This window comes from Sedimentibacter sp. (genome assembly GCF_032080165.1).
In the GTDB taxonomy this organism is placed as follows: Bacteria; Bacillota; Clostridia; order Tissierellales; family Sedimentibacteraceae; genus Sedimentibacter.
In genome coordinates this window covers 230,685-288,355 of sequence record NZ_DAMASY010000005.1, presented here as the reverse complement: position 1 = coordinate 288,355, position 57,671 = coordinate 230,685, and the positions used below count along the sequence as shown (strand labels likewise).

The following is a 57,671-nucleotide window of genomic DNA, read 5'->3' as shown; positions in this document are numbered from 1 at the left end:
TTTGCAAATTCACCCTATGGCTTCTGGATAATATTAGGGATTTCAGTATTAACGTCAGGAGTTGTAGGATTTATATTAGCTAAAAAGGATTTGTTTTAATCAAAAAGTGAATAGTACCCGGTTTTCATCAATTACACACCTGAAACCGGGTACTATTCATTCTGTATTTCACATTCTGCTTTTGGGGGAATCACCTCTTCCGTATATGTAAAACACTCATTTTACTGAATATAGTAAATTTCCTTTTAAACAAATTTTAAAATTCTTTATTTCAGGTTATATTCAATAAAACTTATGTTGTATTTATTATATACCCAATAAAATAATTTTTAATCATAATTTCGTATAATTTTTTATACCTGAACCTCTAATATTTTAAGTTGTTAAAAAATGCTGATTAGTATATACTTAGTATAAGTTCTGTAAAAAGAGGTAAAAATGATTAAGCTATATTCCTACGGAAAAGTCAATTTATTCTTAGATGTTAAAACCAAACTTGAAAACGGCTATCACTCAATAAGTACTGTTATGCAATCGATAAGTTTACATGATGAAATACAGCTGCTTTCTGTAAAGGATGATAAAATTTTAATCGAATGCAATTACCCGTCCATACCTTTAGATGAAAAAAATACATGCTATAAGGCAGCTTATCATATTAAAGAAAAGTATCATATAAATTCCGGTGTCATCATAAAAATAAATAAGACAATACCACCGGAAGCAGGTCTTGCGGGAGGAAGCAGCAACTCTGCTGTAGTGATAAAAGGTTTAAATAGGCTTTGGCAATTAAATCTATCCGTTGAAGAGCTTTTATCCATAGGAGTTAATATAGGTGCTGATGTACCCTTTTGCATAAACGGAGGAACATATTTGGCAGAAGGTATTGGTGAAAAGCTGACAAAATTAAAAGACTTTAAATGGAATTGTATACTGTTGGTTAAACCTGAATTTTCAATGTCAACTGCTTTTGTGTACAATAATTTAACAGCAGATAACTATAATTTATATACAGATAACAAAATAATTCATTATATAAACCATGGTGATTATCGTAACACTGCAAAATCAACTGCAAATACTTTGGAAAAAGTAGTAGGAAAATTTCATCCTGAAATAAATGATATAAAAAATATTATGATTCAAAAGGGTGCAATAAGCTCTTTAATGACGGGAAGCGGCTCAGTAATTTATGGATTGTTTCCTGATATGAAAAGCTTAAATTCTGCATATGATACTTTCAAAGATATTTATCCGCAAATATACAAGACGAAGACAAGTACATTTGGCGTTGAAATATTTGATTAAAATTAGAAATATCTGGGTATCAACAAATTTATAAAATAAGCGTGAGGGACACTATGAAAAAGATTTTAATATTATTAATAATGTCAATACTTTTAGCAAGCTGTTCAAATACACCTGCAATTCCTGGTAATGAAAGTAACGAAAATGCCAATGCAGATGAATCAGAAAACAATGAAAGGGAAGCAATAATGGCTCCCGACTTCGAACTTGAATCACTTGACGGAAGCATAATAAAATTAAGTGAAGTAATAAAAGATAAGAATGTAATTTTGAATTTCTGGGCGACCTGGTGCGGCTTTTGTGTAGTTGAAATGCCGGATCTTGAAAAATTACAGGAAGCGCATGCCGATGATTTGTTGGTACTTACCATAAATGTCGGCGAAACTAAAGAAAAAGTACAAGAATTTGTAGAAGAAAATAATTTAAATCTTACTGTAGTTCTTGATAAAGAAATGAGGGTTAATAATAATTACGGTGTTCGTTCATATCCTACTACTATCGCCGTAAATAAAAAAGGTGAGGCAATAGGCGGCTATGTAGGTATGCTCACATATGAACAAATGGAACAATTATACGACTATTTTGAAGAAGAATAAGTGAAATAAAATAATGTGACATCCTTAGAATTAACAATGAATTAAAGGTTGCTGAAAAAGTTCATCCTGCAAGGCGCCGCTGTGCTGGGCAACCGCAGCGTATTATAGACATACGTGAGGATTGACCGGCGCAGCGGCAACGACGCAGGGGGGCTTTTTCAGCGGCCTGCTACCCTATTAAAGATTTCATTGTATCGATTACATAATCTATATCTTCCTTTGTAACATCTATGTGGCATACGAATCTGTATTCACCGGCTTCTATGCCGTTTATTTTTATATTTTTTTCATATAATTTTTCTATCAATGTTTTTTCAGGTATAACATCCTCTCCCATTCTAAAGAAAACCATGTCTATATCTAATCTGTCTTTTATAACCTCAACGCCGGGAAGCTCCGACAATCTCTGTGCCATATACTTAGCATTTTCATGGTCCTCATGTAACCTGTCTGCCATTTTTTCCAAAGCAATGATACCTGCAGCCGCAAGAATTCCTACCTGTCTCATTCCGCCGCCCATAAGCTTTCTGTACTTTCTTGCTTTGTCGATAAAGTTTTTGCTTCCTGCAATCATAGAGCCGGCCGGTGCGGCAAGACCTTTAGATAAACAAAACATTACCGAATCACAACAAGCAGCAATTTCCTTCGGATCAATCCCTAAAGACACTGCCGCATTAAACAATCTTGCACCGTCCATATGAACAGGAATGGAATGCTTTTCGGCTATAGCCTTAATCTCCTTCAAAATGCTTAAAGGAACAACAGCACCGCAACCGTGAGCTTCTTCGACACAAATAAGCCCTGTTTCCGGTTCATGGATGTCGTACGCACGAATTGCATTTTCCACATCGATTGTCTTCATTACTCCGTTTACCGTTTCTAAAGTCCTCAGTTGTACTCCGGCTATAACTGCTGACGCGCCAACTTCATGCACAACTATATGATTATTTTTACCTATAATTACTTCCTGCCCTCTTCTTGTATGTGTCAACAGAGCTAATTGATTTCCAAAGGTGCCGCTTGGAACAAACAAGGCGGCTTCCTTCCCAACCTTCTCAGCAGCTAATTTTTCAAGTTTATTAATGGTTGGATCGTCTCCGTAAACATCATCACCAACCTCTGCATTAGCAATTGCCTGTCTCATCTCCTCCGTAGGCATTGTAACAGTATCGCTTCTTAAATCAATAAATTTCATAATACACCTTCCTATTTATTCAAAAGTTTACATGATTTTATAACATGCTTTGCCAATATGGCAGTTGTAACAGAACCTACTCCTCCCGGAACAGGTGTAATCAAGCTTGCCTTGTCTATGCATTCATCTGTTTTAACATCACCTGTCATATTTCCTTCTTCATCCACATTTATTCCTACATCTATTACGACTGCACCGTCTTTTACAAAATCACCGTTTACCATATGTGATTTCCCAACCGCAGCAATTAAAATATCCGCATTTTTTGTAACTTCACTTAAATTTTTGGTCTTGGAATGACAAACAGTAACTGTTGCATCCTCCTTCAGTAAAAGCATCGCCATCGGCTTACCTACGACCATGGATCTTCCAAGCACAACAGAGCTGCTTCCCTTTAAATTAACCTTATTATATTTTAATATTTCCATGGCTGCTAACGGAGTACATGGAGGAAATCCTGTTTCATCCCCTTCATAAACCTTTGCGGCATTTATAGGATTGAAACAATCAATATCTTTCTCAGGTCTGATAATAAATTTAACATCATCCTCATTAATTTGTTTTGGAAGAGGTCTGAATAGCAGTATACCATGAACCGATTCATCATCATTAACCTTTTGTAACTCCAAAATGAAATTTTCCTGACTAATATCTATAGGCAAATTTAAAACCTCACACGATATATTGCATGATTCCATTCTTTTTAATGCCGCTCTTTCATAAGCCAAATCATCTTCTCTTTCGCCGACCCTTACAATCATAAGCTTCGGATTTATACCTTTTTGCTTAATTTCTTCTGCTGCTTCCTTAACTTCCTGCGTGATAACATTTGCAACATCCTTGCCTTTTATTAAATCGCCCATTTTCATCTCCTGTTTTAATTATAAAAGTTTATCTCTTATAGTATATATCAAAAACCCACCATATTACAATATATTAAATTGACAATTTATATCAAATTGATTAACATAATAATATTAAGATGTTCCCCGCCTCGATATGCGGCGGGTACCAAAGGAGCAAAATATGAATGACTTAAGACAAAATAAAATGGGAACCGAATCCATGACAAAGCTTGTGATAGGTATGTCTCTTCCTCCCATAATTTCAATGTTTATACAAGCAATGTACAATGTCGTTGACAGCATATTTGTATCAAAAATAGGAATGGAGGCATTGACGGCAGTGTCTCTTGCATTTCCAATGCAGCAAATTTTAGTTGCTTTGTTTGTAGGAACCGGAGCCGGAACATCATCAATTATTGCAAGGCGTCTTGGTGCAGGAGATATGGAGACAGCAAATAAAGCTGCAAGTCACAGCATTGTAATAAGCATCGTTTATTCTTTTATAATGATATTCCTGGGAATATTTTTCACGGACTTTTTTGTTTCTCTTTTTACGGAAGATCTCTATTTACAGACTCTAACTTCACAGTATTTAAGAATAATATTAATTTTTTCATTCAGTAACTTCATCTATCATGCCGGTATGTCAATATTGCAATCTACAGGAAACACACTTACTCCCATGCTTGCACAATTAATAGGAGCGATAACCAATATTATATTAGACCCGATAATGATCTTCGGTTATTTAGGATTTCCGGCAATGGGCGTAAGGGGTGCAGCATATGCAACAGTTATCGGACAGCTCGTATCATTCATAATAATTTTTTATGTGTTTAAAAAGGATAAATCCATAGAAGTAAAAATCAAGGGATTTAAATTTGACAAAGTAATTTTAAAAGATATATTTTCTGTTTCGTTGCCTGCAATTGTGATGCAATCTTTGGCTTCTGTTATGATAAGCGGATTAAATATAATATTAATATCTTTCAGTAAAGCTGCAGTATCCGTCTTAGGAATATTTTATAAGCTTCAATCATTCGTGTTTATGCCGGTATTTGGTATGATGCAGGCACATAGGGCAATTATCGGATACAATTACGGAGCAAAAAATAAAGAAAGAGTATTAAGTTCATTAAAAACATCACTTATATTGTCTTTGTTAATTATGGTTTTAGGAACGTTCATTTTTCAGTTTTTCACAGAACCCATGCTCAATTTATTTGACAGCAATGAGGAAATGATGAAAATAGGGATTACAGCACTTAGAACTATAAGCTGGACATTTGCTCCTGCTGCTGTAGGTATAGCCATAAGTGCTTCATTTCAGGCATTTGGAAAAGGTGTTTTAAGCCTAACCATATCATTTGCGAGACAGTTGATAGTACTGCTTCCTGTTGCCTATTTTTTATCAAAAATAGGCGGCTTGGATTTATTTTGGTATGCATTTGTCATTTCTGAATTTGCCGCATTTTTAATTGCGGTTCCAACTATAACTTATTATTTGAAATCTACCTTTAAACAATGGAATGATCAATCATTGTAAACAGCATAATGAATGTGGTCCTCCCACTTTCCGTTAATCTCTAAGTAGCGTTTTGAAAAACCTTCTCTCTCAAAATTAAGCTTTTCCATTACCTTAAGAGATCTTAAATTTCGGGGAACCACATTCGCTTCTATCCTGTGAAGATTGAAATCATCAAACATTATTTGAACCGTTCTTTCTATTGCCTCTGTCATATAGCCGTTATTTATTTCATCTTTATCTAATTTATATCCTAAAAAGCATGATTTAAAGTTTCCCATAATTATATTGCTGTAGCATACATTGCCTATCAGCTTATTGTCATCCTTTTTAATAATCCAAAACCTCACCAAGCTTTTAGTTTTAAACATATTGTATTCCATATAAAGCTGTTTTTTTTGATAGGATAAAGTATAAAAATCTCTTGTACGCCTTGGCTCCCATTCATTTAGGAAGCTATAGTTTCTTTTATAATAATCTAACACTTCAGTCGCATTGTTTGGTTTTAAAATTCGCAGATATAATCTGTCCGAATCGTATCTCGTTTGTCTAAACATATCTTACTCCTTATTATCGTCTTTTTAATTCTATATGCCTCATAAATATAAGTCAACTATTTTACTTTACTATATATTTTTTTTGTGATAGTATAATAAAATATTGAGATGTTAACGTATGAAAGGATGAGCTTTTTGGTTAAAAACAATAAAATATTTTTAATATTTACTTTGTTTTATTTATACATTACTATCGCGCTCTTTGAAAGCACAAAAGGTAACTTTATTCCTTTTTTTATGGAAGAGTTTAATATAAACAACAGTACTATAAGCTTAATCCTCAGCATAAATACGGTGGGAGCAATAATCGGAAGCTTTCTGGCAGGACATCTGTGTGAAACTAAAGGTCACAAGTTTATATATATAATTGGCTCTGTAATTTCAACAATTGCAGTATTGATTGCTCCATTTACTAACAATGTATTCAGTTTGGGACTGTTCAACTTTATCTTCGGATTAGGAAGATCCTTTATAGCCATAGGTGTTGATTCCATGGTGCCGGTGCTTTCCGTAGGCTTTGAGTCAATACTTATGAACATAACTCATTTCATGTACGGAATGGGAAACTTTGCGGGACAAAGTGCCATAGGAGTGTTGCTTTCTCAAGGAAATACCTGGAGAAATATTTATATTTATCTTCTTATATTTTTCGTCATAGCAATAATAATGTCTTTGGCTATAAAAACACCTAATATACATATCAAAAGCGAAAAAACGTATACGAAGGAGGATTTTTATAAAAATCCTTATGTCTATATGCTTATCATAGCTCTGACATTTGGACTAATCTCTGAAACTGTAATGCATACATGGTTTATAAGCTATATGAGAGGAACGTACGGACTTGATCCTGCAGGTGCAGCAAAATATGCATCTATTTATTTTTTATTGTTTGCATTGGGAAGGCTGTTCGGAGGCTTTGTACTGAACAAAACAGGCAACATAAAGGGTCTGGCAATGTCTTTAGCTATAAGCTCAGCTTTTATCATTGTCGGTTTACAGATAAAAAGCAGCGGACTAATATTAATAGCAGCATCAGGATTGTTTGTATCCATAACCTTTCCTACAATGATGGTTATTATAAGCTCCGTATTTAATCAAAACGCATCCTATGCAATCGGCTTTATCGTAACGATAAGTAATATACTAAATGTAATAATGTTTAACATTGTGGGAGCATTAAATGACATTTTAGGAACATATCGAGCTTTTCATACCGCTCCGATTGCTCTGATATGCTGTGTAATTATGCTGATATTAATAATACTAAAAGAAAAAAAAGAAAATTCAATACATAAATTGGAGGATTAAATGTCAATAGAAAAATTAATAATGCCTGAGGGCTATGTAAGCAAGCTTTCACTTTTAGAAACTCAAATAGCAATAAAAAAAATAAAGGACTTTTTTGAATCTGAGCTGTCAAAAAACTTATCACTCATAAGAGTATCTGCTCCACTTATGGTAAGACCAGAATCAGGTCTTAACGATGATTTGAACGGCATTGAAAGAGCAGTTCGTTTCGATATGCTGGAAACTAAATATGATGTTGAAATAGTTCAATCATTGGCTAAGTGGAAAAGAATGGCCCTTGGAAGCTACAGATTTGACACATATACAGGACTTTATACGGACATGAACGCTATCAGAAGAGATGAGGATTTGGATAACATACATTCTATTTATGTTGACCAATGGGACTGGGAAAAAATAATTAAAAAAGAAGACAGAAATAAAGATACTTTGATGCAAATAGTAAAACAAATTTATAATGCATTCAAGTCGACAGAAAAATATTTGGAAAATTTATATCCGTTTTTAAGAAATGAACTTCCTGAAGATATCTATTTTATTACAACCGAAGAGCTTTTACAGCTTTATCCCGATAAAACTCCAAAGGAAAGAGAATATCTGATTACAAAGGATAAAACAGCAGTATTTTTGATGGAAGTAGGTAAAAAATTATCTGACGGCACAATCCATGACGGTCGTGCGGCAGACTATGACGACTGGAATCTAAACGGAGATATACTATTTTATTTTTCAACATTGGATATTGCATTAGAGCTGTCATCAATGGGCATCAGAGTTGATAAGGAGGCTTTGCTTAGTCAGTTAGAAGAAAGAAACCAAATGCATAAAGCCGATTTTCCGTTTCATCAGGATGTAACAAACGAAAAGGTGCCTTTTACTATCGGAGGCGGTATCGGACAATCAAGAATATGCATGTATTTCTTACAAAAAGCACATATTGGAGAAGTTCAATCCGCGGTATGGCCGGAAGATATGATAGAATTGTGCAGAAAAAATGAAATACATTTGCTATAGAATGACAATGCTATTCTATAGCAGTGAAAGATGAAAAATGAACATTGATCAATGATCATTTAATATAAAAAATTCATTTTTCGAGCCTCAAACGAAAGCTCTTCTCTGAATTTCGGATGCGAAATACTTATAGCTGAAAGCCCTCAAATGAAGCAATTGCTGGAAATGCTGTCTCAAGTATCGAAGACGTATGCCTCAATACTTATCTCAGGACCATCAGGAGTCGGAAAAGAAGTTTTGACAAAATATGTTCATCAAACGAGCCTTCGTAATAGGGGACCGTTTGTTGTATTGAATTGTGCTGCAATTCACGAAAATCTCATAGAATCCGAATTGTTTGGTTACGAAAAAGGTGCATTCAGCGGAGCATCTTCTTCCGGTAAAGAAGGATTGATAGAAACAGCTGACGGTGGAACCTTATTTTTCACAAGCAAACTTATCATCTGTTGATGATATTCCTATACAACTACATGAAACATTTTCATTAAAATCTTATATGGATGAATGCGAAGAACAGTTGCTGCGTAATCTTTTTGCACAGTATAAATCACCATCAAAGGTGGCACAATTACTAAAGCTCAACTTATCAAATGTTTATCGCAAAATAAATAAATATAATTTGAAGTCTATAATAGAATAATCTATATTCTGAGATATCGTTAACGGTTCAAGTCCGGTGAAAAAATCTAACTAAAAAAGATAATTGAATATACTTTCAATTATCTTTTTTTATCTTGACAGTAATGTTCTCTCTTCATTATAACTTCTTAAATTTCTTTTCTATATATACCCCAACGACACAGGAAATAAGAAATACAACAATCCAAATAAACTATCCATAATGTAGAGCTTTATTGGTAACTTTGTTAACTTTTCAATGTTTTTGGTCGTTTTTCTTTCAGTTGACATGCATAAAATAATCCTGAATTTTTTATTGTTTTATATCTATGCTTATTATAATATATAATATAAGGGGGTTGCTGCAATGACAAAAGTGAGAAATTATAATAGAGATGCCATTATATTATTGTTTATTTTAGTAGTATTGATAATTCTTGATTTAAAGGATATATTTTTTATGCCTGACGGCAACTTTCCTTATGTGTGGTTAGGTATTGCAATTGGGAGTATTTTAGGTAATTATTTTAGGAAAGAAAAACAATTTGAAGTTTTAATTTTACCTATTGCTTTTCTTTTAAATTACATATTATTTAGAATCGGTATTTATATACCGAATCGAATGCTGTTATATTTCATTCTTACTGTATTAATAATATATTACATACACAAATCATCCACTAAACGGAAAGCATATAAAATAGCAGCAGTTGCATTATTGTTAATAGGATTTCTTGCTGCAAGCCATAATATGTATTCTAATCGTATCATCAAGGATAGAGGTCTCAACAGATTTATAAAAAAGGAATTTGAAATAGAGGGAAGTATTACTGATGAGGACCTTATTAAAGTAGAAAAGCTTTCTATCCAAAATAACTACAATATTATATCGCTTGATGATATCCACCTTTTCAAAAATCTAAAAATATTATACTTTTGGGATGGAGATATCATAATCGATTATAGTCCGATAAGCAATTTGGGAAATTTAGAAAGATTGACAATCTGGTATATGAATTTAAATAAATTAAAACAAATAAAACCCATAGCCTCTTTAAAGCATCTTGAGCTGATATATCCTAAAAAGGGTAAAATTCATAATTTAGAAAGCTTCCCTAATATTACGACCTTGGAGCTGCAGGGTATAAACCTAAACGACTTAAGCGAACTGAAAGGACCTGAACATATTGATACTTTAGATATTGCCGACGGTGAAATAGAAAGCTTTAAGGGCATCGAAATGTTTCCTGAAATCAAGAACTTAAGTTTTTATAAGCTTAATATAAGGAATTTTGATGATATATTTAATCTTGAGAATTTAGAAAAAATAAATATACAAGATGGTTATATCCAAGATTATGATAGATTTAAAGAAATTGCAAATGAAAAAGGTATTATGCTGATAAAAAAATAAACTACCGTCCCCTCTGACCAGTTCCCACTGTCACATATGTAACCTTCGCTTAATTTCAGCTAAAAGCTTTCTATCTTCGAATATCAGAATTGTCGATAGGGAGATTATGCTTGTTACAATACATATGAGGGATGGATATAAAACGCTCAGCCCTCCGGTAAATATGAATATTATGGGGATTATGCCGAACAATCCGTCAATGATTATATATACGATATAATCCTCTATATAAAGCTTTAACACCTTCGAAATAACTGCCATAGAAAGCATTGCAAAAAAGCATACAAAAGGTACTACATAGCTTATGGACCAGCTTCTCCATCCGGTTAAAAAATCCCAAATGATAGCTATTACAGATATTGTCATTACCTGGTAAACTATGTTTTTAGGAATGTTGTTTCGTTTATTAATTGCCGTAATTAAGCCTGCCCAAACAGAGCCAAGTCCTCCCAATATGAATAATGACCATGCTCCCCACTCATTAAGAAGAATGTTTAGGGCAACTGTTGTACTTGCTATTATAATTGAAACCAATAACAATATCTTAAAAAAGAAGCTGTGTTCCTTATATACAAACATAATTTGAGGAAAAACTTCCTCTTGAGGTTTATCTCCCTTAAGTGTTTCCTGACATAGCGGGCAGTTCTTTCTGTTGCCTACAACCTCAACCTTACAATTATTACAATACTTCACTTTAGCACATCCTATTCTTCATTTACTATATTTGATTCTATTATAACCGGTAAGTTTAAGCTTGTAAGTTGTTTGAAAAAACGTCTTTGTATTTCAGTACTTACAAATGCCGATGTAAAGCCGATTCTCAATTTATTTTCATAAGAACATACACATGCCTGCAGCTTGTTAGTACTGACAAATATATCAAATGATGATATGAACTGTTTGATTTCATCCGGAATTACAACTTTTCCCACATTTGATAATGTTGATGTATAGCTCCTGTCTACAATGCTGTTGGCCACTTTTAAAGCTATATCCTTTATGACAAGGGGTATTGCTCTAAGCAAAAAATTATGCTCTAAAGATGAAAGCTTATTTATCCTTTTAGCTAATCTTTCCTCAGTAAGATTTTCCTTAAATTCATTTTTCAAATATTCAATTACTTCTTTTAAATCACTGCTCCCGGATGCAAAATTGTAGCTTACATTGATAACACCGAAAAAGTTTCTTGCGGTTTCTGAATAAAAATAATTTCTTAAGTTGACCGGTATACTTAAAACAACTGACCTCTTTTTATGCCTGATTGGTATTTCTTCATTTATGGAACACATTAAAATTGCTGCTAAAAAGATTGTCAGAGATGTATTGTATTCTTTTGCCTTTTTTAATATAGCATCAACAGGAACAATTCCTTCGATTACGCTTATTCTATATTCCGGAATTTTCATTCCGCGAAGCTTATATGCAGTAACGTTCTTCTTTTTGGCAGCCGTGGTTGAAGAGGAATAATATTTTTGAAAGCTATCATCCATTTTCTGAGCCGCTGATGCTTCTATATTTAAGTCAGGAATTTTGTCTCTGAATTTATATTCATACTTTATGGTTATGTAATGAAAAATAAGGGTCTTAAAAAATTGAAGTGCACCTGCACCGTCAGACAACGCATGATAAACCTCAAAGCTTATCCTTTTTTTATAATACATAACTCTGAAAAGCAACGTTTTATTGTTTTTATCATAAAGTGGTGAGCATGGCGGAAGATTCTCTTCCACCACCACCGGTTTAAAATGACTCATCTCAAAATAATACCAAAACAAACCGCTTTTAATTATCGATTTATATAGCGGAAATGCATCTACTGCTATATTCAACGCATTTTGCAGCGCATTTTTATCAACATTGTCATATAGCTCACATGCAAATCTAAAAACCTTTGTGTCACTTTTCTTGCTGTTGGGCGGAAATATTTTAGCTGCGTTATCTAATCTTTTCCAATCTGTAACCTTTTTATTTTTCAATTGTTTCACCCCGTTGCCTGTTGAGAAAACTGTTTATAATTTCATAGCTTAACCTAACCTGAGGAAATCTCAAGGGCAAAGCAAAATAGCCATGAAGTGCATCCTTAACCCTGTATATTGAAACATAATTTCCTGCTTCTCTAAGCATTTTGCCGTATTCTTCTGCCTCATCTCTAAGAGGACAATATTCTGCCGTTATAATCAATGTATCCGGCTGACCAGATAAATCCTTTGCCAATAAGGGTGCAAAATAAGGATTTTCTAAATCCTCTTTTTTGCTTATATATAAATCCATATAGTCATTAATCCTTTTTGAAGTAAGCAAATAATCCGTACCATTATCATGAACTGATTGAAACGGTGATGTTTCGCTGTGATCATTACAGGTAGCGGGATAAATTAATATTTGACTGTCAACCTTAAATTCATTTCGTTCCTTTGCTAAAAGAGACAGGCATGCCGCTAAATTTCCTCCGGCACTGTCGCCTATTAACGTAACTTTTCTGTTGTTAATTTCTTTGTTTGTAATAAATGTCTTTGCAACCTGATAACAATCCTCCAATCCTGCAGGAAACGGATGCTCCGGAGCAAGCCGATAATTCACTGATACTACTTTGTGATTTGTCATTTTAGCCATATTGGCACAAACTCTGCTATAACTGTCAATATTGCCCGTAACCCAACCGCCGCCATGAAAAAATAAAAGTACAGGAAAATCTCCGCCTTCCTCAGGTGAAAAAATCCTTACAGGAATCACATGTCTGCCTGAATCAACGGCACAGTCCCAAGTGTTGTATAAGGGCTTTAAAGATTTATTAGCTAAATTGACAAAACTCCTATATTGTAAATAATTTTTCTTAATATCGATATCTCTGTAAGATATAGCTTTTAAAGCTGCTCTTACTACTTTATTTATAGCCATAAAAACCTCAAATTATTAATTTACACTATTATATATATAAAAAATATATGTGTCCACAAATATTTGAATTCCTTAACTATTCTATTATTTTAATTGCAGTAATTTGTTGACATTTTAAACTATTATATTTACAATATTATGTAAGCATAATATAGAATAGGAGGAAACAATATGCAAAAATACGTTTGTGATGCATGTGGTTATGTATATGATCCTGCAGAAGGAGATCCTGATAGCGGTATAGCTCCCGGAACATCATTTGATGACCTTCCGGAAGATTGGGTATGCCCGTTGTGTGGAGTTGGCAAAGATCAATTTTCACCCGAATAAGTGCAAGCAAAAAGCCTGTGAGCTTCCCCCCTTTTGAAGCTCACAGGTTTTATCAGTTATTGGATTATTCGGTTTTTTCAACTTGAGATGCTTGAATACTCAAACTCTTATCAGATGTTGAGTAAGATATAATAATTGTTACGCCATCATCGTTGCTTCCTGTATAAGATATGGAATCATCAAATTTAGCGTCATATGAATCCTTGCTGAAATCAGATTTAACTTTTTCATAATAAGCTTTAAAATCTTTTTCACCGGCTTCTTCAATTATAATAAGCACATAATTATCACTTTTTACAGCACTTGATATTTTCCCACCCTTGAATTCAGGAATTTTTTTTGCAATTGCTGAATTGGGCCATTCATTTCCACCAAATGTTACGTCCCCTTCTTCACTTTTAATGGTAACTTCATCACCGTCAATGTCTACATTTCCTCCTAAGACATTTTCTACAAATTTTTCGGTAATTTTTTTGCTTTTCCCCCGAGCCCGTTTACTATACCCATTATTCCTAATATTAATATTGCTATTGCAAAAACAGGCAGTAATATCCATCCGATTATAGGAATAAATCCTAATATGATATTACCGATTATACCTACCAACAATAACAATAATGCCTGATTGGCGTGAAATTTACCAAATTTTGAATCAGGGCAGGCGATTAAAGGCAGAAAGAAAATTATATAAGCTAAGCCGGCCATAGTTTTATTTTTTTCGATGTCCTGTAAATCAAATTCTTCTTGATTGTTATCATTTTCTAAAAATTCCTGTGACATATTAACCTCCGATTAAAATAATTTACTTTATTATATCAATAAACCTTTCTGACTGTAATCACCCTAAGGGTGAAATTATAAAAATAATTAGTATGAAAATAGGGTTATGCTAATTTTTTGATGAATCTTTTTATAACTTTGTTGAACATATGTTAAAATATGTTATAATACATATATCATACCATCGCCTCGGCAATGCAAGCGAGCTTGCGCTGCACTCGGCTCAGATATGATATAATATTTTCAAACACTCTCACAAAGGGGATAAAAATAGTTATAATGAATTTATAAATAGTTAAATGAGGTAATCATGATAAAAAATAGTATTAAGTATTCTATGAGAATTAGATTGTTTGTCTTGTTGTTGATCCTTGTTATTACTATGCTTATAGGTTTATTTATTATATTTTTAATCACAGGCAATATAAACATCGGCCTGAAAGACAGTGAAGAGTTTATAATTAATAATCATACTTACATTTCCGAGAAAGTAAAAAAATATTATGAAAACATTGCTGCAGAGGTATTAAGCTTCTCTAAAATTGTTTCGTTGGATATAGAAAGCAAATTGGCTGAAAAACAGCTTAATATAAACGATTTAACAAATAATCCTATTTTGTTGGAGGATGTAATATCTAATGAGCTTAATCAGGTTTTATTATATCTTAATAAATCTAAAAGCAGCGGCGCTTTTATAATACTGAATGCAACTATCAATGATAAGCTGCCTGATTCCGAAAATTCCAAGGCAGGTATTTATTTGAAAAATTTAGAGCCCAATATTATTAACTCTACTAACCCGACTATTTATATGCTAATGGGTAATCCTAATATTGCTTATAACAACAATATCTCTCTTCATCCTAATTGGAAAATGGAATTTAGCATAAAAAACTCTCCTTATTACAATATACCGATAGATTTTTCATCAAATATAGCTAAAACCTCAAAGCTATATTATTGGAGTTCATGTTTTACATTGCCCGGAACATATGAAGAAATTATGACCTGTACAGCTCCTTTAAAAGATTCAAACGGAAATGTTTTTGGAGTTTGCGGTTTGGATATCAGCTCTATGCTGTTTAAGCTGTCATTTATGCCCAATAAGGATATGTTTGAAAGAACGTTCAGCATGCTTTCACCCATATCCGAAAATAACGTTAAAACTGAGCAAGCTCTTATAGCAGCCGACTATACTGCAAAAAATATTTTAAATGGAGAGGATATAAATATTTTAAATGGTATGGGAGAGCTTTATTTATATGAATATGATGATAAAAGTTTTTTGGGATATCACGACTTTATAAAATTATATCCTGAAGATTCCGAATTTTCAAAGGATAAATGGATTTTATCAATAATGGTTCCGGAAAGTGACATTATGTCTTATGCATTAAAAACTAACTTAAGACTGTTAGCCGTTTGTTTTATCTTAATGTCATTGGGTGTACTGATTTCTTTTATAATCAGCAAACATTATATTAAGCCGATACATAATGCAATAAATATAATTAAACAAAACCCGAGCAAAGATGTAAAAACAAATATACCCGAATTTGATGACCTTATCGAATGTATATCGACAAGAGAGGAAACTGACCCTGACTCATTAATTCTAAACGAATTTTTGAGCAATCTAAGGACACTTTCCCCTTCAGAACGTGCGGTATTTAATTTATATGCTGAAAATAATACGGCAAAGGAAATTGCACAAAAGATGTTCTTAAGCATTAATACTATAAAAACTCATACTAAGCATCTTTATGCTAAGTTAAACATAAAATCAAAGGATGAGCTTTTACTTTATGTTGAAATGCTTAAAGAATCAGGCAAAAAAATTACATAATTGTGCCACCGCCAATAACAATATCTCCGTCATAAAACACAACATGTTGACCGGAAGTTATGGCACGCTGTTTATTAATAAATTCAACCAATATTCTATCATCATCAACAGGATGCAGTAATGCATCCGTTTCTTTTTGACTGTATCTGATTTTTACAGTTGCCTTCATTGTTTTAGTCAGTTTTTCAACAGCAATCATATTAATATCACCTGCTGTCAACCTGTTTTTATACAATTCTTCTTCGCTCCCCAATGTCACGGTATTTGATTCTTTGTCTTTATCGATTACATAGGCAGGTTTACCGAGAGCAATACCTAATCCTTTTCTCTGACCTACGGTATAATGAATAATACCCTTGTGTTCACCCATAGTCTTGCCCTGAGTGTCTATGAAGTTGCCTTTTCTGGATTCAACACCCATTTTATTCTCAAGGAATCCTGCATAATCTCCATCCTGAACGAAGCATATGTCCTGACTGTCCGGTTTTCTTGCATTAACTAAATTTTTCTCCTCGGCAATTTTACGAACCTCAGATTTATACATACCTCCTAAAGGCAGCAATGTTCTTGATAAATCGTGCTGCGTCAGTACATACAATACATAGCTTTGATCCTTGGATTCATCAACCGCTTTTTTCAACAGATATCTTCTGCTCGCATTATCAAATTCTATTTGAGCATAATGACCGGTCGCAATATAATCTTTTTCCATCAGCATTGCCCTTTGAATCAGCCTGCTGAATTTAATATATCTGTTACAATCAATACATGGATTAGGAGTGCTTCCCAACTCATAACTTCTTGCGAATTTTTGAATCACTTCATCCTTGAAGGTCTCTTTAAAATTAAATACAAAATGTTCTATCCCTAATTTATGACACACGCTTCTTGCATCCTCCACATCTTCTAAGGAACAGCAGGTTCTTGTTCTGCAGGATGTTAAAATATCCTCGTTATCAAATAATTTCAATGTCGCTCCGCATATATCATAGCCCTGGTCTCTAAGCAATACTGCCGCAACAGAGCTGTCCACCCCGCCGCTCATAGCTACCATAACTTTTTTATTCATACTTTCTCCTTTAAAAAAACAGGACAATAGTCCTGTTTAAGTTTTTACTTTTAAATAATTATATAACTAATGATTTTTAATGTCAAATAGTTAGTTATTATCCAATTCGGCTTTTTTCTTTTTATCTTTCTTTTCAACGAAGGAAGCAAAAAATACTCCGACTTCAAACAATAGAATCATAGGTCCCGCAAGTAATATTTGTGTTATAACCTCAGGGGGAGTCAGTATTGCTGCCATAATAAATATAATTAATATGGTGTATTTCCTGTTTTTCTTTATAAAGTTTACGCTTATAATACGAAACTTAGTCAATATAACCATTATTATTGGAAGCTCGAATATAATTCCGAATGATAAAAGAGTATTTATTACAAAGGTAAGATAACTGTTGAAGCTTATCATTTCTTCGATTTCTTCAATTCGGAAACTCATGAAGAATTGCAGCATTATCGGAAGTATTACTAAAATTGCAAACACTACTCCTACTATGAAAAATATCCCCCCTATAAACAATGATGTCGCTATAGTCCTTTTCTCACTCTTTGTCAGACCGGGACTTACAAAAATCCATAGCTGCAAAATCAAAAATGGAGCAGACACTACAAAGCCACTTATAACAGCAATTTTGATATATGACAATAAAAGCTCTGCCGGAGCAATAAATACAAAGTTTATATTTGGAGCTATATCAATTATATATTTGACTATCATCTCAGAAAAGTTATAACTTACTAATATAGAAACAATCAGAACAACACTTGAATATATAAGCCGTTTTCTAAGCTCCGTCAAATGTTCCACTAATGTTAAACTTTTCACATCATCCTTTTCACGCTTCTTACGCATCATTATCACCTTTATTCTAATATAATTCTTCTATTGATTTAATTATGCAGTACAACACATGATTTACAGGTGTAGGTATATTAAGCTTCTTACCCATTTCAATCACTGTTCCGGCAAAATAATCAACCTCTGTTTTTCTTTTAGCTTCAACATCCTGAAGCATTGATGTCCTGCCGTTTGGAGAGAAACCGCTCATCAAAGTTACAAATTCTTCTATGTCTTCTTCTCTTAAGTCAATGTCAGATGCCTTTGCAATTGCCAAAACCTCCATCATTGCTTCTTTAAATAACGTTAAATTTGTCTCTACGCTTGTTATTTTTCCATAAGGAGCTCTTGTTATTGCAGTTATCTGATTAGCTCCGACATTAAGCATGAATTTCTTCCAGATTGTGCGTATCATATCAGGAAATACAATGTTTTCTATACCGGCTTTGTTAAAGCAATCAGAGACAGCTTGTACCTCTTGGGATAACGTAGTATTATCTGCTTCCCCAAAATGTATTACTCCGTCGACAGTATTGATTACTCCTTCTTCCGTCCTCTGAGCATCGATTTTCATAGACAATCCATAAAGAACCTTGTTTCCGGGATATGCGGCATGAATTCTTGATCTTGCCGTTACTCCGTTTAAAAATGTAATTAAAATAGTATCCTTACCGACAAAATTTTTTACATCCTCTATTGCTTGTGATAATTGATAATTCTTTACACAAAATATTATCAAATCCATTTTCTTATTTAAATCTCCGTTAGAAACAATATTCGGGTAAAATGTTTTGCCATTTAAAGTAAAGCCATTCTTTTTCAGTTTTTCTTTTCTATCCTTATCAGCAATGACTACAAAATCCGAGCCATATGTGTTATATAATAAGTTTCCGTAAACGGTACCTACGGCACCCATACCAATTAATGCAACTGATTTTATTTTCATTATCTTACCTCTGTATTAAATTATAAATCGTTAAATAACATACAAAGCCCTTATTGAAACTTATTCTATTATAACGGAAATAAGTTTATTCTGCAATGCAAATAAATTTCTCTTTTTGATTTAAATCAAATAAATGCAATTTGAAACCGTGTATAATGGGATATAATATAAAAAACGGAGGTATGTTTATGAAAAAATTAACATTGCAGTTAGAAGAGCTTGGATGCCCAAGCTGCGTAAAGAAAATTGAAACCGCATTGAAAAAACAGGACGGTGTAAATGAAGCAAGCGTATTATTCAACTCAAGCAAGGCAAAAATTGAATATGACGAAGAAAAAATTGACTCTGCTAAAATATCCAAAGTCGTAACAGATTTAGGTTATGAAATATTAAGCCGGAAGTGAAAGCAAGATGCCCCGTTCGCTATCATGCGAACGGGTACCTAAAATAAAATTAAGCATTGTCAAGTAAATTTTTTACATAATTGGGTAATGCAAAGCAGCCCTTATGCAGCTCTGTGTTATAATACTTTGTGTCAAGCTTAATTAAATTCCAGCCTTCTTCGTTTAAATCTTTAATTGGATCATATTTTTTAGAGGCGAATCCAAATAACCAATGTCCTGAACCGTATGTCGGTATATGTGCTTGATATACACGTGCTATCGGAAATACTTCCTTTATTTTTTTGTGAGCTCTTTGCATTGCTTCCTGCTCTCTTTTGTAATAAGGACTTTCATGCTGATTAACTAATATCCCGTCTTCTTTTAAAGCTTTGAAGCAATTTTCATAAAATTCCTTAGTGAAAAGCTCTTCACCGGGGCCAATAGGGTCTGTAGAGTCAACAATAATTAAATCATATTCATTTTTTTTGGTTTTAACGAATTTAAGCCCATCCTCAAAATACAATTTTACTTTTTTGTCGTTTAACCTTGAAGCTGTAAACGGCAAATGTTCTATAGAAATATCTACAACCTTTTTATCAATTTCCACCATTTCAATCTTTTCCACCGAGTTATAGCGTGTAAGCTCTCTTACCGTTCCACCATCTCCGGCACCGATAACCAATATATTTTTGATGTTTTGATTCACAGCCATAGGCACGTGGGTTATCATTTCATGGTATATGAACTCGTCTTTTTCCGTAAGCATAACAAAATCATCTATTACCAACAGCTTACCGAACTCAGGTGTTTCAAATACATCAATTTTTTGAAAATCACTTTGCACGCTTAAAATATGTCTGTCTACTCTTATTGAAAACCTGACGTTCCTTGTGTGTTCTTCAGTAAACCATAATTCCATTAATTATCCTCCTGAAAAATATTCATGCCGCTAAATATTTCTATCATTTCTTTTCTCAGGCTGTCAGAAATCTCTAATCTTTTCCTTGGCGGAAGTTCAAACACATCCTTATTAAATAAATAATTTTGCAAATCTATATCTTTAATAAGCATTTTTGTATGAAATGTATTAGCCTGAAAAACATTTATATCAATAGCATCATATTTTTTTAATGTTTCTCTATCTATATAATCTTGTATTGATTTTATGTCATGATCAATAAAGAACTTTTTACCATTTATGTCTCTTGTAAATCCTCTGACACGATAATCTATAGTTATGATATCCGAATCAAAACTCTTTATTAAATAATCCAATGCATTAAGAGGAGATATTTGACCACATGTTGAAACATCTATATCAACACGGAATGTGGAAATTGCATTTTCCGGATGATGCTCCGGATATGAATGTACGGTAACATGACTTTTATCTAAATGTGCATGTATTGTTTCATGTTCAAGCGATTTTTTACAAATATCCTTGCCAAGATTGCATGATTCATCAATTTCTTCGGGAGTTAATGCTCCCTCTGCTATTAAAATATTTACCGATGCACCCTGCGGATCGTAATCCTGTTTGGAAATATTAAGAATATGTGCTCCGATTATATCGGTTACATCACATAAAATCTGCGTAAGACGTTCAGAATTATACTGTTCGTCAATATACTCTATATATTCCATTTGCTCTCTTTCGCTTTTTGCATAACAGACATCATAAATATTAAAACTAAGCGATTTTGTAAGATTATTAAACCCATACAATGTTAGCTTTTTTTCCAACCCTAACACCACTACCTTTCTTTTTCTATTTTTGTTTATCATTATAAACTATACATACTTCTATATCAAGGTATAATTTAGGTTGATTAAAATACAATAAATTGGTATTATTAAAAAAATGATAGATAAGGGGGAACTATGAAGTCCTGTAACCATTGTACACACGCAGATCATTATTGTATCGATAACGTACCTATTTTTAGAGACCTGTTTCCTGATGAAAAGGAAAGCATAATGAATTCATCAAATCAAAGAAGTTTTAAAAAAGGAGAAATAATATTTACTCCCGGAGATTCCTTTGATGATTTATTTGTCGTTAATAAAGGTATGGTTAAAATATCCAAGGTTTCAAGCTTAGGAAAGGAGCAAATCCTGAGAATTCTTAAGCCGGGAGATTTTATGGGTGAATTAGCTTTGTTCAGCAAATCAGTATTAAACAACACTGCGGAGGCATTAGAACAGACAGAAATTTGTATTATTCAAGGGGATAAAATTCGACAGCTTTTAATTCAAAAACCTGAAATGGCAATTAAATTTCTTCAAAAGTATACGGAAAGAATTGAAGAAACAGAGGAATTGATTGAACAGATAGGACTTAGAGACATAGAGCAAAGAATTGCTAATTATTTATTGATTGAAATAGAAAATAACCAGATTATTAACAATAATGGAAAATATGAAATAATCCTGCCCGTAAGCAAGGGAGATTTAGCGGCACTTATTGGTACTACTCAAGAAACATTGAGCCGAAAGCTTTCTCTTTTTCAGGATAATGGATGGATTAGCCTTAAAGCTAAGAGAATAATCGAAGTTATAGATATTGAAAGCTTAGAGAGTATCAGATGATACTCAGGCTACTGAAAAATCCCCCCTGCTTCGTTGCCTTCCGGCGCCTTGCAGGATGAACTTTTCAACAGCCTTGTATTTTTATACTTTTATTTTTGTCCAGCCGCCCTTTAAAAATCTCATATAATTTATAAATAATCTTAATATCTGGTCAGTGCCAAATGCAAACCAGGCGCCAATCAATCCAAATCCTAAAGGGTAACAAAACAGCCACGTAGCACCCGGTCTTACTAAGCCAATACTTAAAAATGATGTTATAGCTACAAATTTTGTATCTCCCGCACCTCTAAGGATTCCACCTACAACTACGTTTGATGATTGTATTGGAGCCATAGCTGCAACTGTAAGCATAATTGCGGCTCCTGCTTTTATTACGGCTGCATCATCAGTATATAATGATACAAAGAAAGAACCCCCTAATAAAAATAATAATACAAATATAAAACCTACTGTGAGAGCAATCCTCTGGAGAGACTTGCCATAGATGGTTGCCATATCAGATCTTTCAGAGCCTAAGCTCTGACCTACCAATGCAGATGCCGCAATCCCCAAGCCATCACCAAATGCAAATGAGATACTCATAATATTCACACATATTTGATGAGTTGCATAGCTTATTGTTCCTAAGCCGGCTACTAATTTATTTGTAGTGAAGAAGCCTACACGCATAAATACCTGCTCAACAAATGCACTGCTGCTAATACCTAAAACACTTGATATTATTTCCTTTTCTAATTTCCATGATTGTTTTTTTCGAAGCTCTAAAAATTCATGAGCAAATGTAATGGATTTTAATGACAGTAAAAAGCCTACAATATTGCCTATGGCAGTAGCTATGGCTGCACCTGTAACACCAAGTGCAGGAAATCCTAAATGTCCTTTTATCAGCAAAAAATTAAAGAATAAATTCACCAAATTTGCTGCTATGTTTGTTTTCATTGATATTTTTGTATTGCCCGCACCCCTTTGCGCAGCATTTATTGTTAAGCTTAAGGAAGTAAAAAAATTACCTACACAGATTATTCTGAAATAAATTACTGCAATTTCTACTACTTCCTTTTGAGCACCGGCAAATACAATCAATGGTCTTGCATAAATAATTCCCAGCACCGATAATATTAATGATAAAAAACCACATATAACTAATGATTGCCTTAACGCTTTGTTAGCATCCTCTCTGTTGTCTTCACCTTTTCTTCTTGCGACAACAGCAGTAACCCCTATATTTAAAGAAAATATAACTGCTAAAAGTATCAGCCTCGGTTGGGTAGTTATACCGACTGCTGAGATGGCAGCCGCTCCTATTGAACCAACCATTATTAAATCCGCAGAGGATATAAGCTGGACTAAGACAGCTTCTATAGCTGATGGCCATGCAACTTCTATGGCTGTTTTATATACTTCTTTATCCGAAGGAATATCCCCAAAAATCTGATCTTGTTTGATCATGTATTTGTTGGAATAAATACGTCCCAAAAATTTAGTCATCTTTTTCTCCTTTATTTTAACTCCAATGATATGTTAACTCTTTTATAATAATAATTCAATACACATTATGTTACTGACAGAAAAGAAAAAACTGCTTAGTTATTCATCCTAAGCAGTTTTTATTGCTTTTTATTAAAATTTTTGGATTAGGGAAGCTCCGAATTCTTTGCATCTGTTGATTGCATCTTCATCAGGATTCCAAAGCTCTTTTATCCCTTCTGAAATTACTTCAAACTTACTTTCCTTTAATTCTTCCGTAATTATCTTTACTGATTCACCGCTCCATCCGTAAGATCCGAATGCTGCAGCTTTTTTGTCTGTAAATTTCAGTCCTTTTATCATTTCCAACAAGCTTGCTGCAGATGATAAAATTCCATTATTGATTGTAGATGAACCGACAAGTATCATCTTGGATTTAAACACTTCAGTGATAATATCATTTTTATCTCTTTTTGCGCTGTTAAGCAGTTTTATTGTTACTTCCTTATCCTTGCTTTTGATACCTTCTGCTATTGCTTCAGCCATTCTTCTTGTGCCGTTCCACATTGTATCATAAATTATGGTTATTTGATTTTCTTTATAGCTCTTAGCCCATTCAACATATTTATTAACTATTTGCAACGGGTTATCTCTCCAAATAATTCCGTGACTTGGGCAAATCATACTGATTGGAATGTTTAGTGCAACAACTTCCTCTATTTTGCTTACAACAAACTTACTGAACGGAGTAAGTATATTTGCATAATATTTAAGAGCTTCGTTAAATAATTCATCTTGGTCTACCTTATCATTATACATCAGTTCGGATGCATAATGCTGACCAAAAGCATCGTTACTGAAAAGTATATTTTCACCTGCCATATATGTCATCATGGAATCCGGCCAGTGCAGCATTCTTGCTTCAACAAAGACTAATTTGTTTTTACCTATGTCAAGAGTATCTCCTGTTTTTACCTCAACAAAATTCCAATCCTGATGATAATGTCCTTTTATTATTTTAGCTCCGTTTTTAGTACAGTAAATAGGAGTGTTTGGTATTTCTTTCATTAATTCAACCAATGCACCCGAATGATCTACTTCGTTATGATTCATAATTATGTAGTCAATTTTATCTAAATCAATTTCTTTTTTTAAATTAGCAACAAATTCCTTTGAAAATGGCTGCCATACTGTATCTATTAAAACCGTTTTTTCGTCCCTTATTAAATAAGAGTTGTAAGATGATCCTTTATGTGTTGAATATTCTTCTCCATGAAATTTAATAAGTTCCCAATCTATTTTCCCTGCCCAGCTTACTGTATCAGTTATTTTAAACATACTTACCTCCTAATCTCTTCATTAGATTTTAATTATATATTAAAATGTTACACCTAACAACATTATTATCCATTATAGGTACTTTTTCTCTAATTTTTCTAAAATATCTGTATAATACTTTTGTATTCCTTTTTTCTCTGCTTCAAGCTCAAATTCTTCTGTTTTTAGATTTATTGCATGTATAACTTCTTTTGGAAGCTTTGTTTCTCCAAATTTGTAAACCGCATCATTTTCTTTGGCAATGTGTCTTTTCAACAGATGCGTGTATCCTATCGCATTGCTTATTATGTCAAGCTTACTTTCCTCATCGCCGTTTTTAACTCTTTCCAAAGCATCCCTCAAATCACTCATATACAATCTTCCTAAGTCGTGCTCTACAAGCATTCCGTGAGTTATTAAATTTTCGCCTAATTTTCCTAACTTGGTTTGCATTTCCTTAAACAAAAATTTTTCTTCTTTACCGTGGTGATGTTCATCTGCATAATTTTTTACAAATTCAATCATTTTATAAAAATCATCGTAATTTATATCTTCGCTCTGCATCACTTTATAGCATGCCTTTCTTACAACATTCAGCATTCTAAGTATATAATCATGTTCCATTACCATTACCTGCACACTGTTCATACTCTTAACTCCTTGAAATTTTATATGTATCATTACTTATTTTTCGCACCTTTGATGTTTACTCATACTTCTTACTTTGTAAAATAATGAGCATGAAATACATCATGCTCATCTTTATTGTGTCATCTTTATTCTTCAGAATTTTGATAATTATTCAGCTTCTGAAGTAACTCGTCTACATCAAATCCATGTACCATAGCAGCATCTTCTATTGATTCCATTTGAGATGAAGGGCATCCTAAGCAATGCATTCCGGCGCTCATCAATATTTGTGCAAATCCCGGATTGATTTGCAATATTTCACCTATATACATGTCTTTCGTAATTTCCTTTGCCATAAAAACCTCCCTTTACGATTGATAATCAATTGATTTGCAATTGTTAAGCAATTGACTTTAAAATTTCTTTTATTCTTACCAATTATCCTAAAAATATTTTTAAATCATCTTCTACAGTTCCTATACCTGCTATTCCAAAGTTTTTAACCAATACGTCAGCTACGTTTGGTGATAAGAATGCCGGTAATGTTGGCCCTAAATGAATATTTTTCACTCCTAAATACAGCAATGCAAGCAATACAATAACAGCTTTTTGCTCATACCAGGCAATATTAAATGCCAGCGGCAACTCATTAATATCTTCCAATTCAAATACTTCTTTTAATTTTAATGCAATTAAAGCAAGTGAATATGAGTCATTGCACTGTCCTGCGTCCAGTACTCTCGGAATTCCTCCGATATCCCCTAATTCTAACTTATTGTATTTATATTTCGCACATCCTGCCGTTAAAATAACCGTATCTTTTGGAAGTGCTTTAGCAAAATCTGTATAATAGTTTCTTGATTTTGCTCTTCCGTCACATCCTGCCATTACGAAGAATTTTTTAATCGCTCCTGATTTAACTGCATCCACAACTTTGTCTGCCAAAGCAAATACCTGTTCATGAGCAAAGCCGCCAACTATTTCGCCTGTTTCAATTTCTGTAGGCGAAGAGCATCTCTTTGCAAGCTCAATTATTTCTGTAAAATCTTTTTCTGAACCGGTAACTCCTGCTATATGCTTACATCCCGGATATCCCGCAGAACCGGTTGTAAACAATCTGTCCTTGTAGCTGTCTCTTGGAGGTACTATACAGTTTGTTGTCATTAAAACAGGTCCGTTAAATGATTCAAATTCTTCTTTTTGTTTCCACCAGGCATTACCGTAGTTACCAACTAAATGCTTGTATTTCTTTAGATGCGGATAATAATGAGCAGGAAGCATTTCCGAGTGAGTATAAACGTCTACTCCTGTTCCTTCTGTTTGCTTCAATAGCTGTTCTAAATCACCTAAATCATGTCCTGATATTAATATTCCGGGATTTTGGCCGACACCTATATTTACTTTTGTAATTTCCGGATTTCCGAATGTACTTGTATTAGCTTTATCTAACAATGCCATTGCAGATACTCCGACTTTTCCTGTTTCTAATGTTAAAGCAACTAAATCATTTACATCTAAGCTGCCGTCTAAAAGCTTTGCCAACGTATCCTGCATGAATGCATTTATTTCTGCATCATCATAACCTAATACATTTGCATGCTTCATATATGCCGACATACCCTTTAAGCCGTAAGTTATAAGCTCTCTTAAGCTTCTTACATCTTCATTTTCTGTTGCCAGTACCCCTACTTCTTCTGAGTTTGATTTGATTTCAAATTCAGCTTCTGTATCCGCAGTCCATAGAGCTGCGTCTGATAAATTCGCACTGTTATCTAATTTATTTAATAAGTCGTTTTTAACTTTCAAAGTCATTTTAATTCTATCGTTAAACACGCTGTCATCAAAATTTGCATTTGTTATGGTTGTAAATAAGTTAAGAGTTACTAAATGATCTGCGTCCGATGAAATTTCTTTGCCTTCTTTTCTTAATATTGATGTAACTTCCGATAATCCTTTAGATGTATAAATCAATAAATCTTGTAAGTTAGATGTTTCAGGCGATTTACCACATACTCCTACCTTAGTACAGCCGGCACATCCCGCTGCTTCCTGACATTGATAACAAAACATTGCATTTTTCATTAATCTTCCTCCAAAACTTTAATCATATTTTAATTTTTAATTTATCTGTCCCTATAGTAAAGCATATGACTTGCAGTTTCCGTAACATATGTTACAATGTTTAATTATTTTATGTCTATTTTTTTAATACCCTTATAAAATTATTATAAACATTATCTGATATTGATTTGTTGACATCATATAATATTTAATGTATTGTTTACTTACTAATTCGCTTTAAGGGAACTTTTTTAATGCGGATTACTATTAAGTTAAATTTAAATGTTGCAAACTGGAGGTACCATGGATTTTAAACACGAGAAAAGCAGAATTTATTTAGAAAATGAAGACGGTAATTGTATAGCTGAGGTTACATTCCCTGAAGTATCAAATGATAAGGTTAACGTAAATCATACATATGTAGACCGTTCCTTGAGAGGTCAAGGGGTTGCTGATAAACTTATGACTGCTTTAGCTTTAGATTTAAGAAAAAATAATAAAAAAGCAACTGCTACTTGTTCGTATGCAGTTGATTGGTTTGAAAAACACCCGGATTTTGAAGATGTATATAAATAATAAAAATTTTTAAAAAAAGTTTTTCAAAACTTCAATCATAACGCTGTCTGAAGGAAAAATAACGATAGAGAAGAACGATAAAAAAGCAACAGAAGAACAATAGTACGGGATGCTTCGCATCCCGTACTATTGTCGTGTAATTTTCACTATATCGCTATATGCATCCATCCGAAAAATCCGAATGACATATTATTTCAATTTCTTCATCTCTCAATAATTTAATAATATGCTGTTCAATTTCTTCGGGTATAATATTCGGAGCAAATCTCGCTACTACATGACCACCTTTATCTATTAAAAATTTAGTGAAATTCCATCTGATATCATTTTGTTCTAAATCAGGTGTAAACTGTTTCACCTTTTCATAAAAATCTATAGTTTCTTTGTTCCTGTATTCTTCTGCTTGAGTTTTTAAATATTTATATAGCGGTTCTTGGCTTTCTCCATTTACGTCTATTTTAGAAAACTGCTTAAAGTCAACACCAAAGTTCAATCTGCAAAAGCCAACTATTTCCTCGTTGGTTCCCGGTGCCTGACCTAAAAATTGATTGCTTGGAAAATCTAATATCTCAAATCCTTCAGGCTGAAATTTATCATAAAGATTTTGTAATCCATCATACTGTGGGGTAAAACCACACCCTGTAGCTCCGTTAACTATCAATAATACTTTTCCTTTATAATCTGACAAAGATACATCTTTATATTCTGTATCTTTTACAATAAAATCATATAACATAACTCCTCCTATTGATAAATTATTTATATTTAATATACCCTCGTTTTATCCTTTAAAGCAATTTTTTTTATTTCTAATTTACGTGGTCTGTGCTATAATAAATCATACGATATCAGATTGGAGTTTATCATGAGAACGATTTTAAAAAATGCTAAAATATATGTAGATAAAGAAAACTTCCAAGAAAGCATGTTGATAAGTGACGGTATAATAAAGGAAGTCGGAACTGATGAATATATATTAAATTTTGAGGCAGATAACGTAATTGACCTTGACGGAAAAACTGTACTTCCCGGATTAAACGACAGCCATATGCATCTTTCAGCAATAGGTGAAGCTATGTCGTTATGTGACTTGACACCATGCAGATCAATTGATGAAATTATAGAAACATCCAAACGATTTTTAATAAACAATACCAATCTAAATATTATAGTCGGAAGAGGATGGAACCAAGATAACTTCGTAACAGGTGAAAAAAGAATATTAACCCGTTTCGACCTTGATAAGATATCAACAGATATTCCCATAATTCTGAAAAGAATATGCGCACACATAGCGACAGTTAACAGTAAAGCTCTAAAAATACTAAACATTGACGAAAGTACATTCGTTGACGGCGGTGAAATTATTATCGGAAGCGACGGCAAGCCGAACGGTATATTAACGGAAAATGCCATTTCACTTACTAACGCGATTATTCCCGAAAAAACCGATGCTGACAGGGAAAAAGAATTTCTGAAAGCTGCGGAATATGCTGTAAGCGTTGGTTTAACATCTGTTCAATCAAATGACGTAATCAATGATAATTGCAAAGATATATTCAGAATACTTCATAACATATATGATAAGAAAAAAACGAAACTAAGATACGATGCACAGTTTAACTTCCAAAATATCAATTATTTTAATGAGTACCTTGAAACAGAATTTAAAACAGGAACTTATGACGAAAGATTCTTGTCTAAAGGTGCATTGAAGCTTTTTAAGGATGGATCATTAGGCGGAAGAACTGCACTTATGTTAAATGACTACCATGATGAGCCGGGAATTAAAGGGGTTTCTGCACTAAGCGATGAGCAATTGAAGGAATTATGTGATTTAGCAACATCCCACAATATAAGAGTGATAACTCACGCCATAGGTGACGGTGCTATCGAAAGTGTTATTAAAATTTATGAAAGAACTATGGATAATAAGAATAATAAAAATAATTCTCTTCGTCACGGAATCGTTCATTGCCAGATAACAAGCAAAAAGCAGCTTGAAAAAATTGCAGAATTAAATATAGGAGTTATGTATCAACCGATATTTTTGGACTACGATACTAAAATAGTTGAGCAAAGAATAGGAAAAGAATTAGCTTCTACATCTTATGCTTTTAATACGTTAAACAAGTTATGTGCACCAATAAGCTTTGGAACTGATTCTCCGGTTGAGGATTGCAATCCGTTTCCCAACATTTATTGTGCAGTAACGAGACAAAGATTAGACGGTACACCTGTGGGAGGATATGTACCTGTTGAAAAATTAAGTATAGAAGAGGCAATAGATATTTATACCGTCGGAAGTGCGTATAATGAGTTTAAAGAAAGTTTTAAGGGGAGATTATATAAAGGTTATGCCGCGGATTTAGTGGTACTAAACAGAGATATTTTTACTGTTGATCATAATGAAATAAAAAATATCAAAGTAGATTTAACCATGATTGACGGTGAAATAGTTTTTGAGCGGAAATAACCGCTCTTTTTTTTTATGAATATAAGTTAGACATGACGAGATATCTTTACGGTTTTGGAAATTTTTTCTTCAGGATCTCCAAAATTTAATTAAATATTTTTTTATTTTTTTGTCATAGTATTAAAATTAACAAATGTTTTTAATTTTATTTAGTATTTTTTTATTATATTGCAGAAGATAAAATTCAAGTGAAAAATATGCTGCAATTGTGATACATTGTTTTATATTAATAATTAGAAAAATCAACACTTCGGTAATAAATATATATGTTCTAAATTATTACATTAAAAGATTTGCTAAATTTTAATTTGTTACAAAATTAACCACTATTTAAAATTTCGTAATATTTGAAATTTGAAATACTCGAAATTATAAAATATTATCGGCTGTTTTTACAGAAATTTTAAAGTGTTACTTTATTGTTCATACTTATGAATTTTTTTTCATTTTAATTATGTTGTGAATATGTTTTCATAATGATATAATTAGAAAACGTTATATTTCGTAATAACATTTTTTATACGTTATAACGCATTTATTTTAATTTCTAATTTTTTTACTACAAGGAGGAAATATGGAACAAATTATGGCATTAAACGGTTTTATCAATGGTATTGTGTGGGGACCACCAATATTAGTATTGATCGTTGGAACCGGACTATTTTTATCTTTAAAAACAGGATTTTTCTCACTAACTAAATTAGGTTACATCTTAAAAAATACACTTTTTAAGATGTTTGCTAAGGATTCTAAGGGTGAGGGAGAAGTAACAGCATTTCAGGCAGTTGCGACAGCACTTGCTGCGACAGTCGGAACAGGTAACATCGCTGGTGTTGCTACGGCTATAGCACTTGGAGGACCCGGAGCAATTTTCTGGATGTGGCTGGCAGCAATATTAGGTATGACAACAAAATTTGCCGAAGTTGTTTTAGCAGTTAAATTCAGAGAAAAGACTGAAGATGGTCGTTTCATAGGCGGTCCTATGTACTATATCACAAAAGGTCTTGGCTGGAAATGGCTTGCAGTATTATTTGCGATATTTGGAGCATTAGCAGCATTCGGTATAGGTAACATGGTTCAATCTAACTCAGTTGCGGCTGCGTTGCAATCATCTTTCAACATTAATCCTTGGGTAACAGGAGTAGTTTTAGCGGTTGTAACCGCATTGGTAATCGTTGGCGGAATAAAGAGAATCGGTGCTTTCACTGAAAAATTGGTTCCTTTTATGGCAGCTATTTATATTCTTGGCGGATTAGCAATCGTAATTATGAACATAGCTCATGTTCCTGCAGCTATTGGATTGATATTCTCAAGTGCATTTACAGGTCATGCGGCAGTTGGCGGATTTACCGGAGCTGTTTTAGCACAGGCTATCAGATACGGTATTGCTCGAGGAGTATTCACTAACGAAGCAGGTTTAGGTAGTTCTCCTATAGCTCATGCTGCAGCAACTACAGACCATCCGGTACGTCAAGGTCTTTGGGCGGTATTCGAAGTATTTGCTGATACTCTTGTTATCTGCTCAATCACTGCATTGGCAATTATCACTTCAGGTGTTTGGCAAGGCGGTTTATCAGGTGCGGCTCTTACTACAGAAGCGTTCAACGTGTCATTGCCGGGTGGCGGATACATCGTTTCTATAGGTATAGTAATGTTTGCTTTCTCAACAATAGTTGGATGGGAATACTACGGTGAGAGATGTGCTGAATACTTATTCGGACCTAAAGTAAATATGATATACAGAATAATCTGGGTACCATTTGTAGTAATAGGTGCAATAGGCGGTCTTGAATTTGTTTGGGATTTAGCTGATACATTAAACGGTTTAATGGCAATTCCTAACTTAATAGGCGTTGTAGCATTAAGTGGTACAGTATTTGCTTTAACTAAAGAATTCTTTACTAAAGAAAATTTAAAATAGCCAACAATCCATAATATAATGACATAAAAAGGTCGGAGCTTTGATATGATACTTCCAAAGTAGACATTCTAATTAATTAAAAATTAGATTATCTACTTGGAGGTATTTTTTTATGGGAAGAAAGTCAAAGTATAGTAAAGAAGCAAAGATTCAAGCTTGTAAAGATTATGAAGAAGGTAATCTTAGTATTAAGGATATTTCAAAAAAATTTGATGCTAATTGCTAATATAGAAACTATCCGTCGATGGTATCTAATATACAAGATGAATTACTATGTTCACTGATTAATGAATATCATTCAACTTTTGACGGAATTTTAGGGTATAGAAGAATGACCATATTCATTAACAAACTAAATCATAAAACACTTGAAGAATTAAAATCCAAAATATTTGAATATATTAAATTTTACAATGAAAAAAGATTTCAAAAAAGACTTGGATGCATGGCTCCTTTAGAATGTCGAAACCATGCATCCATATGTGCATAATATTTAATTAAATTAATTGTCTACTTGACAAGAGTCAGTTCACTTTTGCTCCAACCTTTTTTTATATGACTTTATAGTTTTATTGAATCTTCAACGTAATCAAACCGTCATATGCTTTATCTTCAATACTTGTATCTTCATCAAATACTGTATAATTAATATCCACAGTACCTCTTCCATCGAATATATATTTAATTTCTTCGATTTTTCCGATTACATATTCTGCGTCCTTAGCCACAGATTTATACTCACCTTCATCGTATTTTATCATTAATTGACCTTTACTTGGCAAAACAAATTTCACATAATCTAATTTGTTGTACAGATCCTTTCCAACAGTCTCATATAGATTATCCTCAAAATCTATTACAGCTTCCCCATCACGTATTTTTTTTACAAGTGACAGTGTAGATATTTCTTGAACTGATTCAACTGTTACAACGACTCTCCCGTCAAACTCTTCTTTTCCATCATATCCGACATAACTGATAATTGCTTCTCCTTTATAATCCTGATACGGTACAAAATAAACGTATCTTAAATCCGAACGTGAAATCGCTTCATTTTTTGCTAAATTTTCATCATCTTCCAACTTACCGTCTTTGTCATCATCAAAATATAATGTACCGATTTTTTTATCTAATAACGTAAACACTACCTCATCAATACGGCTGTCAAAGCTTCTGTAATCAAATTTTAAATTATTATTTTCTTTAACCGTATATTTAATATCATCAAAATCTTCATTTTTTTCGACAGTTATTACGATTAAACCATTATATGCTTTATCTTCATCGTATGCCTTATATTCAATATTTACTTGCCCATTGAAATTGTCTTTTGGCTTAAATGTTATTTCAGAAATTCTTAGTTCATCATCTAAGTCATCATCATAAATAAAATATTTTTTACTTTCTGACACTAAGCTGTTTTTTGATGCATCGGCATCGTAATCATAGTACAAATTACCGTTCTCAGGCAGCGTAAATTTAACATATTCTAAATCGTCACCGAAAGCTCTGAGAAACATTTTATCAGTAAATTTAAATGTTTCATCATCATTCATGGTATGCTTAATATCAGCAATATCATAATCATCATCTTCTTCATCTTCATCTATATCATCAAGAATTAAATATAACATCCAGAAAACATCACTCCTTTTAGCAAAATCGCCCAAGTCTCCTTTATATATTTCTTTTAGTTCTTCTATTTGATCAGAATTAAATTTTATATCAAGCAAGTCACCTGTACGCTCAATCAGCCAAATCGTCTCCTGAATAGTCACCGGCGTGTTAGGTTTAAAATATTTTCCATCGCCTTTTGCTATACCGAGCATTTTAGCTACTCTTATATGACCGTAATAATAATCTTTATTATCAACATCCTCAAATATCTCCAAATAATTCTCGCTTAATTTTTCAGCGTCATAATCATCTTCATCAATTACTCCGTATTGATCCAGCATCCTGACAATCATAACAATAACATCACCGCGTTTTACATTACCGCTTAAGCCGTAATCACCGTTACCATACCCCTTAACAATTTCCTTTTGAATCAAGGATTTAAGTGCACCTTCATAATCTTTGATTTTTTTGTCGATTTTGTTATGCTTTGGCGCCGCAAATGCTACTGTTGTAAATATAAAGCAAAATGCAAGTGCTAAAGCCAAAATCTTAATTGTACGCTTTTTTTTCATAAATTCCCTCCAATATATTTGCTGTAGTATCCTTCATTTCATGCGATACATAATATATTTCGGAGCGATATGTTAGGTTTTGGGGGTATGATTAAAATTCTATAGAATTATTATAGATATCAACTAAATGTTTACTGCAATTTCCTTTAAATTTATTAACAATTAAATATTCAATGTCTTCCATAGCGTTGTATAACGGCGAGCCTTTCTCATATTCAAAACCAACAAGTTGAAAAAATACATCAGAGCTGTCAAGCGTAATTTTCCCCAATTCACTTTGTCTCCAAACCCATTTTAATGTTTGAACTACATTGCCGCTTGTAAAAACTAATTCATTTTCTTGTACATCTTCATATTCTTCACAGCCAAAGGGTAAAAATATATCTCCTTTTCTACTGAACCGAACCTCTAAATCCTCATGTATATCCTTTAAATCATGACCTCCCAAGGATATGCCCTGCTCTATGGAAATTGCATTGCAAAGGTCAACAAGAGTATTAATAACAGGCAGCTGTCCTCCTTTAATAATTCTTTTAAACATCGCTTCCACTGACGGAGGATACTTATTAGGATTAATTCCGGACTTAGTCATAACCTCTCTGTAATTTTTTACATTGTATAATTCTCTTAACTGTTCCTGACTTATTTCATTTCTCATTTTGTTTTCTGCATTTCTTAACCTTTGTTCATCTTCGGCAGAAGTTTCAGAATTAATAATATTATGTCCTACTATTATTCCGAATTTAATACTCGTCTTTAATTCAAATATTGATTTATCGATGGTATATTTCATTTCTCTACTCCTATATTCGTCTTTTAAAAATTTAATAAGTAAATTATATCAAGAATACCATAATCAAGCAATTGTGTTTATTTAAATTATTTAGCAAGGATATTTTTTAATGAATTGAAAATAATAATATCGGAGGTGTTTTATATGAATTTTTCAAATAAGGAAAGAACTTTGTTAGAAGATCAGAAAAATCACGAACAAATCTGTATCCTAAAATATTCTAATTATGCAGACTTAGCAACAGACCCACAGCTTAAAAACATTTTTAAACAACTCGGTCAAACCGAGCAGGAACACTATAATACTATTGACCAACTGTTAAAGGGACAAATGCCACAAATGCAGCAATCAAGCGGGGGACAAAGCAGCGGAGGTCAACAAGGCAGTCAGCAAGGCAGTTCTCAGCAGGGTTCAAGCCAGAGCGGCTCACAACAAAGCAGTAATCAGAATCAAATGCAGTCTATGCAGTCCCAATCAAGTTTTATACCGCAAAATCAATCGTCAGGATACAATGCATCTGATAAAGATTTGTGCACGGATTTGCTCATGACTGAAAAATATGTTTCAGGAGCATACGACACTGCAATTTTCGAATTCAAAGATCAGCAGGTTCGAAACATTTTGAATCATATTCAAAAAGAAGAGCAGCAGCATGGTGAGACAATATATAAATATATGACAAGCAAAGGAATGTATCAGGCTCAGTAAATAAAATAGGAAAAGTGGCTAAGCCACTTCAGAGTGTAGACAAAGTCGTAAGATTTTTTATTAAATCTTACGACTTTGTCTACACTCTGATACTTAAATCAGTTTTAAGTATTTTTCATAATATTTAAGCTTTCTTTTCTTCGTCATTATCATTCGTATCTATTTTCATTTCTTCCGTAACTTTATTTGCTTGCTTCTTAAAGTTCCCGAAGGCATCTCCTAATGATTTACCTATTTCAGGAAGCTTAGCAGGGCCAAAGATAATCAGTGCAATGGCTAAAATCAAAATAAGCTCCATAGGTCCGAGTCTTCCTCCCATGTTTTTCCCTCCGTTTAATATAATTTTAACAATGGAATATCATCAAATAAACGAGGATTGCTCCCCGTTTATTCCTATGCTAATGTAGCATTTAAAAGCTCAACCATCTTTTTAGTTACGTCTGCTGCTACGCCTGCACAACGTGTTTTTCTTTCATCGTCTCCCATTGCATAACCTGTTTTTTCCATGAATTTACCAACGGAATCAATACATAGAATTGAATCTGCAACAGTAGTATCTAATTTCATATCAGGTTGATAAATAGGAAGTTCAGCTTTTCTGTACCAGTTTTGCAATTCAACCAATACTTTTTTTGATGTATCAGGATCACAAACTGTTCCTATGCAAAATGCTGCAGCTCCTACTGAACCGCATAAAGAACTGGATTGATATCCTGCACCATGATTTACAAATGCCGCAGTAGGAATTTGATTAAATGGATAACCAACTTCTTCTGCTAATATACCGAAGAACCCTTCGATAACACCGCTACCTCAGCCACCTTTTTCTTTATATCCTTTGAAAGCGGCTGCTTCTGCCTTAGCAGGATCGATCTTCTTGTATGGGAATGGATGCTGTGGAGCTTGTGATGTATCTACGTTAGCTGCTGGTGCCGGTTGAGAACATCCTGTTAAAAGACCTCCTAATGAGCCAACTACTGCTACACTTGCCGCAGTATAACCCATTCCTTTAAGAAAATCCTTTCTTGAAATTTGTTTGTTTTCTGACATATTCAATCTCCTAACTATGAATTTTATGTAATTAAGAAAAACTTTTACATATCTATATTATACTACTTGTCTAATTATTGTTCAAGCACTATTTAATTTAATCGAATAAAATGTGTTGAAATTTAAATGTAAAGTCTACTCTGCTATTTTTAACCATCCAATAAATTTAATTAAAAAATGGTTTTCATAGCAAAAAATATAACAAATCAAACCTAAGAACTATCTTTAAGTGAAGTATCACAGGCAGATTATAGAATAATATTTATGGTTTGCAAAATAATATTATCAACTCAATAAACAGGAGGCAGAAAAATTGAATGAAGGTCTGGTTGTTGTTGTACGCTCTATAATAGCTTTTTTTTCATTACTTATCTTTGCAAGATTATTAGGAAAACAACAAATAAGTCAGTTGAATTTTTTTGATTATACACTTGGTATTACAATAGGTTCAATTGCTGCGGAATTAACTGTAAATTTGTCAAGCAGGGCATGGCCACATTGGGTTGGCTTATTAAGTTGGGCTGTATTAGGTTACACTATGGAGTTTATCGCAATGAAGTGGAGATATGCAGCTAAGTATATAGAAGGTGAGCCGACAATAATAATAATGAACGGCAAAATTATGGAAAATGCACTAAGAAAAATGAAATACAATATTAGTGATATCATGGAACAATTAAGAAACAAAGATGTCTTTGACTTAACAGAGGTTGACTTTGCAATTATTGAATCTAACGGAAAATTATCTGTTCTCAAAAAAACGGAATATCAAAATGTAACATGTAAAGATTTAAAAATAAAAAAGGAAAAATCAGGCATTAGTACTGAACTGATTTATGACGGTATTTTAATAGAGGAAAATTTAAAACAGCTTAATAAGGATAAGAAATGGTTGATGAACCAGTTAAAGTCACAAGGTATTAATGATGTGTCCGAGGTTTTTCTTGCTACCTTAAACCCCGGAGGTTCTTTATATGTAGATAAATATAAGGATCATATAAAGAAAATATTGGATATAGGCGATTACAAAGGACCATATTGAGGAGATTTTTATGAGAAAGTTTTTAGTCAGAGCTATACCTATCGTATCTATTGCGCTTTTCATTTTAATAATGGTAAGCGATAATTATTTAAAGCATTCCTTCAGCGAAGATGATAATGTTGTAAAATACATACAGCTGATTATGAATGATGTGAATATGGAAAACTGGGATGAAGCAAATACCAAGCTTGTTGATTTAAATAATGCATGGATGAAAATAGTTAAAAGAGTTCAATTCAGTGCCGAAAGAAACGAAATCAATGATTTTGATAAAAGTATCGCACGACTTCGCGGAGCTATATTGGCTAAGGATAAAACGGGTGCTATAATGGAGCTTTCAGAAGCTTATGAGCATTGGGAAAATTTAGGAAAGTAAACAATACATTGCTGTAATATTATGTACATTTTATATAAATTATCATATTATAATAACAAGAATTGACATTTTTTGATAATTTGCATAGACAGGAGTGAATGTATTGTATAGATTAAATAATAAAAATCTTTATCCTAATTTTTATATAAAATCAAATGCTGCCGAAAAAAAAGCAAGTAATGGAACAGGATTTATTGAACTTTTCGTTTTTACGGAAAGAGGAAAAGAACCCATACCTGATGCTGTAGTAACAATTTACGCAAGAACCGGCAATATTAGTGCTATACCTGTAAAAAGGTTAGTTACGTTGATTAACCCCATAACCTTCGATTTACCTGTTGCACATCCTCAAGGAGTTTTAATAGAAGGACCTGAATATTACTTTACAACATATAACATGAAGATTGAAGCTGAAGGATATTTTACGATTAATGTATTAAACATCAGAATGTTTCCGAATGTAACAACAAGCTTTGATTATAATTTAAATTTATCCACCCCCGGACTTCCTGCGCAAGAAATATATAATTATATACCGCCTCATCCAAGGGATTTGTTAAGATAATAAGCGATTGACACCAAATCAGAGATTTGATGTCAGTCGCTTATTTTAATTGATTTTCTATTTAATTTTTTAATTATAATCTTATGATCTACTTCCATTATAAATAGGCTTAAAATCATTAAACCTGCACCAATATATGACTTTAATGTCAAGACCTCATGAGCAAATATATAAGCCACTATACCCGCAAACACCGTTTCAAGAGAAAATATAACTCCAACGTGAGATGCGCTTGTATATTGCTGAGCTATTGCCTGAACTATAAATGCAACTCCCGTGCATATTATAGATAAAAATAATACCGAAGCCCAAATATTTGGCGTTGTCGGAAAATGCGGTTTTTCAAATATGAATGCAAGAAATAAATTAAGTATTCCCGTAACTCCCAATTGAAAAACTCCGAGCTGGAAGGGATTAACTTCTTCCTTTTGAACTGCTCTCTCAGTAACCAAAAGGTCAATTGCATATACAAAAGCGCACATAATAGATAGCAAATCACCAAGCAAATTGTCATAATTAATTGAAAAATTATCTTTTAACGTTAATAATGCAATTCCTGTAACACTCATTATAATAACCAATGTAAGCTTTTTATCAGGTGCTTTTTTATATACCACACTTGATAAAATGGGAGTAAAAACAACTGATAGCCCACATAGAAATCCTGTGTTTGACAATGTTGTGTATTGAATGCCAAAGGTAGCACCTATGTATACAAATACCAAAAGCACCCCTAAAATAATACTGTATTTTAAGGTTTCCTTCGTAACATTTTTTAATTTCCGATAAGATAAAGCAAACGCAACAGAAAAAGCAATCAGAAATCTATTTGCATTTAATGTAAATGAGCCCATGTCTTCTAAACTTATATCTACCAGCAAATATGATACTCCCCAGCATAATGTTACTACCAAAAGCATCATATCAGCTTTTATTTGCTTGGTCATAATTAAACCCCCTATTTAAGCTATAGAAATTATACATCAATAAAAATTAAAATGCTATAATTTTTAATTTAACATATAATTTATATATAATTGGGGGTAATTTTGTGAATCGCAAAAATATAGTAATTTATAATATTATAATTTTATTCAATTTGTACTTTTTTATAGCGGTATGCTTTTCTATAGTTTATATGGTTTTAACCTTACTTAAGCTTGGTTACATAGTAGACCATTATGCTTCAACTGCACATCAAAATCAATTTATAGATTTAATCAGCCGCTCTCTGTATTTCAGCTATATTACATTGTTTGCCGTAGGATACGGAGACATGACCCCTTTAGGGTTTTCCAAAGCAGTATCAATGATACAGGCATTTGTCGGTTTTATTTTACCCTACGCTATACTGTTGAAATATTTGATTTATAAGCCAAGCTTTTTAAAAAATCATAAAAAGTGATAACTTGAACAGTTACATATCTTTAACAGTCCACTCCTGCCATACATTCCCAACAAGCTGTATGTCCGGCTTAAGGGTTTTTTTACCCGGTTCCCAAGCAGCCGGAGTTACTTCCTTTGCCTTGGTTTTTCTTACTAACTGGTTAGCCTTTATCTGCCTTATACCCTCATTTACATTTCTGCCTACGGGCATTGATAAAATCTCCATAGCTTGCAAATAACCGTCAGGATCGATAACAAATGTTCCTCTTAAGCTCACTCCGCTTTGTTCATCATAAACTCCGTACATTTTTCCTATTTCACCATTTTGATCTGATAACATCGGAAACGGTATATTTCCGGCTGCTTTTGACAGCTCCTGATCATTCCAGATTTTGTGCGTATAAATCGAATCAACACTGCAAGATAATACCTGCACATCTAATTCCTGAAATTCTTTATCCATAGCGGCAACTGCTGCAACTTCAGAAGTTCAAACAAATGTAAAGTCTCCGCCGTAAAAAAATAAGTAAACCCACTTGCCGTTATAATCCTGTAAATTTACATTAGTAAATTGTCCGTTATGAAATGCCTGAGCACTGAATACGGGAGCCTGTTCGCCAACTTTAATCATAGTTCCTCCATGTTGTTATATTATTTTACAATTATATTATGACCTTAATATTCCATTATAAACATCCTATATAAATTTAATGGCAATAAAAAAGAGGACTTCAGCTTTCAACGAAAACATAAGTCCCCGATATTATTAACTCACTATTTGATAATAGGTTCTTGCAGTTAAATAATATACAATCAGATAGAATAAAGCAAACACAACTATAGTTGCTACTGTACACATAGCGAATAAGGGTACATTTGTCATACTAAATAATAAAAGTAATTTAGTAATTACCTTAAATGCAAATAAGATGTGTATAACTGTGGTTATCAGCGGTAAAAAAAATACAGTCAGTACTTGGCTTTTGATTGCTTTTTTTATTTCGGTGCGGCTCATTCCTACTTTTTGCATAATACTGAATCTTTCTTTGTCATCGTAGCCTTCAGCTATTTGCTTATAGTATATAATAAGAACAGTTGCCATAATAAATAATATTCCTATGAAAATGCCAAGAAAAAACAGGCCTCCGTACATTGTATAAAACATTGCTCTTGACATCTCAGGTCCATCGGCTCTGCCGTAAGTATCATTTTCTCTTATAGAGCTGTTTATATTATTAATGAGGTTTACATGTACTTCGCTGTCTTTATCAATATTAAATCCATAATAATACGAACGAATATCAACACTTTCAGTTCTGTTCATGGCAGCAGATACTTGATTTGCCGTATCTAAGCTATTAACTACAATAACATAGGAATTTGTTATGCTTACCGCCGCATCTCTGTCTAATGATCTTAAAGATGTTAATTTTTCTTTTATTGTTATATTGTATCCGTTTAAATTTAGTTCATTTTCTGTTATGCTGCCTCTTTGTGAATACAATAAACATTCGTCATCTTTTAACTCAATAGTTTTGTTTTCCATTCTATTGAATTCTTCAAGTGTAATAATTTCTATTGTTGAAATACTATCCATTGTATTAAAGCTGTCTTTTGCCGGTTTAAAATATGCTCCTTCCTGAGTAGCAAGAAGTTCCATAGAACGATAGTAAATTACATCTTTTTGTTCAATATATGCGGCAGATGTTTGCTGATTTATAATTTCATTTAACGTTTTTGCTTCTTCATCCGAAATTTCATAAGCACTGACAATTATATCTTTAGGATACTGTGTTTTCAGAATATCCTCCATACCCATGTATAATGATATGGTTGAAGAGATCATGACAATGACCATTGTAGACAAAATACAGATGTTAGATAGTCCTGCGGCGTTTTGTTTCATACGATATATCATACCCGAAACAGAAATAAAGTGATTAGCTTTGTAGTAATATTTTTTATTTTTTCTTAAACGTTTTAATATTGCTATACTACCTGCTGTAAATAAACAATACGTTCCTACTATAACTAAAATAACAGCCACAAAAAATAAATTTAAGGCAGCTAATGGGGATTCAGTAAATACGGCTATATAATAACCTGTCCCGAGGCATAATATACCTATTATCGTTAATAACCATTTTGTTTTTGGTTCCTTTTCACCTACATTTCCGCCTTTTAATAATTCAACGGGTTTAGATAAATGAACCTGCGTAATATTGAATATAAAGTTTATTACATTGATTGAACCAAAAAGGCACAGTGAAGCAAATATTGCTGTTGGTGATATTTCAAATCCAAAAGTTGCATTGAAGGATAGTATTTTAAAAAGAAATAAGATTATTAACTTGCTTAATAAAATACCTGACAATATACCTACGGTAAGTGTGATTACCGAAGTAATCAATGCTTCGAAAAACATTATTTTAGATATATGCTTTTTTTCCATACCAAGTATATTAAAAAGACCGAACTCCTTTTTGCGCTTTTTAATAAGAAAGCTGTTTGTGTAAAACAAAAATATTAATGAAAATATTCCGATTACAATGGCACCTAATAACATTACCTGTCTTAAGGACCCGCTGTCCTGTACAATTTCTATATCTTTAGCCACAACCAAAAAACAAATATTATAAAACATCATAATGGTACCTATGCAGGTTAGCATATAAGGAATATATGTTTTAGAGTTCTTCTTAATATTATTTACGGCGAGCTTAGGATAAAAAAATTTATTCATTTCTATCACCGCCTGTCGCAATCATAGTAAGTGTGTCAGAAATTTTCTGATAGAGCGCTTCATTTGACATAGAAGCTTTATAAAGCTGATGATAGAGCTGTCCGTCCTTTATAAACAATATTCTTTTTGCGTGACTTGCGGCTTTAACGCTGTGTGTAACCATAATTATCGTCTGACCGTCATCATTAATTTCATTAAATAATTTTAAAACACCGTCAGAAGCCCTTGAATCAAGAGAGCCGGTCGGTTCATCCGCAAGTATTATCTTTGGATTGGTTATAAGTGCTCTTGCTATAGCCGTTCTTTGTTTTTGACCTCCTGATATTTCATATGGATATTTGTTTAATATATCAGAGATCTCTAATTGCCTTGATATTGGTTTTAATTTTTCATCCATCTCATTATAAGATTTCCCCGCTAAAACCAAGGGTAAGAATATATTATCTTTAACCGAAAATGTATCAAGCAGGTTGAAATCTTGAAATACAAAGCCAAGGTTATCTCTTCTGAATGCAGAAATATCTTTTTCGTTGATTGTTACAATGTTTTTTCCATTTAATAATATTTCTCCATTCGTTGGTTTATCCAGTGAAGCAAGGATATTTAATAAGGTAGTTTTTCCGGAACCCGACTCACCCATTATTGCTACATATTCACCTTTTTCTACAGAAAAGGAAACATTTGATAATGCTTGAACAGGATTGCCGCCAAAACGGGTTGTATATATTTTTTTTAAACTGTTGACTTGTAAAAGTGACATATTTACCTCCGATAATTTTCTTCCTGCTCATATTATCAAAACATTAATGAATCCTGCCATAACTTTGGCTTACATTTTTTATTGTTATTCTTACATATATGTAAGTTTACAGGCTGTTGAAAAAGCTCATCCTTAGGGTTGGTTATTCTATGTTAATTTTAACTGTATCAAGCCCTATTTTAACCTTTGTGCCCTTGTTTGCATCTGATTCAATGGTAATTGTATGTGAAAGCTTATTCAGTATTTGCTTGCTTAAAAACAGTCCTATACCTGTTGATTTTTTATCTTCTCTGCCGTTATAACCGGTAAATCCTTTTTCAAATACTCTTGGTAAATCCTCCTGCTCAATTCCTATACCGGTATCTTCTATAACTAAAGTGTCGGATAATTTCGGGTCCATGTAAATTTTGATTTCACCACAATGAGTATATTTCAGAGCATTTGATAATATTTGTTCTATAACAAAAAGTAACCACTTTTCATCTGTTAAAACAGTGTGGTTCAAATCATCGTAGATTAATACTATTTTTTTACGTATAAATAACTTGGAATATTTCCTGATTGCCTGTTTTACAATATCGTCAAGGGAATATTTTTTGAACAGCAAATCCGAGTTTAAGCTGTCAAGACGAATATATTGCAATACCATTTCAACATATTGTTCCACCTTGAAAAGCTGTTCCGACAGTTCATTGTTTATTTCAGATTTTTCTGATTGGAGTATTAACCTCATTGCGGAAATAGGTGTTTTTATTTGATGTGACCACACAGTATAATAATCCATCATATCCGTGTAGGATTTATTTTTTTCGTTAATATTTTCTAAGCTGTTATTATGTATTATTTTAATTAAATCCTGATAATCCTTTTCAATCAAATTAAGTGAATCACTAAATTTAATATTTACTTCAGTAACATTGTTTTTTAATTTTAAAAGCTCTTTATGCTTTTTATAAAACCTTACAAAATCTATCAGGATTACAATTAATATAAAAACACCTGCAAGCAGCATTGCATATAATACCGATTCTACAGGTAATGAATAAAGTGAAAAAACAACAATAAAAACTGTAATAAATATTACTGCAGATATAATTGCAATAGTTCTTCCTATAAAATATCCAAACAACACTTTAAAAAACTCTCTCATTTAATCCACCATGTATCCCATACCTTTTTTGGTTTTGATAAAATTATCAAGCCCTATTTCTGAGAGCTTTTTTCTTAAACGAGTTATATTTACGGTCAAAGTATTATCATCAATGAATTGATCACTTTCCCAAAGATGCTGCATTATTTCTTCTCTTAAAACAACTTTCCCTATATTGTCCATAAGAAGCTGCATTATCCTGTAATCATTTTTGGTTAATTCGATTTTTGTATCGTTATATGTAAGAGTCGTATCATTTAAATTTAACAAAACGCCCTTATATTCTATTTCATTCACCTGCTCCTGAAGTGAGTAAGCTCTTCTTAATAATGCTCCTATTTTTGCAGTTAGAACATTTAAGTCGAACGGCTTTACAATAAAATCATCGCCACCCATGTTCATAGCCATTACAATGTTCATATTGTCAGAAGCAGAAGAAATAAACATGATGGGTATCTTTGATATTTTTCTGATTTCATTGCACCAATGAAATCCATTAAAAAAAGGCAGCATTACATCTAACAAAACAATATGCGGCTTATACTCATTAAACTTCTCTGTAACATTTTTAAAATCCCTGACATACTCCACATTATAACCCCATTTTAAAAGATGAGCTTTTAATGTGTTGGCTATTGTTAAATCATCTTCTATAATCAAAATATTATACATTTTACCTCCACTTCTAATTTTACTAATCTCCACCTTTTTACTTATTTTATATCAATATTGCAATTTTATCAATATTAAAGGCGTTGGAATTTATCCAACGCCTTATACAATGTCATTCTATAATATCCTTCGCTTATCCTATCGTTTTGTTCAGGATAAGCGACCGACACCAAATCAGAGATTTGGGTCGTCTGCTTAATTAAAGCTTTGTTCTGTTCTTTCAATTATTTCATCCTGCAGAGCTTTTTCAAGATTGTTGAAGTGATCTGAATAACCGGCAACTCTTACGATTAAATCCTTGTATTCGTCAGGATTTTTTTGTGCATCAATCAATGTGCTTCTATCTATAACATTAAATTGAATATGGTGTCCCATCATTTGGAAATAAGCTCTGATTAAAGCTGATACATTGGCTATTCCCTCTTCTCCGGAAATTGATGAAGGTGTAAATTTCTGATTCAGCAATGTTCCTCCCGTAGAAGTATGATCCATTTTTGCACAGGATTTAATTACCGCAGTAGGACCCTTTCTATCCGCACCTTTTTCAGGTGAAATACCGTCAGTAACAGGCTTTTCTTTTAACCTCCCGTTGGTTGAAGCAGTCATAACCGAACCGAAATATATGTGACATGTGGTAGGAAGCATATCTATTTGATACGTAGCTCCGCATACTGATTTTCTGCCCCTGATTCTGTCTCTGACGTTCATAAATACATCAATCATTATTTCATCGGCGTAATCATCATCATTTCCGTATTTAGGAGTATGGTTTAATACTAAGTTGTGTATCATTTCATACCCTTTAAAATCAGCTTCCAATGCAGACAGCAATTCATTCATTGTGAATCGCTTTTGCTCATATACGTTATATTTCACAGATGCTAAACAATCTGTAATAGTTCCGATACCTACTATCTGAATGTATCTTGTATTATACTTAGAGCCACCGGCATTGTAATCCTTGCCGCTTTCCTTGCAGCCGGAAGTAAGAACAGACATAAACGGTGATGGCATATATTTGGCAAATATTTTTTCTATTACATTGTTACCTGTAATTTTTATGTTGATTATATGCTGCAGCTGTTTATAGAATGCATCTCTCAGCTGTTCATAAGAGGTGAATTCCTCGGGATTTCCTGTTTGTATACTGATTTGCTTGTTGGTATATTTATCAAAACCATTATTTAATGTAAGCTCAAATATTTTGGGAACATTCAAATATCCTGTTAAAACATAAGCTTCTCTCCCGTGACAGCCCGTTTCAACGCATCCGCTGGAACCGCCGAACCTTGCATCCTCTAAGGATTTGCCTGCATTTAACAGCTCCTGAATCAACTCCTCAGTATTATAGAATGCCGGCTGCCCCCAGCCCTTTCTTGATATTTCAACTGCTCTTCTTAAAAATTCTTCAGGAGTTTTTTTACTTATCTGAACGTTGGAGCTTGGCTGCAACAATCTCATTTCATCCATTGTATCAAGGATGATGTACGAAACGTCATTTACTCCATCCTCACCTGTGTAAGGGTCTATGCCACCTGTGTTAAGGTTGGCAAAATCAGTATAGGTGCCACTTTCTTTCAGCGTAATTCCAACCTTAGGAGGAGCCGGCTGATTGTTGAATTTAATCCACAGGCATTCCATCAGTTCTCTTGCTTTATCATAATCAATAGTTCCTTCTCCGACCTCTTTTTTATAGAAGGGATATAAATATTGATCTAATTTGCCCGGTGAAAAGGCATCCCACGTATTAACTTCTGTCGTTACTCCGATGTGCACAAACCAATACATTTGAATTGCCTGTGCATAAGTTCTCGGCTTATGGGCAGGAACCACGTCACAATTTGATGCAATCCACAAGAGCTCTTCTTTTCTTTGCGCATTTGTTTCCTTTTCTGCTAATTCTCTGGCATAAGCAGCATATCTCTGGCCGTAAGCTATAATTGCATCACAGGAAATTGCCATTGCCTGCAGCTGAGCTTTCTTATCATATGCATCAAGATCATTTAAAAAATCTAATTTTTCTATTTCTTCTTCTATTTCTTTTTTAAATTCCAAGAAGCCTTTATTATAAAATTTATCATCTGCAACCGTATGACCCGGTGCCCTTTGTTCCATAAATTCGGTAAACATTCCTGCTGCATAGCAATCCTTCCACTCCTGTGACACTGATGATAATATTTTATCTCTCGTTGATTTACCCTGCCAATAAGGGAGTATCGTTTCTTCCTGAACTTTTTTGTCTTCTTCTTTTACCTTAAAATTTATATATTTCCTGTCATTCATAACGGTCATATCTTCTACAGTATGTGCACATAGCTCAGGGAAAGTAGGAACAACCTGAGGTCCCTCACTTTTCTCTCCTACAATTAATTCACCATCTCCGATGTAGAGCTTTCTGTTTTCCACGTAATATTTAAAATTCATTGCACGAAGAACAGGTGTTTCTACAGTACCGTAATATTTATTGTAAAATTCAGTTTCTAATAAAGCTCTTTCAATAGAAACACTTGGCTGTGTAGATGCGCTGACTTGTCTTAACCTTTTTGTTCTTTCAGTATAACCTCTCATACTAACCTCCTATTTTTACTTCATAACCCTTACTTTCAAACATAGACACAAAACATTGCATTTTTTCTTCTGACGGCTTAGACATTTTTTCTTCCTCGTAATCTATGCCTAATTTTTTATATTTGTGCTTAGCTATGTCGTGATATGGAAGCAAATTAACTTTTTTGATATTTAAGTCCTTTATAAAATCAATTGTTTTTTCAATGTGAGCAATATCTGCATTTACTCCTTCAACAATTGGTAATCTGATATTTATGTTATTATGAATTTTTGATAATTTTTTCAGATTTTCTAAGATTGTTTTATTTGAAGCTTTTATATACTCATTGTGTTTTTCATCATCCATAAGCTTAATATCGTATAAAAACAAATCTGTATATTCAGCAATTCTTTCTAAGTTTTTGAAATTAACTGCGCCACTTGTATCAACAGCAGTATGGATATTTTCTTCCTTTAATTTTTTAAACAGCTCCTCTATAAAATCTACGTACATTAATGGCTCGCCACCGGAAACAGTAACTCCTCCATTAGATTTTTCATAAAAAATCCTGTCCTTTAATACTTCCTTCAATATTTCTCCTACATTATAGTCCTTTCCAACAACCTGCCTTGCTTCCTGAATGCAGTAGATTTCACAAAGACCGCAGAAATCACACTTATCCATATCGGTTGTAAGTACATTGTTTTCAATTTTAATAGCATCTTGCGGGCACACCTTTACACATGTTCCGCACAGAACACATTTTTCAGTATCATATAATATTTGCTTTTTATTTTCCTGACTTTCCGGATTATGGCACCATAAGCATTTTAAAGGACATCCCTTGAAAAATACTGTGGTTCTTATACCCGGACCATCATGAATAGAAAACTTCTGAATGTTAAATATAGTAGCTGTACTCATTTTTACTCCAAAATAGTTTAATCAATTATATACATGCAATTTTCTTGCCAAAAATAAAATGATTTCTTAAATATACTTCCGAAGAATAATATAAAGACAATATGCCACGTTGAAATAGCATATTGCCCCTTTGAATAATTTAATATTATCTTATTTATACGTTTTCAGCTTTTACTTTCTTATAATTATCCCATTTACTGTAATCCATCATATCTTCTGTCTTTGCAACTATGGTTGTTCCAACAGCATCGCCTGTTACATTTGTAGTTGTTCTTCCCATATCAAGGATAACATCAATACCTAATATTAAAGCAAACGCTGCGGCTGCAGCAGAACCCGGTTCCGCAGGAAGACCAACCATACCCAGTACTGCCATCAATACAACAGGACCTGAACCTGCGATACCGGCAGTACCGATGGAGCCTAAAGTAACTGCTAAAATCATTAATATCTGATTTGTAAATGTTAATTCTATGCCAATCGCATTAGCAACAAACATTACTGATATAATTTGATAATAAGCTTCCCCATCCATGTTTACCTGAGCTCCCAAAGGAAGGGTGAATCCGGCAACAGTTCTTGATATGCCTAACCTTTCCTCACAAGTGCTTATAGTTACAGGAAGCACTGAGTTGCTGCTTCTGGTCGCAAAAGCCATAAGCATAACATTTCTTATATTCATTATAAACTTTTTATAGCTCATCTTAAATAAAGTCAATAGTCCGCCATACACTACCAATATTTGTAATATGTATCCTATATAACAAGCCGCTATTAATTTACCAAGTGAACCTATTACTTCAAATCCCTGTGTTGCAAAAAGAACAGAAATCAATGCAAATATACCTACAGGAGTATATTCAAGAACTCCCTTAGTTATTTTATACATTATTTCTGAGCCGCCTTCGCAAAAATCCATGAAAACTTTTACGGTTTCTTTGACCCTTTCGTTTGTGCTGTCACTTAATACTGAAATTGCAAGTCCTACTAAAAGTCCGAAAATCAGAACCTGTAAATAGTTGCCGCCGGCAAAAGCTGCTACTGCATTGTTCGGTACCATATTCACTAAAATATTCCCCACGGATGGAGCTTCAGAAGCAACAATTTCAACATTTGCCGTGCCCATAATATTTGCTCCCAGACCAGGCTTGAATATATAACCTAAAATAAGTCCAAATGCTGCTGCACACAGTGTAGTTAACAAGTAATAAGACATTATTTTCCATGATATCCTTCCCATCTTGGAAGCGGGAGTTCCACCTACACCAACTACAATAGCAAAGAAAATAAGCGGCAGTATAACTAATTGCAACAATTTAAGCATTAATGTGCCAAATGGTTCAATAACTATAATCTTAGGTCCTGCTACAGTACCTACTATAGCACCTAAAATGAGTGCAATTAAAACTCTCCAAACAAGTGAGGTATTAAAATACCAACCTAAAAATTTTGCTTTTTGATTTCTATTATTGCTCAATATAATCCCCTCCTAATAGACTTTTTTTATAAGTTCTAAATAATAACGCTACCCTCCCTTAGATAATGTTTTCCATTAATATTTTATGCAAGAATTATACCAAAGCTTGCATAAAATTTAATTGCTGCAATAGCTTTAGTTTGCAAATGTTTAAAAAAACTAAAATTAAAATGTGACAAATTTTCTATACATAATTGTCATGTTTTTATGACAACCGTAAAAAGATATATCATTATATGTTTTTTTATGATAAAATATTTAAAACTTATCAAGGTGAGAGCTATGGATTATAAAAATATATTAAAGTTAATTTCAGAAAATCTTTACTGTGGTATATTTATCGTTGATAAAAACGGTAAAGTTTTATTTTACAATCAATCAATTAATGATCTTGCCGGCTTAAAGGTTGAAAACGCTGTAGGAAAGCATGTGCTTGATATTTTCCCCCGTCTTACTGAAGAAACAAGTACAATTATGAAGACGTTAAAAACAGGCGAAGGTTTAAAAAATTATGTTCAAAAATATTATAATTACCAAAATAAATTGGTTACTATTCTTTCAAGTACTATACCATTTTATGAAAACGGTGTGCTTGAAGGGGTTCTTGAAATATTTTACGATGTAGAAAGATATAATAGTTTAGATCATAATAAAAAAAGAAAAGAATTTACAGGCAAAGCAGTTTATACCCTTAACGATATTATCGGGAGCAGTAAGGAAATAAAAGATTTAAAAAGCAAAATACTTAAAACTGCCAACAGTAATTCTCCCGTCCTGATTTACGGTGAAACCGGAACAGGTAAAGAATTGGTTGTACAGTGTCTGCATAATGAAAGTCACAGGCATAATAAACCGTTTATTGCACAAAACTGTGCTGCAATACCGGGAACGTTATTCGAAAGCATATTGTTTGGAACTACATTAGGAAGCTTCACAGGAGCAAGGGACTCAAAGGGTCTGATCGAAGCTGCAAATGGCGGTACATTGTTTTTAGATGAAATTAATTCAATGGATATTACGCTTCAAGCAAAGCTATTAAGATTTTTACAAGAGGGACATATAAGAAGATTAGGAGAAAATAAAACACACGATGTAGACGTAAGAGTAGTCGCTGCTTTAAATGAAAATCCATATGATGCAATAGCCAAAGGTAATTTAAGAAACGACTTGTTTTATAGATTAAATGCTATCAGCTTCAATTTAAAACCTTTAAGGGAAAATAAAAGCGATATAGTTGAGTTGAGTATTCACTTTTTAAATTATTTCAATGATGAACTAAATAAAAGTGTAGTGGGCTTTTCAGATGAAGTGCTTGATTTTATGAAAAATTATAATTGGCCGGGCAACGTGAGAGAGCTAAGACATTTAATCGAGCATGCAATCAATATAACAGAAAATAATTTAATCAAAGAAAAAGATTTGCCCGATTATTTATATATGGATAAAGAAAAAAATAATCATCTGAATGAAAATATAGAAGCCGGCTTAGACAATCAGTTTTCTTCGAAACCATTAAGTGAGCAATTAAACCTATTTGAAAGAAATATAATAATAAAAACATTGAAAAAATATGATTACAACATCTCTAAAGCAGCTAAAAAATTATGTATACCACGGCAGTCACTTTATTATAAAATGGATAAACTTAATATTAAGCTTGATAAAAGTGCGGAATAAACTTATTAATACCATTAAATACAAGCTTGTATAAATAAAATTATCAGTTAAACTAAATAATATATTTTTTAAGAAAAGGAAAATAAATGAGCAATAATACGAATTTAACAGAAGGCAAAATACTGAGTACGTTGGTAAAATTGGCACTTCCTATAATGGGTACCTCCTTTATACAGATGGCGTACAATTTAACCGATATCATATGGCTGGGACGACTCAGTACAAATGCTGTTGCCGCGGCAGGAGCAGCCGGATTCTTTTTATGGTTTGGAGCATCATTAGTTATGATTACTCAAATAGGAGTTGGAGTAAATGTAGCACAAAGCTACGGTAGAAACGATTTAGAGGGTGCAAAAAAATATATTTTTAACGGTTTTCAGTTAGATATTACAATAGCACTTTTGTACTCTTTGTTTTTATTTGTTTTCAGACACCATATAATAGGTTTTTTTAATTTACAGGATGCTGAAGTTATAAAAATGGCAGTTGAGTATTTAACTATAGTTTCTACAGGAATAATATTTCATTTTTTGAACCCCATATTTTCAACTATTTTAAACAGCTCCGGAAACAGCATCACACCTTTTAAGATTAATACAATAGGATTGATTGCCAATATATTAATAGATCCCCTATTGATATTCGGACTTGGTCCCATACCTGCATTAGGTATAAAAGGAGCTGCATTAGCAACCATATTATCGCAATTTTTCGTATCATTATTGTTTTTTGCAATCGGAAAAATATATAACACTATTTACTCTAATGTAAATTTGTTTGTAAAGCCTGAAATTAGCATACTCAGAGAGATTGTAAAAATAGGTATTCCACCTGCTATGCAAATGGGATTGCACGCGGTTATAAGTATGATTATAACAAAAATTATCGCAGGATTTGGTCCGGTAGCAGTTGCTGTTCAAAGCATCGGCTCACAAATCGAATCAATAACCTGGATGACGGCAGACGGATTTTCTGCCGCCATATCAGCTTTTACGGGTCAAAACTACGGAGCCGGTAAGCTTCAACGGATAAAGGACGGCTATCATAAAGGTATTCAGGTATTAGGCGTCTTGGGGATTTTTTCTACCCTGCTTTTAATTTTCGGAGCTGAAATGCTGTTTACTTTATTTGTTCCGGAGGACCCTGCAGCCATTAAAGAGGGGATAATATATCTGAAAATTTTGGGACTGTCACAATTTTTTATGAGTATAGAAATAGGAACCACAGGCGCATTCAACGGATTGGGCAGGACGGTTCCTCCAACTGTTAACGGCATTATTTTAAATGCACTAAGAATTCCTTCAGCCATATTGCTTGGCTCCGCAATCGGACTTTCAGGTGTATGGTGGAGCATCAGCGTATCGTCAATTTTCAAAGGAATTATATTGTATATATGGTTCAAGATAGCATTTGTTAAAATAATGAAAGAAAGTACTTTAAGTCATCCGGAGCAAATGCAAGGAGGAAATTAATGAAATATATTTGTTCGAAATGCAATGCTGCAGAAGAGGTTACAACCTATAAAGCAAAATGCGATTGCGGAGGTCTGTTTATGCTTGATTTTAAGCCTCCTAAATTTGATTTGTCTTTAATTGATAAAAATACATGGAGTATCTTCCGTTATCGTAATTTTATGCCCTTATTGGATGAACAGTGGAGAAATATTTCACTTGGAGAAGGTATGACTCCAATTATCCGGTTCAATGAAGACGTAATTTTAAAAATGGATTACTTCATGCCCACACTGTCTTTTAAAGACAGAGGTGCAGCTGTTTTAATATCTCATTGTAAATCAATAGGTGTCGGCTCCGTAGTACAGGACTCAAGCGGTAATGCCGGAAACAGCGTAGCTGCATATTGTGCCAAAGCAAATATTGACTGTGAAATCTTTGTTCCGGAAGGAACGTCTCCTAAAAAAATCGATATGATTAAATCTCATAATGCACGTGTAAATGTGGTTCCCGGTTCAAGGGATAATTGTGCGGATGTATGCCGGTCAAAAGTTGAAGCAGAAGGAAAATATTATGCCAACCATGTATACAATCCGTTTTTCTACGAAGGAACAAAGACATATATATACGAGGTATATGAACAGCTTGACAGAATCCCTCAAAATATATTTGTTCCGGTGGGAAACGGCACATTGTTCATTGGAATAATTAAGGGTCTGGAAGAATTAATCGAAAGTAATATTATCCACAAAATGCCAAACATTATCGCAGTGCAGAGCGAAAATTGTGATCCTTTCGTAAAAGCTTTTGAAAGCAAAGAAAAACACCCTGCTGTAATATCGCCTCAACCGACCTTGGCCGAAGGAATTGCAATAGGTGTCCCCATGAGAGGTGAAGAAATCTTAGAATATACTTATAAATATAATATCAAGATGATTACCGCACCTGAAAATCAAATTTTAAATGCGAGAGCTGCCCTTACGGCAAAAGGTATTTACTGCGAGCATACCACGGCAGCAACCTATGCGGCATATCTGAAATATTGTGAATTATACGGAAAGACGCCTGATTCCTTAATACCGATGTGCGGAGCAGGACTAAAATCAGACCATTAATAACGTCTTAATCATAAGTAAAAATATAAGTAATATAGCTTGTTGTTTCATCCATCTGCTGTTGAACAATAAGCTCCGAATTGCTGTGGTTTAACATATGTATATCAGCTTCATACAATTTATCCATTAATTTAAGCATTATTACAATACTTACAGGTGAATCCAGGTTGTCATTGGTGAAGGACATAATTTTGTTAATGTCTTTGCTGTTAATTGCCTCCATGCTGATTGCATCCATTTGGTTCGCGCATTCTAAATCAAGGTAGTGCGAAAAATCAACTGACGAAATAAACAGTGTTTTATCTGTGTCCACCAAACAACTTAAGTCATCAACTAATTTTTCTACATCCTCTAACTTTGTCTGCTTAGTCATGGCTAATGTTACTATTTTTACATCATCCATGTAATACTTTACGAACGGAACAATACTTGAAATGGAATGCTCTTTCGTCAGCTTACTGTCGTCTTCTATCAAAAAGTCATTTTGCAACAGCTCTCTTGTAATATTTTGTTCCGTTCTTAACACACCCATGGGTGTTTGCCAATCCTTTAATGTAGTAAAAACTTTTCCCATTAAAATACTTTCATGGTCCGGACCTATTAAAACCACCGTTTCATATTGCTGTTTTCTTATATTCTGAAAAACCTCATGTATCAGGTCGCTTGCAAGCAGGTGATGAGGAAGTATGGAGCCGCGTATGGCGGCTCCGTGGTTATATAATTCAAATTGTTTAATATTAACAAAATCAACAGGATCATAATATAAGCATTCTATATTATTTTTACTGTTAAAATTAATATTATTTTCTGTCTGCGGAGACGGTTTCAGGTCAGTTATTACAAATACCGCTATTATTAAAAAGACTACTAAAAATATTTTCTTCAATGCTTTCCTCTATTCTGCAGGCTGATGAAAAAGTTTATCCTGCAAGGCGCCGAAGGCCGGGCAACCGCAGCGTATTAGACATACGTGAGGATTGACCGGACGAACGGCAACGACGCAGGGGGGCTTTTCAGCAGCCTGCTAATTTATGGTTAAACTTGTTTTATCAACATAATTTAATTTAGCTTCTATACTTTCCTTTATTACGGCATAATCAACGGTATATTCTCCCTTTTGAGCTGCCTGCATATAGAATTCAATCGGTCTCACAGGCTGATCCTTGTCGTAATGATAATAAAATGTAAGTTTTTGGCCGTCAGCATAAGCCCGGTAATCCTCAATGCCTGCCTTGACATATCTGAAACCCGACGGAACTACATAGGTTATTTCGTAGCTTCCGTATTCAACAGCGGGAACAATGCTTGGAGTTATGGTCACTGTTACAAGGTCTGACTGATTGTATTCTTTTTGCTCCGATGCCGTACCACTAAGCTCATAGCTTATGTCAATAAACATTTCATCGGATTTATTTTTATCTAAATCATCCTTATTTCCCAACGCATCGACTTTGCACGCAATACTCCCTTTGATACCGCTAAATTTAATATCCTTTATTTTATCCTTAGTGATTGCAAAGCTTTCTCGGTCAAACAGCTTCAATTTATATGTTTTTTTAGTACCGTCTGCCGTTATTGTCACTTCTCCGGACAAATCCTTGATTTCATCTAATTTCATGATGTCCCTGTTCATAATGTATATTAATTGTTCAAAGTTGCTCAATGTATTTTTAGATGGCTTGTTATATATATATCTGAACAGCTTATCTCCGGTATCAAAATTCTTAAGCTTTCCGCCCAGCACCGATAAAAGTGCGGTTATTTCATAATTATCCGTATCATTCTGTTTGTTGTCATAGTACAGATAATCACCTGTTTTTGATGAGCCGTCTATGAATTCTTTATAATACTTGTTTGCCGTTTTCTTATCTCCCAGCTCTGCCAAAGCCAATGAAAGATATATCTTATCTCTGTTCTCCAAGCCGGATTTGTTATTCTCCAGCAAATCATAAATTTTAAGCAGCACAGGCTCCTTATATTTGCTGAGTCCCCATAGCGCTGCGGAAACATCGGTATTATAATCCTCAGTTCTTTTCAATGTATTTTCAAAGCAAACTTTGAATTTAGTATTTAAGTATTCATCATCAACTAAATTGGCTAATTTGACCGTTATCTCAATATCCTCTTCAGAATACGGCAACAGCTTATATCCCATGTATCCCTGATTAATCGATGATTCATATTCGCTTATTTTAGCCCTGAACTCCTCCTCAGAAAAGTCTATATTCGTTTTAAAGTAATCATTTATATATTTTTTAGCAATCAATGAACAAACTGTCTGATCAATTCTTCGCCCTCCGCCTGAGGAAATCAGATCCAAGCTGTTATAAAAATCGGAACGGCTTTCATTAAACAATGTTATAACAGGATTAGAATATACCTCATCCAATACCGTTTGTTCGGTAAGCTTATAGTAATCCGTATTGTTAAAATAAACGTAAGATTCCACGACTGAGAATTCTTCCTTTATAGCATCCTTATTGTTTTTACTGCCTGCGTCCACATATATTTCATAAATTCCTTCATCCAGCTTGCCTAA

General features: G+C 33.3%; 59 protein-coding genes and 1 pseudogene (2 of these 60 cut by a window edge). 25 read left to right on the top strand and 35 right to left on the bottom strand.

Annotation, left to right across the window (positions count from 1 at the left end; translation table 11 throughout):
• From RT412_RS09630 to RT412_RS09620, 3 genes are all read left to right on the top strand, one after another.
• Window positions 1-99 carry the end of a magnesium transporter CorA family protein gene (locus tag RT412_RS09630; RefSeq protein ID WP_313340392.1) on the top strand. 837 nt of this gene lie to the left of the window's left edge, so 99 of the gene's 936 nt are visible here — the last part of the coding sequence; the start codon falls outside the window, past its left edge; its stop codon occupies window positions 97-99.
• A gap of 339 nt (window positions 100-438) precedes the next feature.
• Complete coding sequence (gene ispE, locus RT412_RS09625; protein WP_313340391.1) at window positions 439-1,308, top strand: 4-(cytidine 5'-diphospho)-2-C-methyl-D-erythritol kinase; 870 nt, start codon at window positions 439-441, stop codon at window positions 1,306-1,308.
• A 53-nt stretch (window positions 1,309-1,361) separates the two neighbouring features.
• The gene (locus tag RT412_RS09620) at window positions 1,362-1,904 is read left to right on the top strand and encodes a TlpA disulfide reductase family protein (protein WP_313340389.1); all 543 of its coding nucleotides are present in this window, start codon (window positions 1,362-1,364) and stop codon (window positions 1,902-1,904) included.
• 169 nt (window positions 1,905-2,073) lie between these two features.
• On the opposite strand, the gene ltaE is transcribed toward RT412_RS09620, so the two are convergent.
• Both ltaE and RT412_RS09610 read right to left on the bottom strand, forming a co-directional pair.
• Window positions 2,074-3,099 carry a low-specificity L-threonine aldolase gene (ltaE, locus tag RT412_RS09615; RefSeq protein ID WP_313340388.1) on the bottom strand — a complete coding sequence of 342 codons (1,026 nt, stop codon included), beginning with the start codon at window positions 3,097-3,099 and terminating at the stop codon, window positions 2,074-2,076.
• Window positions 3,100-3,110: 11 nt separating this feature from the next.
• Window positions 3,111-3,962, bottom strand: a complete 852-nt coding sequence (locus RT412_RS09610) for a bifunctional 5,10-methylenetetrahydrofolate dehydrogenase/5,10-methenyltetrahydrofolate cyclohydrolase (RefSeq protein WP_313340387.1) — start codon at window positions 3,960-3,962, stop codon at window positions 3,111-3,113.
• Between the two features lie 163 nt (window positions 3,963-4,125).
• Here RT412_RS09610 and RT412_RS09605 point away from each other — a divergent pair, with 163 nt between their 5' ends.
• Window positions 4,126-5,490 (top strand): MATE family efflux transporter, encoded by a 1,365-nt coding sequence (locus tag RT412_RS09605; RefSeq protein ID WP_313340385.1) that lies wholly within the window; start codon window positions 4,126-4,128, stop codon window positions 5,488-5,490.
• Here the strand turns inward: RT412_RS09605 and RT412_RS09600 are convergent.
• Window positions 5,478-6,026, bottom strand: coding sequence for a GNAT family N-acetyltransferase (locus RT412_RS09600; protein ID WP_313340383.1), 549 nt, complete (start codon window positions 6,024-6,026; stop codon window positions 5,478-5,480). The genes RT412_RS09605 and RT412_RS09600 overlap by 13 nt on opposite strands.
• 135 nt (window positions 6,027-6,161) lie before the next feature.
• Here RT412_RS09600 and RT412_RS09595 point away from each other — a divergent pair, with 135 nt between their 5' ends.
• The 5 genes from RT412_RS09595 to RT412_RS09580 all read left to right on the top strand — a co-directional run bounded on the left by RT412_RS09595 (window position 6,162) and on the right by RT412_RS09580 (window position 10,383).
• Entirely contained in the window at window positions 6,162-7,337 is a 1,176-nt protein-coding gene (locus RT412_RS09595; RefSeq protein ID WP_313413258.1) for an MFS transporter, read from the top strand.
• Between the two features lie 6 nt (window positions 7,338-7,343).
• Window positions 7,344-8,351, top strand: a complete 1,008-nt coding sequence (gene asnA / locus RT412_RS09590; protein ID WP_313340430.1) for an aspartate--ammonia ligase — start codon at window positions 7,344-7,346, stop codon at window positions 8,349-8,351.
• Window positions 8,352-8,426: 75 nt separating this feature from the next.
• On the top strand, window positions 8,427-8,801 hold the full coding sequence (locus tag RT412_RS09585) for a sigma 54-interacting transcriptional regulator (protein WP_313370847.1): 375 nt from the start codon (window positions 8,427-8,429) through the stop codon (window positions 8,799-8,801).
• Window positions 8,761-8,991 carry a hypothetical protein gene (locus tag RT412_RS17165; protein ID WP_398439245.1) on the top strand — a complete coding sequence of 77 codons (231 nt, stop codon included), beginning with the start codon at window positions 8,761-8,763 and terminating at the stop codon, window positions 8,989-8,991. Before RT412_RS09585 ends, RT412_RS17165 begins: the two co-directional genes overlap by 41 nt.
• Before the next feature lie 345 nt (window positions 8,992-9,336).
• Window positions 9,337-10,383 carry a hypothetical protein gene (locus tag RT412_RS09580; protein ID WP_313340377.1) on the top strand — a complete coding sequence of 349 codons (1,047 nt, stop codon included), beginning with the start codon at window positions 9,337-9,339 and terminating at the stop codon, window positions 10,381-10,383.
• Between the two features lie 30 nt (window positions 10,384-10,413).
• Here RT412_RS09580 and RT412_RS09575 read toward each other — a convergent pair whose 3' ends face one another.
• The 3 genes from RT412_RS09575 to RT412_RS09565 are packed head-to-tail and all read right to left on the bottom strand — an operon-like array spanning window position 10,414 to window position 13,281.
• Entirely contained in the window at window positions 10,414-11,076 is a 663-nt protein-coding gene (locus tag RT412_RS09575; RefSeq protein ID WP_313340376.1) for a DUF6320 domain-containing protein, read from the bottom strand.
• A gap of 11 nt (window positions 11,077-11,087) precedes the next feature.
• The gene (locus RT412_RS09570; RefSeq protein WP_313340375.1) at window positions 11,088-12,359 is read right to left on the bottom strand and encodes a hypothetical protein; all 1,272 of its coding nucleotides are present in this window, start codon (window positions 12,357-12,359) and stop codon (window positions 11,088-11,090) included.
• On the bottom strand, window positions 12,349-13,281 hold the full coding sequence (locus tag RT412_RS09565; RefSeq protein WP_313340374.1) for an alpha/beta hydrolase: 933 nt from the start codon (window positions 13,279-13,281) through the stop codon (window positions 12,349-12,351). Before RT412_RS09565 ends, RT412_RS09570 begins: the two co-directional genes overlap by 11 nt.
• A 171-nt stretch (window positions 13,282-13,452) precedes the next feature.
• Here RT412_RS09565 and rd point away from each other — a divergent pair, with 171 nt between their 5' ends.
• Window positions 13,453-13,611: a rubredoxin gene (gene rd, locus RT412_RS09560; RefSeq protein ID WP_313340372.1), complete on the top strand. Its 159-nt coding sequence runs from the start codon at window positions 13,453-13,455 to the stop codon at window positions 13,609-13,611.
• Between the two features lie 64 nt (window positions 13,612-13,675).
• Here the strand turns inward: rd and RT412_RS09555 are convergent, their stop codons facing one another.
• A complete protein-coding gene (locus tag RT412_RS09555) occupies window positions 13,676-14,167 on the bottom strand; it encodes a DUF6591 domain-containing protein (protein WP_313340370.1) in 492 nt (163 codons plus the stop codon).
• Window positions 14,062-14,391 (bottom strand): hypothetical protein, encoded by a 330-nt coding sequence (locus RT412_RS09550; protein ID WP_313340368.1) that lies wholly within the window; start codon window positions 14,389-14,391, stop codon window positions 14,062-14,064. Before RT412_RS09550 ends, RT412_RS09555 begins: the two co-directional genes overlap by 106 nt.
• Window positions 14,392-14,701: 310 nt before the next feature.
• On the opposite strand from RT412_RS09550, the gene RT412_RS09545 reads away from it, so the two are divergent.
• On the top strand, window positions 14,702-16,237 hold the full coding sequence (locus RT412_RS09545) for a LuxR C-terminal-related transcriptional regulator (protein ID WP_313340366.1): 1,536 nt from the start codon (window positions 14,702-14,704) through the stop codon (window positions 16,235-16,237).
• On the opposite strand, the gene mnmA is transcribed toward RT412_RS09545, so the two are convergent.
• From mnmA to RT412_RS09530, 3 genes are all read right to left on the bottom strand, one after another.
• Complete coding sequence (mnmA, locus tag RT412_RS09540) at window positions 16,230-17,306, bottom strand: tRNA 2-thiouridine(34) synthase MnmA (RefSeq protein WP_313340365.1); 1,077 nt, start codon at window positions 17,304-17,306, stop codon at window positions 16,230-16,232. The two genes, RT412_RS09545 and mnmA, sit on opposite strands and share 8 nt — an antisense overlap.
• Window positions 17,307-17,396: 90 nt before the next feature.
• Complete coding sequence (tatC, locus tag RT412_RS09535) at window positions 17,397-18,152, bottom strand: twin-arginine translocase subunit TatC (RefSeq protein WP_313340364.1); 756 nt, start codon at window positions 18,150-18,152, stop codon at window positions 17,397-17,399.
• Window positions 18,153-18,168: 16 nt separating this feature from the next.
• Entirely contained in the window at window positions 18,169-19,083 is a 915-nt protein-coding gene (locus RT412_RS09530) for a ketopantoate reductase family protein (protein ID WP_313340362.1), read from the bottom strand.
• A 188-nt stretch (window positions 19,084-19,271) separates the two neighbouring features.
• On the opposite strand from RT412_RS09530, the gene RT412_RS09525 reads away from it, so the two are divergent.
• Window positions 19,272-19,487, top strand: coding sequence for a heavy-metal-associated domain-containing protein (locus RT412_RS09525; RefSeq protein ID WP_313340360.1), 216 nt, complete (start codon window positions 19,272-19,274; stop codon window positions 19,485-19,487).
• A 49-nt stretch (window positions 19,488-19,536) separates the two neighbouring features.
• Here RT412_RS09525 and speE read toward each other — a convergent pair whose 3' ends face one another.
• The gene (gene speE, locus RT412_RS09520; RefSeq protein ID WP_313340358.1) at window positions 19,537-20,385 is read right to left on the bottom strand and encodes a polyamine aminopropyltransferase; all 849 of its coding nucleotides are present in this window, start codon (window positions 20,383-20,385) and stop codon (window positions 19,537-19,539) included.
• Window positions 20,385-21,221: an adenosylmethionine decarboxylase gene (speD, locus tag RT412_RS09515; RefSeq protein ID WP_313340428.1), complete on the bottom strand. Its 837-nt coding sequence runs from the start codon at window positions 21,219-21,221 to the stop codon at window positions 20,385-20,387. The genes speE and speD overlap by 1 nt, the downstream gene beginning before the upstream one ends.
• A gap of 126 nt (window positions 21,222-21,347) precedes the next feature.
• On the opposite strand from speD, the gene RT412_RS09510 reads away from it, so the two are divergent.
• Window positions 21,348-22,055 carry a Crp/Fnr family transcriptional regulator gene (locus RT412_RS09510; RefSeq protein ID WP_313340356.1) on the top strand — a complete coding sequence of 236 codons (708 nt, stop codon included), beginning with the start codon at window positions 21,348-21,350 and terminating at the stop codon, window positions 22,053-22,055.
• 81 nt (window positions 22,056-22,136) lie between these two features.
• Here the strand turns inward: RT412_RS09510 and RT412_RS09505 are convergent, their stop codons facing one another.
• From RT412_RS09505 to hcp, 5 genes are all read right to left on the bottom strand, one after another.
• Complete coding sequence (locus RT412_RS09505) at window positions 22,137-23,543, bottom strand: MATE family efflux transporter (RefSeq protein ID WP_313340355.1); 1,407 nt, start codon at window positions 23,541-23,543, stop codon at window positions 22,137-22,139.
• A gap of 132 nt (window positions 23,544-23,675) precedes the next feature.
• On the bottom strand, window positions 23,676-24,860 hold the full coding sequence (locus RT412_RS09500; protein ID WP_313340354.1) for an anaerobic nitric oxide reductase flavorubredoxin: 1,185 nt from the start codon (window positions 24,858-24,860) through the stop codon (window positions 23,676-23,678).
• 72 nt (window positions 24,861-24,932) lie between these two features.
• The gene (locus tag RT412_RS09495; RefSeq protein ID WP_313340352.1) at window positions 24,933-25,487 is read right to left on the bottom strand and encodes a hemerythrin domain-containing protein; all 555 of its coding nucleotides are present in this window, start codon (window positions 25,485-25,487) and stop codon (window positions 24,933-24,935) included.
• A gap of 128 nt (window positions 25,488-25,615) precedes the next feature.
• Entirely contained in the window at window positions 25,616-25,825 is a 210-nt protein-coding gene (locus RT412_RS09490) for a DUF1858 domain-containing protein (RefSeq protein WP_313340350.1), read from the bottom strand.
• An 82-nt stretch (window positions 25,826-25,907) separates the two neighbouring features.
• The gene (hcp, locus tag RT412_RS09485) at window positions 25,908-27,551 is read right to left on the bottom strand and encodes a hydroxylamine reductase (RefSeq protein ID WP_313340348.1); all 1,644 of its coding nucleotides are present in this window, start codon (window positions 27,549-27,551) and stop codon (window positions 25,908-25,910) included.
• 282 nt (window positions 27,552-27,833) lie between these two features.
• Here hcp and RT412_RS09480 point away from each other — a divergent pair, with 282 nt between their 5' ends.
• Window positions 27,834-28,106 (top strand): GNAT family N-acetyltransferase, encoded by a 273-nt coding sequence (locus RT412_RS09480; RefSeq protein WP_312810661.1) that lies wholly within the window; start codon window positions 27,834-27,836, stop codon window positions 28,104-28,106.
• A 154-nt stretch (window positions 28,107-28,260) separates the two neighbouring features.
• Here the strand turns inward: RT412_RS09480 and RT412_RS09475 are convergent, their stop codons facing one another.
• On the bottom strand, window positions 28,261-28,842 hold the full coding sequence (locus RT412_RS09475) for a glutathione peroxidase (protein WP_313340346.1): 582 nt from the start codon (window positions 28,840-28,842) through the stop codon (window positions 28,261-28,263).
• 129 nt (window positions 28,843-28,971) lie between these two features.
• On the opposite strand from RT412_RS09475, the gene RT412_RS09470 reads away from it, so the two are divergent.
• The 3 genes from RT412_RS09470 (at window position 28,972) to RT412_RS09460 (ending at window position 32,993) form a co-directional block, all read left to right on the top strand.
• Complete coding sequence (locus tag RT412_RS09470) at window positions 28,972-30,582, top strand: amidohydrolase (protein ID WP_313340345.1); 1,611 nt, start codon at window positions 28,972-28,974, stop codon at window positions 30,580-30,582.
• Window positions 30,583-31,156: 574 nt separating this feature from the next.
• Window positions 31,157-32,503: a sodium:alanine symporter family protein gene (locus tag RT412_RS09465; RefSeq protein WP_313340343.1), complete on the top strand. Its 1,347-nt coding sequence runs from the start codon at window positions 31,157-31,159 to the stop codon at window positions 32,501-32,503.
• Between the two features lie 244 nt (window positions 32,504-32,747).
• Window positions 32,748-32,993: an IS3 family transposase gene (locus RT412_RS09460; protein WP_313340341.1), complete on the top strand. Its 246-nt coding sequence runs from the start codon at window positions 32,748-32,750 to the stop codon at window positions 32,991-32,993.
• A gap of 79 nt (window positions 32,994-33,072) precedes the next feature.
• Here the strand turns inward: RT412_RS09460 and RT412_RS09455 are convergent, their stop codons facing one another.
• Window positions 33,073-34,695: an S-layer homology domain-containing protein gene (locus tag RT412_RS09455; RefSeq protein WP_313340340.1), complete on the bottom strand. Its 1,623-nt coding sequence runs from the start codon at window positions 34,693-34,695 to the stop codon at window positions 33,073-33,075.
• 91 nt (window positions 34,696-34,786) lie between these two features.
• Window positions 34,787-35,488, bottom strand: coding sequence for a phenylalanine--tRNA ligase beta subunit-related protein (locus RT412_RS09450; RefSeq protein ID WP_313340339.1), 702 nt, complete (start codon window positions 35,486-35,488; stop codon window positions 34,787-34,789).
• 144 nt (window positions 35,489-35,632) lie between these two features.
• Between RT412_RS09450 and RT412_RS09445 the strand changes: the two genes are divergently transcribed.
• Window positions 35,633-36,196: a spore coat protein gene (locus tag RT412_RS09445; RefSeq protein ID WP_313340338.1), complete on the top strand. Its 564-nt coding sequence runs from the start codon at window positions 35,633-35,635 to the stop codon at window positions 36,194-36,196.
• Window positions 36,197-36,320: 124 nt separating this feature from the next.
• Here the strand turns inward: RT412_RS09445 and RT412_RS09440 are convergent, their stop codons facing one another.
• From RT412_RS09440 to RT412_RS09430, 3 genes are all read right to left on the bottom strand, one after another.
• Window positions 36,321-36,515, bottom strand: a complete 195-nt coding sequence (locus RT412_RS09440; protein ID WP_313340336.1) for a twin-arginine translocase TatA/TatE family subunit — start codon at window positions 36,513-36,515, stop codon at window positions 36,321-36,323.
• Between the two features lie 74 nt (window positions 36,516-36,589).
• Window positions 36,590-36,979: a C-GCAxxG-C-C family (seleno)protein gene (locus RT412_RS09435; protein ID WP_313340427.1), complete on the bottom strand. Its 390-nt coding sequence runs from the start codon at window positions 36,977-36,979 to the stop codon at window positions 36,590-36,592.
• A gap of 30 nt (window positions 36,980-37,009) precedes the next feature.
• Complete coding sequence (locus tag RT412_RS09430) at window positions 37,010-37,246, bottom strand: hypothetical protein (protein WP_313340334.1); 237 nt, start codon at window positions 37,244-37,246, stop codon at window positions 37,010-37,012.
• Window positions 37,247-37,559: 313 nt separating this feature from the next.
• On the opposite strand from RT412_RS09430, the gene RT412_RS09425 reads away from it, so the two are divergent.
• From RT412_RS09425 to RT412_RS09415, 3 genes are all read left to right on the top strand, one after another.
• Window positions 37,560-38,288, top strand: a complete 729-nt coding sequence (locus tag RT412_RS09425) for a DUF421 domain-containing protein (protein ID WP_313340332.1) — start codon at window positions 37,560-37,562, stop codon at window positions 38,286-38,288.
• 10 nt (window positions 38,289-38,298) lie between these two features.
• Window positions 38,299-38,664, top strand: a complete 366-nt coding sequence (locus RT412_RS09420) for a DUF4363 family protein (RefSeq protein ID WP_313340330.1) — start codon at window positions 38,299-38,301, stop codon at window positions 38,662-38,664.
• Window positions 38,665-38,767: 103 nt separating this feature from the next.
• Window positions 38,768-39,229, top strand: a complete 462-nt coding sequence (locus RT412_RS09415) for a hypothetical protein (RefSeq protein ID WP_313340328.1) — start codon at window positions 38,768-38,770, stop codon at window positions 39,227-39,229.
• 32 nt (window positions 39,230-39,261) lie between these two features.
• Here the strand turns inward: RT412_RS09415 and RT412_RS09410 are convergent, their stop codons facing one another.
• On the bottom strand, window positions 39,262-40,176 hold the full coding sequence (locus tag RT412_RS09410; RefSeq protein ID WP_313370672.1) for a DMT family transporter: 915 nt from the start codon (window positions 40,174-40,176) through the stop codon (window positions 39,262-39,264).
• A gap of 104 nt (window positions 40,177-40,280) precedes the next feature.
• On the opposite strand from RT412_RS09410, the gene RT412_RS09405 reads away from it, so the two are divergent.
• On the top strand, window positions 40,281-40,634 hold the full coding sequence (locus tag RT412_RS09405; protein ID WP_313340323.1) for an ion channel: 354 nt from the start codon (window positions 40,281-40,283) through the stop codon (window positions 40,632-40,634).
• A gap of 12 nt (window positions 40,635-40,646) precedes the next feature.
• On the opposite strand, the pseudogene prxU reads toward RT412_RS09405, so the two are convergent.
• From prxU to RT412_RS09365, 8 genes and pseudogenes are all read right to left on the bottom strand, one after another.
• Window positions 40,647-41,246, bottom strand: a pseudogene (gene prxU / locus RT412_RS09400) (thioredoxin-dependent peroxiredoxin); the annotation flags it as partial.
• Between the two features lie 135 nt (window positions 41,247-41,381).
• Entirely contained in the window at window positions 41,382-43,358 is a 1,977-nt protein-coding gene (locus RT412_RS09395; protein WP_313340321.1) for an ABC transporter permease, read from the bottom strand.
• Window positions 43,351-44,118 carry an ABC transporter ATP-binding protein gene (locus tag RT412_RS09390; protein WP_313340319.1) on the bottom strand — a complete coding sequence of 256 codons (768 nt, stop codon included), beginning with the start codon at window positions 44,116-44,118 and terminating at the stop codon, window positions 43,351-43,353. The genes RT412_RS09395 and RT412_RS09390 overlap by 8 nt, the downstream gene beginning before the upstream one ends.
• A gap of 142 nt (window positions 44,119-44,260) precedes the next feature.
• Complete coding sequence (locus RT412_RS09385; protein WP_313340317.1) at window positions 44,261-45,268, bottom strand: sensor histidine kinase; 1,008 nt, start codon at window positions 45,266-45,268, stop codon at window positions 44,261-44,263.
• Window positions 45,269-45,940, bottom strand: a complete 672-nt coding sequence (locus tag RT412_RS09380) for a response regulator transcription factor (protein WP_313340315.1) — start codon at window positions 45,938-45,940, stop codon at window positions 45,269-45,271.
• A gap of 195 nt (window positions 45,941-46,135) precedes the next feature.
• Window positions 46,136-48,508 (bottom strand): trans-4-hydroxy-L-proline dehydratase, encoded by a 2,373-nt coding sequence (gene hypD, locus RT412_RS09375; RefSeq protein WP_313340313.1) that lies wholly within the window; start codon window positions 48,506-48,508, stop codon window positions 46,136-46,138.
• Window position 48,509: 1 nt separating this feature from the next.
• Window positions 48,510-49,412 carry a trans-4-hydroxy-L-proline dehydratase activase gene (locus tag RT412_RS09370; RefSeq protein ID WP_313340312.1) on the bottom strand — a complete coding sequence of 301 codons (903 nt, stop codon included), beginning with the start codon at window positions 49,410-49,412 and terminating at the stop codon, window positions 48,510-48,512.
• A gap of 154 nt (window positions 49,413-49,566) precedes the next feature.
• Window positions 49,567-50,889, bottom strand: a complete 1,323-nt coding sequence (locus RT412_RS09365) for a dicarboxylate/amino acid:cation symporter (RefSeq protein ID WP_313340310.1) — start codon at window positions 50,887-50,889, stop codon at window positions 49,567-49,569.
• 282 nt (window positions 50,890-51,171) lie between these two features.
• Here RT412_RS09365 and RT412_RS09360 point away from each other — a divergent pair, with 282 nt between their 5' ends.
• From RT412_RS09360 to RT412_RS09350, 3 genes are all read left to right on the top strand, one after another.
• Window positions 51,172-52,566: a sigma 54-interacting transcriptional regulator gene (locus RT412_RS09360; protein WP_313340308.1), complete on the top strand. Its 1,395-nt coding sequence runs from the start codon at window positions 51,172-51,174 to the stop codon at window positions 52,564-52,566.
• Between the two features lie 86 nt (window positions 52,567-52,652).
• Window positions 52,653-54,038, top strand: a complete 1,386-nt coding sequence (locus tag RT412_RS09355) for an MATE family efflux transporter (protein ID WP_313340307.1) — start codon at window positions 52,653-52,655, stop codon at window positions 54,036-54,038.
• Window positions 54,038-55,132 carry a threonine synthase gene (locus RT412_RS09350; protein WP_313340306.1) on the top strand — a complete coding sequence of 365 codons (1,095 nt, stop codon included), beginning with the start codon at window positions 54,038-54,040 and terminating at the stop codon, window positions 55,130-55,132. The genes RT412_RS09355 and RT412_RS09350 overlap by 1 nt, the downstream gene beginning before the upstream one ends.
• A 7-nt stretch (window positions 55,133-55,139) precedes the next feature.
• Here RT412_RS09350 and amrB read toward each other — a convergent pair whose 3' ends face one another.
• On the bottom strand, window positions 55,140-56,018 hold the full coding sequence (amrB, locus tag RT412_RS09345; RefSeq protein ID WP_313340304.1) for an AmmeMemoRadiSam system protein B: 879 nt from the start codon (window positions 56,016-56,018) through the stop codon (window positions 55,140-55,142).
• 138 nt (window positions 56,019-56,156) lie between these two features.
• Window positions 56,157-57,671, bottom strand: the final stretch of a protein-coding gene (locus RT412_RS09340; RefSeq protein WP_313340303.1) for an alpha-2-macroglobulin family protein. The gene runs 3,339 nt beyond the window's last position; the window shows 1,515 of its 4,854 coding nt (coding positions 3,340-4,854); its start codon lies beyond the right edge, outside the window — the gene reads right to left on this strand; the stop codon is at window positions 56,157-56,159.

Excerpts from the sequence above, each read along its gene's own strand:
- ispE (WP_313340391.1), top strand. The coding sequence starts at position 439 with ATGATTAAGCTATATTCCTACGGAAAAGTCAATTTATTCTTAGATGTT.
- RT412_RS09620 (WP_313340389.1), top strand. The coding sequence starts at position 1,362 with ATGAAAAAGATTTTAATATTATTAATAATGTCAATACTTTTAGCAAGC.
- ltaE (WP_313340388.1), bottom strand. The coding sequence starts at position 3,099 with ATGAAATTTATTGATTTAAGAAGCGATACTGTTACAATGCCTACGGAG.
- RT412_RS09610 (WP_313340387.1), bottom strand. The coding sequence starts at position 3,962 with ATGGGCGATTTAATAAAAGGCAAGGATGTTGCAAATGTTATCACGCAG.
- RT412_RS09605 (WP_313340385.1), top strand. The coding sequence starts at position 4,126 with ATGAATGACTTAAGACAAAATAAAATGGGAACCGAATCCATGACAAAG.
- RT412_RS09600 (WP_313340383.1), bottom strand. The coding sequence starts at position 6,026 with ATGTTTAGACAAACGAGATACGATTCGGACAGATTATATCTGCGAATT.
- RT412_RS09580 (WP_313340377.1), top strand. The coding sequence starts at position 9,337 with ATGACAAAAGTGAGAAATTATAATAGAGATGCCATTATATTATTGTTT.
- RT412_RS09565 (WP_313340374.1), bottom strand. The coding sequence starts at position 13,281 with ATGGCTATAAATAAAGTAGTAAGAGCAGCTTTAAAAGCTATATCTTAC.
- rd (WP_313340372.1), top strand. The coding sequence starts at position 13,453 with ATGCAAAAATACGTTTGTGATGCATGTGGTTATGTATATGATCCTGCA.
- RT412_RS09555 (WP_313340370.1), bottom strand. The coding sequence starts at position 14,167 with ATGGATATTACTGCCTGTTTTTGCAATAGCAATATTAATATTAGGAAT.
- RT412_RS09550 (WP_313340368.1), bottom strand. The coding sequence starts at position 14,391 with ATGTCACAGGAATTTTTAGAAAATGATAACAATCAAGAAGAATTTGAT.
- RT412_RS09545 (WP_313340366.1), top strand. The coding sequence starts at position 14,702 with ATGATAAAAAATAGTATTAAGTATTCTATGAGAATTAGATTGTTTGTC.
- mnmA (WP_313340365.1), bottom strand. The coding sequence starts at position 17,306 with ATGAATAAAAAAGTTATGGTAGCTATGAGCGGCGGGGTGGACAGCTCT.
- tatC (WP_313340364.1), bottom strand. The coding sequence starts at position 18,152 with ATGCGTAAGAAGCGTGAAAAGGATGATGTGAAAAGTTTAACATTAGTG.
- RT412_RS09530 (WP_313340362.1), bottom strand. The coding sequence starts at position 19,083 with ATGAAAATAAAATCAGTTGCATTAATTGGTATGGGTGCCGTAGGTACC.
- RT412_RS09525 (WP_313340360.1), top strand. The coding sequence starts at position 19,272 with ATGAAAAAATTAACATTGCAGTTAGAAGAGCTTGGATGCCCAAGCTGC.
- speE (WP_313340358.1), bottom strand. The coding sequence starts at position 20,385 with ATGGAATTATGGTTTACTGAAGAACACACAAGGAACGTCAGGTTTTCA.
- RT412_RS09510 (WP_313340356.1), top strand. The coding sequence starts at position 21,348 with ATGAAGTCCTGTAACCATTGTACACACGCAGATCATTATTGTATCGAT.
- RT412_RS09505 (WP_313340355.1), bottom strand. The coding sequence starts at position 23,543 with ATGACTAAATTTTTGGGACGTATTTATTCCAACAAATACATGATCAAA.
- RT412_RS09500 (WP_313340354.1), bottom strand. The coding sequence starts at position 24,860 with ATGTTTAAAATAACTGATACAGTAAGCTGGGCAGGGAAAATAGATTGG.
- RT412_RS09495 (WP_313340352.1), bottom strand. The coding sequence starts at position 25,487 with ATGAACAGTGTGCAGGTAATGGTAATGGAACATGATTATATACTTAGA.
- RT412_RS09490 (WP_313340350.1), bottom strand. The coding sequence starts at position 25,825 with ATGGCAAAGGAAATTACGAAAGACATGTATATAGGTGAAATATTGCAA.
- hcp (WP_313340348.1), bottom strand. The coding sequence starts at position 27,551 with ATGAAAAATGCAATGTTTTGTTATCAATGTCAGGAAGCAGCGGGATGT.
- RT412_RS09480 (WP_312810661.1), top strand. The coding sequence starts at position 27,834 with ATGGATTTTAAACACGAGAAAAGCAGAATTTATTTAGAAAATGAAGAC.
- RT412_RS09475 (WP_313340346.1), bottom strand. The coding sequence starts at position 28,842 with ATGTTATATGATTTTATTGTAAAAGATACAGAATATAAAGATGTATCT.
- RT412_RS09470 (WP_313340345.1), top strand. The coding sequence starts at position 28,972 with ATGAGAACGATTTTAAAAAATGCTAAAATATATGTAGATAAAGAAAAC.
- RT412_RS09465 (WP_313340343.1), top strand. The coding sequence starts at position 31,157 with ATGGAACAAATTATGGCATTAAACGGTTTTATCAATGGTATTGTGTGG.
- RT412_RS09460 (WP_313340341.1), top strand. The coding sequence starts at position 32,748 with ATGGTATCTAATATACAAGATGAATTACTATGTTCACTGATTAATGAA.
- RT412_RS09455 (WP_313340340.1), bottom strand. The coding sequence starts at position 34,695 with ATGAAAAAAAAGCGTACAATTAAGATTTTGGCTTTAGCACTTGCATTT.
- RT412_RS09450 (WP_313340339.1), bottom strand. The coding sequence starts at position 35,488 with ATGAAATATACCATCGATAAATCAATATTTGAATTAAAGACGAGTATT.
- RT412_RS09445 (WP_313340338.1), top strand. The coding sequence starts at position 35,633 with ATGAATTTTTCAAATAAGGAAAGAACTTTGTTAGAAGATCAGAAAAAT.
- RT412_RS09440 (WP_313340336.1), bottom strand. The coding sequence starts at position 36,515 with ATGGGAGGAAGACTCGGACCTATGGAGCTTATTTTGATTTTAGCCATT.
- RT412_RS09430 (WP_313340334.1), bottom strand. The coding sequence starts at position 37,246 with ATGTCAGAAAACAAACAAATTTCAAGAAAGGATTTTCTTAAAGGAATG.
- RT412_RS09420 (WP_313340330.1), top strand. The coding sequence starts at position 38,299 with ATGAGAAAGTTTTTAGTCAGAGCTATACCTATCGTATCTATTGCGCTT.
- RT412_RS09410 (WP_313370672.1), bottom strand. The coding sequence starts at position 40,176 with ATGACCAAGCAAATAAAAGCTGATATGATGCTTTTGGTAGTAACATTA.
- RT412_RS09395 (WP_313340321.1), bottom strand. The coding sequence starts at position 43,358 with ATGAATAAATTTTTTTATCCTAAGCTCGCCGTAAATAATATTAAGAAG.
- RT412_RS09390 (WP_313340319.1), bottom strand. The coding sequence starts at position 44,118 with ATGTCACTTTTACAAGTCAACAGTTTAAAAAAAATATATACAACCCGT.
- RT412_RS09385 (WP_313340317.1), bottom strand. The coding sequence starts at position 45,268 with ATGAGAGAGTTTTTTAAAGTGTTGTTTGGATATTTTATAGGAAGAACT.
- RT412_RS09380 (WP_313340315.1), bottom strand. The coding sequence starts at position 45,940 with ATGTATAATATTTTGATTATAGAAGATGATTTAACAATAGCCAACACA.
- hypD (WP_313340313.1), bottom strand. The coding sequence starts at position 48,508 with ATGAGAGGTTATACTGAAAGAACAAAAAGGTTAAGACAAGTCAGCGCA.
- RT412_RS09370 (WP_313340312.1), bottom strand. The coding sequence starts at position 49,412 with ATGAGTACAGCTACTATATTTAACATTCAGAAGTTTTCTATTCATGAT.
- RT412_RS09360 (WP_313340308.1), top strand. The coding sequence starts at position 51,172 with ATGGATTATAAAAATATATTAAAGTTAATTTCAGAAAATCTTTACTGT.
- RT412_RS09355 (WP_313340307.1), top strand. The coding sequence starts at position 52,653 with ATGAGCAATAATACGAATTTAACAGAAGGCAAAATACTGAGTACGTTG.
- RT412_RS09350 (WP_313340306.1), top strand. The coding sequence starts at position 54,038 with ATGAAATATATTTGTTCGAAATGCAATGCTGCAGAAGAGGTTACAACC.